Below are 54,711 nucleotides of genomic sequence, written 5' to 3' on the forward strand. Positions count from 1 at the left end.
ACCACTACGCCCAGTGGGAGCAGCAGGCCGCCGACCTCGTCGCCGAACACTGGAACAGCTGACGACAGGTGCATGACGCCGCTGGCCGGTACCCCCGTGCGGGGTACCGGCCAGCGGCGTCCTCGCCTCCGACCGTCTCAGTGGGGCGTGGCGGCGTGGACCCGGACGATCACGGCGGTGGCGTTGTCGTCGCCGCCGGCCTCCAGGGTGGCGCCCAGCAGGTCCCGGACCGCCTCCTCCGGTCGTGGCGCCGCCAGCAGCTTCCGGGTCAGGTGGTAGTCGACCTGGTCGCTGACCCCGTCGGTGCAGAGCAGCCATACGTCGCCGGGGCGCAGCGACACGGCGAGCAGGTCCGCCTCCGGCTCGCCCGGGTGCCCGGCGTAGCGGGTCAGCTGGTAGCGGGCGCGGGCGGCGGCGGGGGAGTCGGCCGGGTACCAGCCGTGCAGCACGCCCAGCCAGGCCGCCGTGTGGTCGACGGTCATCAGCTCGAGCAGGCCGTCGCGCAGCCGGTACGCGCGGGAGTCGCCGAGCTGGAGGAGCCAGCCCTGGCCGCCGTCGGGCTCGACGAGCAGGGCGGTCAGGGTGCAGCCGGTCAGCTCCGCCAGGCCCGCGCCGGCGGCGCGTACGGCCGACTGGACGCCGGCCACGGCGGCGCGCAACTGCCGGGGGCCGACGTCGGGCCAGGCGGCCCGGACCTGTGCGACCAGGGTGCCCATCGCCGTGGTGCCGGCCCGGCGGCTGCCCTCGCCGGCGCCCATCCCGTCGGCCACCGCCGCGAACGGCAGGGCCGGGTCGACGTGCAGCACGTCGAAGTTGGCCGGATAGCGGTTGCCGACGACGCTGCCGCCGACGGTCTCCACCGTGATCTCGCCGAGCGGATGGTGGCGCGGCTCGGCGGGCGCGGGAACCTCATCGGACACGGGGACCTCGGCATCGGGCACGGGAGCCTTGGCGGGCCGGCGGGCGAAGGCTGGACACCGGCGGACGGTAGCACCGGGCGAGCCGAACTCGGGTGTCAACATGGGTTGACAGGGTGACGGATGTCAACGTAAGTTGACGACATGAGTCAGGCAACGGAACTCGCCGCGGCAGCCGGCAGCACCGACCCCCGGGTCGGGCTGCGCGCCGTCCGCGCGCTGCGCCGGCTGCTCGAACGGCTCGAGGTGGTCCAGGTGGACAACGCCCGTCGACAGGGCTGGTCCTGGCAGGAGATCGCCGACGAGCTCGAGGTCAGCCGGCAGGCGGTCCACAAGAAGCACGCCGGGCGACCGGCGGTCGGATCCTCCTGGGAGGCGTGATGTTCGAACGGTTCACCGACCGGGCCCGCACCGTCGTGCGAGTCGCCCGGGACGAGGCCCGGGCCGAGGGCCAACGGCCGGTCGGCACCGAGCACCTGCTACTCGCCCTCCTCGCCGACGGGGACAGCCTCGCCGCGCGGGTGCTCGCCGAGGCCGGCGTCCGCGCCGACGACCTGCGGGCCCGCGTCCGCCGGCACACCGAGCGGGGCGGCACCGGCCTCGCCGACGCCGACGCCGCCGCCCTGCGGGAGATCGGCATCGACCTGGCCGCGATCGTGGCCCGGATCGAGGATTCGTTCGGCCCGGGCGCGCTGCGCGAGGCGGTGCCGGCGCCGCGCCGCCGCTGGGGCCGCCGACGGTACGCGGGCGGGCCTTTCTCCTCCCGCGCCAAGAAGGTGTTGGAGCTGTCGCTGCGGGAGGCGCTGCGGCTGCGCCACCGCCACATCGGCACCGAGCACATCCTGCTCGGGGTGCTCCGCGAGGGGCGGGGGCTGGGTGCGCTGGTGCTCACCGAGGCCGGGGCCGACCTGGACGACCTGCGCCGGCGGGTGGAGACCGCGCTGCGGGCGGCGGCCTGAGCCCCCGGAGCCGGCGACCCGGGGCGGGATCGTAAACCTGTTCTCGCTGCGCGTAACGTCACCGCGTCGCCGGCTCGCTGCCACACCGGATCTGCTGCACACTGGCGCCGTGGATCCTCGACAGGACAGGCGCGCTGCCCACCACGGCGGCCTGCGCTCCGCCGTGGTGGTCAACCCCGTGAAGGTGGCCGACCTCGACGAGCTGCACCGGACGGTCCACGACGCCCTCGCCGCCGCCGGCTGGCCCGAGCCGCTCTGGTTCGAGACCACGGTCGAGGACCCGGGCCGCGGCCAGACCGAAAAAGCGGTCGAGGCCGGCGTGGACGTGGTCTTCGCCTGCGGCGGCGACGGCACCGTGATGTCCTGCGTCAGCGGCCTGGTCGGCACCGACGTCGCGCTCGCCGTGCTCCCGCAGGGCACCGGCAACCTGCTCGCGGCCAACCTGGGCCTCTCCGGGGACCTGGCCGCCGGGCTGGAGGTCGCCGTCGAGCGCGGTCGCCGGCTGCTCGACGTCGGCGCGGTCGAGGACCACTACTTCACCGTGATGGCCGGCATGGGCTTCGACGCCCAGATGCTCGCCGCCACCTCGGAGACCACCAAGAAGCGGATCGGCTGGCCGGCGTACGTGGTGGGGGCCGCCAAGCACCTGCGCGACCGACCGATGAAGGTGTCCATCCGCATCGATGACCAACAGCCGATCCGCCGGCGGGCCCGCTCCGTGCTGATCGCCAACGTCGGGCGCCTCCAGGGCGGGGTGCGCCTGCTCACCGACGCCGAGCCCGACGACGGCTACCTCGACGTCGCCGTGCTCACCCCGCGTACGCTGCGGCACTGGCTGGCGCTCGGCTGGGCCGTCGTACGCCGGCAGGACCGCGTGCCCCGGATGGAGGTCTTCCGGGGCCGGCGCGTGGAGATCACCAGCAACCGGGCCCAGCCCCGGGAGCTCGACGGCGACCTCATCGAGCCGGGCCGCACCCTAAAGGCCGAGATCCGGCGGCGGGCGCTCTGGCTCTGCGTGCCGCAGCCCGAGCAGGCCCCCGACCTGGCCGAGGACGCGCAGGCGGCCGGAGAACGGGGCGAGCAGCTCATCGACGAGGCGCACCGTGAGTAGCACCAGGATCGTGCCGGAGACCCGGCTGATGCCCGACGAGGAGCTCAACGCCGACGACGCCTGGCACACGCTGCGCCGGCAGGGCGGCTGGCACCTGCTGCGGGACGCCTTCATCCGGTTCCGCTACGGCGACGGCTTCAGCCACTCCCGCGCGTTCGCGCTGCAACTGTGCCTCGCCGTGGTGCCGTTCATGATCGCGCTGACCGGCCTGATCAGCGAACTCGGCGTGGAGGAGGGCGGCCAGGTCGTCGCCGACACGGTGCTCGCACTCACCCCCGGGGCGAGCGAGCCGGTGGTGGCCGAGCTGCTCGGCGAGGGCGACCGCACCGAACGCGCCGGGGAGCTGGCGCTCAGCCTCGGCCTGATCACCGGTCTGGTCGCGCTGACCAGCACGATGGCGCAGATCGAGCGCGGGGCCAACCGGATCTACGGCGTGGAACGGGACCGCCCGGCGCTGTGGAAGTACGTCCGCGCCGCCGTCCTCGCCCTCACCGCCGGCGTACCGGCGCTGACTGGGTTCCTGATCCTCGTCGGCGGTGGCCCGATGGGTGACTCGGTGCAGCGGCACTACGCCTGGGGCGAACTCGCGAACGGTGTCTGGGACGTGGTGCGCTGGCCGCTCAGTCTCGGGCTGACCGTGCTGGCCGTCGCGGTGCTCTTCCGGCACGCGCCTCGCCGCAACCAGCCCGGCCTGTCCTGGCTCTTCTTCGGCGCCGGGATCGCCACCGCGCTGTGGTGGGTGGCCAGCCTGCTGCTCGCCGCGTACGTGCGGTTCAGCGACGGGTTCGGCCAGACCTACGGCGCGCTGACCGGCATGATGGCGCTGCTGCTGTGGGCGAACCTGACCGGCATGGCGCTCTTCGGCGGGCTCTCCTTCGCCGCCCAGCTGGAGGCGCTGCGGATCGGGGTGCGCGAGCCCGCCCAGCCGGACCTCTGGGAGCCCGAGGCCGAACGCGACCAGCTCCACGACACCGGCGACATGACCTCCCTGTAGTCCGTTCCGGACACCCCCGGTGTACGCGCAGCGCCGATCGGGTATTGCGGCACGCCAGGAGCGAGAGGGAGGCTGCCGTGGCCGCGGTCAAAGAGGCGTTGCGTCGACCCCTGGGTCACTTCACCGAGCGGACGCTCGCCGGCCTGGCGGTCGTGCTCGGCGCCGGGGTCGGCTTCGGGGTGCTCCTCGTCCTGGTCCGGACCCGGTGGACCCCGCTGTACGACGTCGACCACGGCGTGGCCGCCTGGCTCAACGACCTGGTCGCCCCGCACGGGCCGCTGGTGACCATGCTCAACGCGCTCACCGACCTCGGCGGTCGGGCGGTCATCGTCTGGCTGGTGTCGGTCGCCGTGGTCGGCCTGCTGATCCGCCGGCAGGGCCGGCTCGCGGTGTTCCTGATCGTCACCGGTCTCGGCGCGCTGATCCTCGACCCAGCGCTCAAGACGCTGGTCGACCGGCTGCGCCCCGAGGTGGAGGTGCCGATCGGCAGCTACGCCGGGGACAGCTTCCCCAGCGGGCACGCGCTCGGCTCGATGGTCGCGTACGGGGCGCTGCTGCTGGTCTTCCTGCCGGCCATGTCGCGCCGCTGGCGCAGGCCCGCGATCGTCCTGGTCGCCGCCGTCGTGTTCCTGATCGGGCTGACCCGGATCGCGCTGGGCGTGCACTTCGTCTCCGACGTGCTCGGGGCCTGGCTGCTCGGCGCCGCCTGGCTCGGCGTCACCGCGTACGCCTTCCGGCTGTGGCGGTTGGAGCGGGGCCGGCCGGTCCCGGCGCTGACCGAGGGGCTGGAGCCGGAGGCCGCGCACGAGGTGGCCCCCGCCCCCGACGAGGCGCACCTGCTACCGCACCCCCGGGCGGCCGTGTTCGAGCTGGTCGTCGGGTGGGTGCTGGTCCTCGGCGCGCTCTACGGCTTCGGCATGTTCGTCAGCTACCACGCCGGCGGCACCCTCTTCGCCACTCTCGACACCGACGTGCCGAGGTGGTTCGCGGAGCACCGCACCCCCGACCGGGACGACCTGAGCTGGTGGTGGAGCAAGGCCGGCGACACGCACGCCATCCTGCTCATCTCGCTGGTCTTCTGCCCGCTAGTGCTGGCCGTGTGGCGGCGCTGGCGGCCGGTGCTGTTCGTCGCCCTGACCATGTTCGGCGAGCTGAGCCTCTTCCTCGCCGCCGCCGCCGCGGTCGACCGGCCGCGCCCGCCGGTGGGCAACCTCGACGGCCCGATGCCGACCTCGTCGTTCCCGTCCGGCCACATCGCCGCCACGCTCTGCGTCTGGGTCGCCGTCGCGATCATCGTCGTCCCGCGTACGGACCGGTGGTGGCGGTGGATCTTCGTGGCGCTGGCGGTGGCGATGCCGGCCGCCGTGGCGATCTCCCGGATGTACCGGGGGATGCACCACCCCACCGACGTCATGGGCGCGATCATCCTCACCACCGGATGGATCGGGCTGCTCTACTGGGTCGTCCGCCCCAACGAGGACCTGCGCGAGGGCAACCGGCCCAGCATCGAGTCCGAGGACGTGCACACCCTCGACGACGAGCTGGCCAAGGCCGCCCGGGTGGACTGACGGCACCGATGCTGCGGGTGATGAGCTGGAACATCCGGACCGGCGGCCGGGACCGGGGCGGCGTCGACCGCCGGGACCGGCTGGCGCGGGTCGTCGCCGCGCAGCGGCCGGACGTGCTGGCGTTGCAGGAACTGCGGGACTTCGACTCGGGCGACGTGCTCGGCGACTTCGCGGACCGGGTGGGGATGCGGCCCCACCTCGCCCGTTCCTGCTTCGGCCAGCCGGTGGCGGTGCTGCTCCGGCCGTCGCTGCGCGCCCTCGCCGCCGCCCGGGTGCACCGGCCGTTCCACCACGCCGCGCAGCGGGTCACCGTGGCGACCGACGCCGGCCCGCTGACCGTGCTGAGCGTCCACCTCGATCCCTACTCGGGGCTGCGCCGGCGCGTCGAGGCGGGCTGGGCCGAGGCCGCGCTGCGCCGTGCGCCGGGGGAGCTGGGGCTGCTCGCCGGGGACCTGAACACCCTCGACCCCGTCGCCGACCACGGCGACCGGATCGCCCGGCTCCCCGCCGCGTACCGCCGCCGTCACCTGCGTCGGGACGGGCGGACGGTGGACACCCGGGCGGTGGCCCGACTGCTCGCCGTCGGCCTGGCCGACCTGTACGCGGCGGCCGGCACGCCCGACGCCGGGCTGACCGCGCCGACCCGGCACGGCGGCGGCGCGGAGTTCTCCGGCATGCGGCTGGACTACCTGTTCGGCACCCCGGCGCTGGCCGCCCGGGTGCGGGACTGTCGGGTGGTCCGGGGCGGCGACACCGAGTACGCCTCCGACCACTACCCGCTCGTCGCGGACCTGGCCCTCGACCCGGCCTGACCGACCCGGTCGGTCACCCGGCCGACCCGTCGGCCATCCGGCCGCCTCGACGTGCCCGCCGCCGGGTGCTTGCCGGGGCTGGTTACCGTGTGCCGGTGATCGACTCGCCGGGCCCGGCTCCGCGCGCCACCGGACCATCCGCCACTTCTGGAGCCGCGCCGCTGGTCGTGGCCGTCGCCCGGGGGATCGCGCTGGTCGTGGTCGTGCCCGTGCGGCTGGTCTGGGAGCTGGTCGCCGCCGTCTGCGGGTGGCTGCACCGCTGGCTGCTCGCGCCGGTCGGTCGGTTCCTGGACCGCTGGCTGCTGCGCCCGGTCGGCTGGCTGCTGCGTCACCTGCTGTGGCTGCCGCTGGTGTGGCTCGCCCGCGGGCTGGCCTGGCTGGTCCGGGCGGTGGTGTGGGTGCCGCTGGTGTGGCTCGCCCGCGGGCTGGCCTGGCTGGTCCGGGCGGTGGTGTGGGTGCCGCTGGTGTGGCTTGCCCGCGGGCTGGCCTGGCTGGCCCGGACGGTGGTGTGGGTGCCGTTGGCCTGGCTGGCGTACCACCTGGTCTGGCTGCCGCTGCGCTGGCTTGCCCGGCTCCTCGCCCCGCTCGGGCGCCTGCTGGCGGCCGGGCTCGCCGCGCTGGGCCGGTGGCTGCTGGCCGTCGGCCGGGTGCTGCTCGACGCGGCGGCGTGGGCATGGCGGATGACCGGCCGGCTGCTGTGGTGGTGCTACGCGCTCACCCTGCGGCCGTTCGTGCTCGCGGCGGGCTGGCTGTGGCGGAACGCCATGCGTCCGGTGGGCCGGGCGGTCGCCGCCGCGTGGCGGGCGACGGTGTCGCCGGTCGCCCGTTGGCTGCGCGGCAGCGTCGTCGACCCGGTCCGCCAGGCGACCCGCGAGGTGCTGGCCGCCCTCGGCCTGCGCCGCTGACCAGGGGGCGGGCGAACGCGGGTCACAGGACCAGGTTGAGCAGGACGGTCAGGACGATCGAGGCGACGATCGAGAAGAGGATCATCAGGAGGCAGCCGAGGCCGCCGCCGGCGGGGCGGATCTCCGTGTTGCCGATGCGCATGTGATCACCTGTTCGTCAGGGACGGGGCGAGCAGGGCACGGATCGCGTCGGCGACCTGCGCCGGCGCGGTGGTCGCGACGTTGTGCGCGGCGCCCGGGACGGTGAGCATGCGGGCGTGCGGCACCAGCCGGCCCACCTGCGACCGCCAGGACGCCGGCACCACCGGGTCCCGGGAGCCGGCGACCACCAGGGTCGGCGCGGTGATCCGGACCAGGTCCGCCTCGACGCCGTTGCGTACCGAGTGCGCCAGCGTCGCGTGGACGCGCCACGGGCGGGCGTCCACGACGTCCCGGAGCAGGATCGGCGCCTGTAACGGCGCCTCCCGCAGGGTGTCCACCAGCCACCGCCCGAACTGTCCCCGCCGGGACCGGGCGGCCGGGTCGCTGGTCGGCCCGGCGAGCACCAGGGCCCGGACCGCGTCGGGCTGGCGGGCGGCCAACGCCGCGACGACCTCCGCGCCGAACGAGTGCCCGACCAGGCAGACCGGCGGCATCCGGTACGCGGCCAGCCAGGCGGCCAGGTGGTTGGCGTGCCGGGCCACGTCGTACGCCGTGCCGGGGCGCTCGGTGAGCCCGAAGCCGGGCAGGTCCGGCGCGTACACGGGGTGGGTGTCGGCCAGCGCCAGGGCGAGTGGGGTCAGGTAGCGGTGGGACACCGCCAGCCCGTGCACCAGCACGACGGGTGTGGCGCCGGTGCCCGGGCCGGCCGTGCGGCGGGTGTGCGTACGGATCCCGTCGACCAGCCGCCACTCGCTGGTCAGGCCGGCGGCCGGGCGCGGCGCGGCCAGCGCGAGGCGCAGCTCGGCCGGTCCGAACCGGCCGGGCGGGGTCGCCCGGGGCCGCCGGGTCGGCGAGATCCTCACAGCTCGCGCAGCCTCGGCAGCAACTGATCCTGCGCCCAGTCCAGGAACATGGGTTGCGTCCCGCCGCCCACCTGCACGATCGCCACGTGGGTGAAGCCCGCGTCGACGAACTTCTTGAACGCCTCGACGTGCCGGTCCACGTCGGGCCCGCAGGAGATCCCCGCGGCCACGTCCTCCTCGCGGACGAACTGGGTGGCGGCGGCGAACGACTCCGGCCCGGGCAGGTCCGCGTTGACCTTCCAGCCCATCCCGAACCAGCGGAACTGGTCGTGCACGATCTTGCGGCACTCCGCCTCGTCCGGGCCGTAGCAGATGGCCACCTGCCCGTAGCGGGGCCGCCCGGCGCCGCCGGCGTCCTCGTACATCTCGATGATGTGCGGGTCGGGCTCGGTGGCGACGACGCCGTTGCCGTACTCGGCGGCGAGGGTGGCCGACTGCCGGCCCGAGGCGGCGATCGCCATCGGCACCGGGCGGTCCGGCCGGTCCCACACGTAGGCGTCGGGCACGTCGTAGTGGTTGCCGGAGAAGGTCAGCGTCTCCCCGTTGAGCAGGGGCCGGATGATCTGGAGCGCCTCCTCGAACATCTCGTGCCGCTGCTGCACGTGCGGCCAGCCGCCGACCACGTGCTCGTTGAGGTTCTCGCCGGCGCCGAGGCCGAGGGTGAACCGGCCGTCCGAGAGCACCCCGACGGTGCTGGCCTTCTGCGCCACGACCGCCGGGTGGTAACGGCGGATCGGGCAGGTCACGAAGGACATCAGCTCCGCCCGGCTGGTGGCGTGCGCGACCGCGCCGAGCACGGACCAGGCGTACGGGGAGTGGCCCTGCGAATCCAGCCACGGGTAGTAGTGGTCGGAGATGACGAGCTGGTCGAAGCCGGCCGCCTCCGCCCGCACCGCGTAGTCGACCAGGTGCTTGGGGCCGGCCTGCTCGCACAACAGGGTGTAGCCGACGGTGACCATGGCGTTCTCCTTCCGAGCCGTCTCCCCTCCCGGCTCGGCGGCCGGACCCGGGCGGATCATCAACGGATACCCCCGGCAGCGCCGGTCAACCCTCCGGTCCGGCGGCGAGGCGGGCGGCGCGCATGGTCAGGTAGCGCTGCTCGGGCAGGCTCGTGGTCAGGGCGGCCGCAGCCCGGTACGCGGCCACCGCGCCCTCCCGGTCGCCGGCCATCTCGCGCAGGTGCCCGCGGGCGGCGGGCAGCCGGTGGTGCCCGGCGAGCCGGGGGTCGGCGTCCAGCGCGTCGAGGGCCGCCAGGCCCGCCGCCGGGCCGTGCACCATGGCGGTTGCCACCGCGCGGTTGAGGGCGACGACCGGGTTGCCGGAGAAGCGTTCCAACACCTCGTAGAGGGCGAGGATCTGCGGCCAGTCGGTCTCCCCGGTGCTGGGCGCCTCGTCGTGCAGCGCGGCGATGGCCGCCTGGATCTGGTACGGCCCGACCGGCCCGCGGGGCAGGGCCCGGGTCACCAGCGCGACCCCCTCGGCGATCGCCGCCGCGTCCCACCGGCTGCGGTCCTGGTCGGCCAGGGAGACCAACTCGCCGGACGGGCCGGTCCGCGCGGCGGCGCGGGCGTCGGTGAGCAGCATCAGCGCGAGCAGGCCGGCCACCTCGCTGTCGTCGGGCAGGAGCGCGTGCAGCGCCCGGGTCAGCCGGATCGCCTCCTCGGACAGGTCCACCCGGCGCAGGTCGGCGCCCAGGCTGGCGGTGTGCCCCTCGGTGAAGATCAGGTAGAGCACGTGCCGCACCGCGGCCAGCCGGGCCTCCCGGTCGGCCGGCTCGGGCATCCGGAACGGGAGGCCGGAGCCGCGGATGCGCTGCTTGGCGCGGCTGATCCGCTGCGCCATGGTGGCCTCGGGCACGAGGAAGGCGCGGGCGATCTCGGCCGTGCTGAGCCCGCCGACCGCGCGCAGGGTCAGCGCGATCGCCGAGGCCGGCGAGAGCGCCGGATGGCAGCAGAGGAAGAGCAGGGTCAGCGTGTCGTCCCGGTCGGCGGTCAGCTCCTCGTCCGGCGGCGGCGCGGCGCGCCGGTCGTCCGGCTCGCGGCGGGCGACGAGGTCCTCACGCCGCCGCCGGGCCGTCTCGCCGCGGACCAGTTCGACCATCCGGCGGTACGCGACCTGGATCAGCCAGCCGCGGGGGTTGTCCGGCGTCCCCTCGACCGGCCACTGGGTCGCCGCCGCCAGCAGCGCCTCCTGCACGGCGTCCTCGGCGGTGGCGAAGTCGCCGAAACGGCGGCTGAGCACGCCGAGGACCTGCGGCGCCAGCTCGCGCAGCAGGTCCTCGACGGATGGTTCGGCGGCGTCCAGTCGTCACATCTCCAGTGGCGGGGCCGACATGACCGGGCGCACCTCGATCGGCATGTTCAGCGGCCGGCCGCCGGGGCCGGGCGCGGTCGAGATGTGCGCGGCGATCGCCACGGCCCGCTCGGGGCTGTCGCAGTCCACGATCCAGAAGCCGGCGAGGAACTCCTTGGTCTCGGCGAACGGCCCCTCGGTGACCACGGGCGCACCGTCGGAGCCCGCCCGGACGATCTTCGCCTGGTCGGGCGCGGCGAGCCCCTGGCCGTCGACCAGTTCGCCGTCGGCAACCAGCTTGGCGTTGACCTCGGCCATGAAACCGATGTGCGCCCGGATCTCCTCCGGCGCCCAGGTGTCGATCGAGGGGAAGTCCGTGCCGGCGGCGCTGAACTGCATGAGCAACATGTACTTCACGTCTGGCTCCTCACGACTGCGCACCATCATCGGTGCTCTCACCCACAGGTAGAAGCCGGCACACCGGTCCTCGACATCCCGGCCGAAGAAATTCCGAGAAATTTCGCCGCCGCCCGCCGCCCGCCGCCCGCCGCCCGCCGCCCGCCGCCCGCCGCCCGCCGTCCGTCGTCCGCTACCCGTTGGTGGCGGTGAGTTCCAGCAGGAGCGTCTGCCCTACGCCGGCCGGCGTGCCCTCACAGGCACTTCACAGCGGTGCCGGATAGGGTCCGAGCAGTCAACGACCCGCTCCAGGGTGGAGTGCGGCGTGATTCTGCGGGAGTTCCGATGGTCTTCAAGAAGATGCTGAGCGCGTTCGGTGTGGGTGGGCCGAGCGTCGACACCGTCCTGACCAACCCGAACACCCGGCCCGGCCTGACCCTGGAGGGCCAGGTGAACCTGGTCGGCGGCGACGCCCCGGCCAACGTCGAGCAGGTCGTCGTCAGCCTGGTCACCCGGGTCGAGATCGAGGGCGGCGACACCGAGTACGCCGGCATCATGGAGTTCCACCGGCTGCCGGTCAGCGGCGCGTTCCAGCTCGCCCCGAAGCAGCAGCTCTCCCTGCCGTTCCAGCTCCCGGTGCCGTGGGAGACCCCGATCACCGACGTGTACGGCCAGCGGCTGCGCGGCATGACGATGGGGCTGCGCACCGAGCTGGCGATCGCCCGGGCGGTGGACAAGGGCGACCTCGACCAGGTCAACGTGCACCCGCTGCCGGTGCACGAGCGGATCCTGGAGGCGTTCCAGCAGCTCGGGTTCCGCTTCAAGCACGCCGACCTGGAACGCGGCCACATCCGGGGCACGCAGCAGACGCTGCCGTTCTACCAGGAGATCGAGTTCTTCGCCTCGCCCCAGTACGCGTCGACCATCAACGAGGTCGAGCTGACCTTCGTCACCAGCCCGCACGGCGTCGAGGTGATCCTGGAGTGCGACAAGCGCGGCGGGTTCCTCACCGCCGGGCACGACGCCTTCGGCCACTACCGGGTCTCGTTCGCTGACGCCGACCGGACGGACTGGGTCCAGGTCGTCGACGGCTGGCTGCGGGAGACCACCTCGCGCTACGGCAGCCTGCGCGCGCAGGGCTTCGGCGGGCACGGGCACGGCCACGGGCACGGCCGGGGCCCTGGCATGGGCGGCGTGGTCGCCGGTGCCGCGCTCGGTCTCGTCGGCGGCATGGTCGCCGGAGAGATGATCGAGGACGCGATCGAGGGCGACTTCGCCGAGGACTTCGGCGGCTTCGAGGAGTAGGACACACGACGGTGGCCTCCGGGACGTACGCCCCGGAGGCCACCGCGTGCTGTGGCGCGCGGTACCCGGTCAGTGCCGGGCCTTGCGCTCCTCACTGCTGCGCCAGTTGCTGCCGGCCTTGGCCAGACCACGGCTACCCAGGTAGCCGAGGGTCAGCAGCGTGATCATGAACCACGCGTTGGGGGCCCGGAAGATGTCCACCCCGGCCGAGTTCTTCCCGACCAGCTGTGAGGCGGCCAGCACGCCGATCACGGCCGCGATGTAGACCCAGAACTCGGTGGTCCGCAGCGACGGCTTGGTCTCCGTGCCGGGTGCCTGCATGGCTTCCCGACGTCCGTCGGGCACGATCGGCATCGGGCGGGTGGGCGTCTCCTGCATGGCCCGGTCCTGCATCGCCCGGTTGGGTGCTTCCTGCACCGGCCGGTTCATCGGCCTGGTGGATGCAGCCTGCGTGCTCATCTTGTCCTCCTCAGGATGCGATGAGTCGTACCTGCATTCCCTCCCCCCGCTACCGCGTTTCGGCCACGGCACGGTTCGCGTTCATGGCGAGGGCACCCGCCGTCTACCCGACCCGGCGGGGGCAGTAACACCCGCCGGCGGCCGGGAAAATCCGGTCCGCTGGGGTCGCGCGGGGCGCGCGCCACGGACGGGGTACGGCGGCCGGCCCGGCCGCGCGGGTTTGCCGGGCGGTCGCCCGGGCACGCACCCGTACCGACACTTCTGTGAGGTGATGGACGTGCGTGAGGACGACATGCGACAGGATGCCGCCCGGCGGGCCGAGGACCGGATCGCCGGCGGCGTGTACGGCGAGGGCGTCCTGGACGAGGTGACCGTACCCCCCACCGACGTGCAGCGGGTCATCCAGGACGAGGACCCGGACGACCCGGCCCACGTCCCGGTCGACCCGGACGTGCTGCGCGACGGGGGCCCCACCCGGGGGCAGGGCGCGATCACCACGACCGGCGGCACCGCCGGCCCGGCCAGCGCCCGGCGGTTGGCCCGGCAGCCCGAGCGACACCGCGGCAAGGTGGCCCCGACGACCACGGGCGACGCCACCACCGGCGGCATGAGCACCCCTGCCGGTGGCTCCACCAGCGACCAGTCCAGCACCGCCAGCCAGGTCGGCAACTTCACCAACGAATGACCACCGGTCGCGGCCCCACCCGCCCAACGGCGTAGGCGGGACCACTGACGGTCGGAGGCGAGGACGCCGCTGGCCGGCACCACTGTGCGGGGTACCGGCCAGCGGCGTCATGGCCTGCCGGTAGCTTCCGGACCAAAAACAACTCCAGCGCTGTTCAAGCAGGGGATGACGATCACAACTCCAGGCGTTCACGCAGGGCCTCTGACTAGGGCTGGAGTTGTTCTTGGTCCGGAAGCTACGGCGAAGCCCAGGCCGCCGAGGCCCGCGCCGAGCGTCTGCAAGCCCAGCTCGACCAGGCCCGCACCGACCGGCCGGGCGGCAAGCGGTGAGCGCCGACCCCGACGTGCAGCCCCGGTAGCGGACCTACCCGTGGGCCACCGGCGCGTCCGGTGCCCCGGCGGGAGTGGCCCGACCCGGACCACGTGGGGGCGCCCCCACCACTCTCCTCCCCGAAGGGCCTGCCGGCAGGCCTAGGAGACCCGGCGGGCACCCGCCACCCGTGGCTACCGGTAGCTCCAGACCACTGGCCGGGCCTTGTAGATCGCCGCCCCGGAGAGGTAGCGGTTGCCGACGTAGGAACCGTTCAGCCGGTACAGCCAGACGTTGCCGTTGCCGTAGGTGCCGTCGCCGTTCGCACCGCCGACCTTGGTGGTGAAGACCAGCCCGCCGGAGTGGTTACCGACACTCTTGATCTTGCTTGTGTCGATGTAGCCGGGTGCCCGCTGGAATCGGTTGCGGTTGATGTCGTACCGGTAAACGTGGCTGGTGTTGCTCATCCACAGGTTGGCGGAGGTGCCGTAGACCGGTGACAGGTCGTGCACGTTTCCGGTGACCGTCCGGCAGGCGGCGTTGGTGAGTTTAGGAGCGATGGCCGTGCCGCTCACCTTGTAGCTGCACAGCCGGGTGCCGCCGGCGGCCCAGAGGCGCTTGATGGCGCTGTCCCAGTAGACGGCGTGCGCCTTGGCGAACGCCTTCGTGGCGGCCGGGCTGGTCCGGCCCTTGCCGTAGAGGGTGAGCTTGCCGGGATCGGAGGAGGCGACCACGACAGCGCCGTTGGGCAGCAGTTCGATGGCGTGCGGGTTGCCGCCTGGCGTGACCTGGTACCGCACCTTGCGGGTGGCGTAGTCGACGATCCCGGCCCGGCCGCCGGACGCGGCCACCAGGACCACGTACCGCGAGCCCTGCTTGCGGAACTTGACGTCGGAGAGGTTCTTCCAGCCGCTGCCGGCGGGTCGCTTCCACGACCACTGGGCCGAACCAGCCGTCCACCGGCTGGCGCCGGCGCTGAAGATCCTGACCCCGTACCGCTGGTCGACCACCGCGACCCGGTCGCTGGCCGCCTGCGCGCCGGTCGGCGCGACCAGCACTCCCACCATGCCCACCGTCGCCGCGCCGAGGGTTGCGCCGATCGCGCGCCACCGCCGTCGCGCCCTGTCTGCCGATCGCATCATCGCCATGAACCTCCCGTGTTACGAGCCCCGTCGGGGGGCGTTGACGGGTGCGGCCCACGGAATGTCGGCCTGCACCACGACTGATGGTGTTCGAGCGTATTCGGTTGGTAACCGGCTGCCAATGATGGCGTTGGATGGGCGACAGCGTGTCACGGTCGACCACGTTCAGGGTGTCGCGCGGCGTACCGGACAGCACCCGGGCTGCGCTACGCTGCCCGCACGGCTGTTGCGCCAGCCGATCCAGGAGCCCGTCCCCCCACGCCGGGGCCGAGCGACGAGCGGAGAAGACGTCTCAGACTCAGCGCCTCACCAACTCTCACCGCTGTCGGGCATGACCTCGTGTCGGTGGGGTCGGGCGTGGGCGCACCCCGCCGAGAAGCGAGCTGACGATGCCGAAGACCAACCGCAGGCTCACCCGCGCGGTGATCGAGCGCCGCGACAGCACCGGGGAGACCTACACCCAGGCCCGCGAAGGCGTGCTGGCCACCCTGACCCTGCCGGAGACCGAGCGCCAGGCGCACGCCTTCCGTGCCGCCGTCGCGCTGCGCATGGCCCACGCCGGCGAGGACGCCGACCGGGCCGCCACCTCGGTGCAGGAGATCCAAGATCTCGCGCAGTGCAACGGCTGGTCCTTCGCCGACGCCCAGGTCGAGTACGACTCCCCGGTCAACCAGGTGATGTGCGAGAAGTGTGGCTGGACCAACGGGATGGTCTGCCCCGAGTACCCCGGCTGCGGCTGCTACAACGGCCAGTGCAGCGGCTGGCGCCACAACGAGTTCATGAGCGACGACGAACGCAGGGCCTCTGACTAGGGCTGGAGTTGTTCTTGGTCCGGAAGCTACGGCGAGGCCTCTATGGGATCAAGGCGCTGGCGCGCGGTTACCCGGCCCGGCGGCAAGCCGCCCCGGCCCGGCCTTCGGTCAGCCGGGGCGGTCAGCCGCCCGGACGGGCCGGAAGGCCGTGCGTAGTTGCCGAACGGACTCGACGTTGACCAGGACGACGAGTTGCCGAACACTTCACGGCCGGATCGACGGTATTGCACTACTCCTGATGGCCAGGCGGTTGTCGACGAGCATCAGGACCAGGACGTGCCGCACGATTGCCCGGCATGAACTTGCTTCCTCTGGAGCCAGCCGCTCGACCGGAGAACCTAACGCTAACCACCGCCTTGACGGCGTCTCTGCGTTCACTGGCTGCGGGTATCTCCACGCTAGCGAGGACTTCTGGCCCTTGCAGGAGGATCCGCCACCCACGCTCCGAGAGAGACCATTTGGCGACCTCAAGAACCTCAACTTCCGGGAAGTTGTCGATCTCAGCCTGTGCCACTCGTTCTTGCAGAGCCCTCCGTGCGATCTGGACCGCCTGAGGCTGACTGAGGACCTTGGGGCTGCCACGGCGTAACAGACGCGAGGCAGCGGCCTTGAGCAGGTCGTAGGCCGCGTTGCCCAGCACGCCGGCACTGAGCGCGCCACCGACCCAGACCACCGTTGTGCCCAGCGCATCCGCCGTAACCCCACGCGCACGCGGGAGAAGCGGGCGATCTGGAGGAGTCGGATGCGGATCTTCGGCGGGCAGTGCGTCCCCGCTCCATTTTGGGTCTAGCGCGTTGAACCCCCGCTCGTTGAACGCGTGGATCACGTCCCGCACGTAGTCCTCGGTCACCTTCAACAGGTGGGCGATGTCCGGCGCCGGCTGCCCCTGGGCGGACATCAGCACCACGATCGCCCGCAGCTGCACCGGGTCCTTCGTCGTGCGGCGGATCCGCTGTAACCGCTGGCCCTCGGCCATCGACACCTGCCGGACGAACACCTCCGGGCGTCTACCCACCCGGCACCACCTCCCGCAGCCTCAAGCGTCGGGAGACAGCCTGCCTCACGGGTCTTCAGAACCGATGGACTACACGATCAACGTTCAAAGTCGCGGCACTAGAGCAGGTTGGGTACCAGGTGAGCGTCGACCCGCAGGACGCCCAGGTCCTGCTGGTGCATCGCCCCAGATGAGCCGTGGATCCGTTCGGCGGTTCAGGCGCCCTCCGGTTCGGCCCTTGGGCCCGTCCTACTGGTGGGCTCTCGTATTCAGCTGTCGCTGGTTCCCCGGGGTGCCCAGCCTGCTGGTGACCTTCCGTGATCTCCGGCGGCGTATCGGCTCCAGGTTCCTCCGGTCTCGTTGCGGAGGCGGCTGGTGGTCTTGTCGTGGTAGCCGAGAGCGTCCGCGACGACGGATGCGGGCAGTTCGAGGAGTTGCTGGCAAGGACGGCGCCCTGACCGGCCCGGGCAAGGAGCACGCCGAGACCAGCATGCTCTCGCTCCACTTGCTGCAGTCCGCGCTCGTGCACGTCAACACGCTGCTGGTTCAGCAGATCCTCGCCGAACCGGCCTGGGCGAAAAGCTGACGGATGAGGACCGGCGCGGCCTGACCGCGCTGTTCTGGTCGAACATCGACCCGTACGGCACCTTCCGTCTGGACATGGACAAGCGCCTCGACCTGGGACTCACCGTGCCCCGACCCCGCACCCCGGCGAACTCCACCGCCCGATCGACGACGGAGACACGATGACCGAGCGCGCTGAACAGTACGGACGATGGACCGGCGCCGACGGCGTCGAGTTCAGCCACGGCGACGGGCTGGTCGGCGAGCTGGCCATCACCTTCGCCCTGCACGCCTTGAACGAGGTCTCCAAGGCAGTCACGCCGGCGCCCGGTGTGGCAGTGCTTACCATCGCGCAGTCGGACGGCAAGGTGCTGGGCCAGTTCACCGCCGAAGCCCAGGACGCGGACATCCTGACCAGGCGCCGTCATGAGCTGGACGCCGATCGCTGCGGCCAGACCTTCAGCAGCAACCTCAAGTGCCATCAGGGATCGTCAATCGGTCCGGGTGCCCAGGATCCGCGCCAGGGTGGGGATCACCACCGCCGCAGGGACGAGGTGCAGTCCGAGGAGGGCGGTGGTGGTGGCAGTGTCGGCCCCGGAGAGGAAGGGCGGGACCAACGAGATGGCGGTCAGCGACACTGCCGTCCACACAAATCGCTCGGCGGGGTGAGCGCTCCAACGAAGAAGAACGGCGGCAATGACGATGCCCACGGCCGAGAAGAAGCCGGTCACTACGGCGAACCCGGACAGCGGGATCGTCTCGCCACCATCGGTGACCTCGAAGTCGACGCCGGCGGCCCGGACAAGCGCGGCGGCGAGGGTGGTGACCGCCATCGCCGCGAGCGCGGCAATGAAGCCGGTGCCGGCGAGTCGGCGGAGTCGGTGGGGGTGGCTGGTCCGGCCGGCGGCCGCGCCGGTCACGATCCCGGTTTCCTTCGTGCTGTTCATGTCGTTCCTCCGTCATTCGGTCATTGGTGTACGGGGTGTCTTGACTGGAATGCGAGGGCCTTGGCTCCCGGGCGGAGTGATGATGCGTACCCTCGCCGTGCGGCGGCCTGGGTTCCGCAGGGCGCGGACGCCGGTGCCGCGGAGCCAGAACCCGGCATCGCGTTCGAGGACCGGACCCGGCTCGCCATCGCGCAGCTCCAGCTGCACTCGGCCACGGGTGACGAGGCAGAACACGTCGTGCCACTCCGCCGCGGTCACGGCGATACGCGCGCCGCCGCGCAGCGCGAGCGTCCGCACCGGGACTACTCCGTGCCGTCGGCCGGCAGGCGCTCCGGCAGCCCGAGCCGCGGGAACCGGTCGTCGTGGAACGTGACGATCTCGGTGATCGCCCCGCCGGTGACGCGCAGGACGTCGATCGTCAGCGGCAGGTACGCGCCCTCCTGCTGCTGCCAGTGGTAGAAGGCGAGGGCGGGCTGCCGGTTCACGGTGGTCTGGACGGCGCGCAGGCCCTTCATGCCCTCGAAGCCGCTCTCGACCAAGTAGTTCACCACCGTGTCGCGGCCGACATACAGCCCCGGCGTGGGCGGCATCGAGAAACGGACGTCGTCGCGCAGCATCGAGGCGAGCGCCTTGACGTCCGTAGCCACGCTGGCCTCGGTATAGCGGCGCACCAGCTCGCGCGTCCCGGCATCCTCCTCGCCGCCGGTCCAGTCCTGCCGCTCGGCGGGCAGGTGCTCCCGCATGCCGGCGCGGGCCCGCTGCAGGGCGCTGTTCACGGAGTTGACGGAGTCCCCCAGGATCTCCGCAACGTCCTTCGCCGGCCAGCCGAGCACATCCCGCAGGATCAACACGGCCCGCGGGCGCGGCGCGAGGTGCTGGACTGCGACCAGGTAGGCCAGCTCGATCGTCTCCCGCGCGACGGCGACGGCCTCCGGCTCGTCCGCGTCGCCCGCGGGCAACTCGTCGAGCAGCCGGTCCGGGTAGGGCTGCAGCCACAGCACCTCACCGCCGGTTGCAGGCTCCGGGCGGCGCTTGGCGAGCAGATCCAGGCAGACGTTGGTGGCGATCCGGTACAACCAGGCCCGGAACGTTGACCGTCCCTCGAAGGTCTCCCGCCGCCGCCAGGCACGCATGAACGTCTCCTGCACGGTGTCCTCGGCGTCCTCGAACGACCCGAGCATCCGGTAGCAGTGCACGTGCAGCTCCCGCCGGTGCCGCTCCGCCAGCCCCGAGAACGCCGGCTCGTCGACCTCGCCCAGCCCGCTCACGCCCAGCTCCTCCAGCCGCGTGTCCGCACCCATCACGTCATCCTTCCGTCTCATCGTGTCCCGACGCAGATATGACGGGGGCGGGCGCGAAAACTCATCACCAGGGGGTCGATCGCCATGCCTGAGTACGGCCTCGGTACTGGTGGGCTCCCCTGATCAGCTGTCGCTGGTTACCCGGGGTACCCAGCCTGCTGGTGACCTTCCGTGATCTCCGGCGGCGTATCGGCTCCAGGTTCCTCCAGTCTCGTTGCGGAGGCGGCTGGTGGTCTTGTCGTGGTGGCCGAGAGCGTCCGCGACGACGGATGCGGGCAGTTCGAGGAGTTGCTGGCGGAGGGCGGCGCCGCGGGCGGCGGCGATCGGGATTCCGGCCTGGTTCAGGAGCGCGGACAGGTGGTTGGGGCCGAGGGGCTGGCCGGGGCGGCGTCCTGGGAAGAGCCAGCGGGACGCCGGGTTGGTGGCTGTGTTCATGTTGCCGCGGTTCGTGATGTGTTCCAGCAACAGGGCGGCGACCGGCGGGGGAACGGGTGAGGGCGGCTCGCCGAGTCGTAGCAGCACGGTGTCGCCGTCGCGGATGACGTCGTCGAGGGTGAGCCGGACGACGCGGCTCAGCGGTTGTGCGTGGAGGAGAACGATGACTCCGGCGACACGGAGCCGCATCGGTATCTCCGTGTCGGTCAGAAGTCTGCCCAGGGCGGCGAGGCGTTCGTCTTCGCTCAGTGCGGGCCGACGGGCGATTTTCATCGCTGGGATGGCCAGGGAACGTCGGCAGTGCCGGCCCTGCATGGCCCAGTTGAGGAAGCCTCTCAGGCGGGTGCGAGCGTGCTCGGCGTTCCCGGCGAGCCAGGCGTCGATGTCTACCTGGCCGCAGGACGCGAGGGTGGTGTTCCGCTCGTCGAGCCATTAGCTCGGGATCGGCGATGCCGGCCAGGTGACCGGGAATCCAGCGCTGAAAGGAACAGAGGTGCTTGTCGACCGCGGGTAGGACTCCGCATGCCATGAGGAGTTCTTCCAGGTGAGAGGCCGCCCGCCAGGGCTGGAGTTCGTGGAACGCGTCGTGGGTCAGCGGAATCTCGCCGAGGCCGAGCCGGCGAAGCAGCCGCGAGGCGTTCCCCAGCTGCCCGCGGCGCATGTTCAGCCAGGCCAGTCCGCTTCCGGGCTTGTCCATCGTCACCAGCAGGTCGAGCAACGGGACCAGCGCGGGACGGACGCGGCCCGTGCCGTCGTCGAGAAGGGCGGTGAGGCGGTCGGTGAGCGTGCAGCGTTCGCAGAGCCGATCGCCCAGGAGCTTGCCCTCGAAGCCGCAGCGTGAGCAGTCGAAGGTCTGGGAGAAGCCAACGCAGGTGGGGCAGATCGGGGCCCCGTCGCCGGGTCGGAGCCCGGGAAGGGCCCGGTCCTGGCCGCATCCTGGGCAGGTGCCTCGTGTCCGGACGGCGCGATCCGAACAGGTCCGGCAGACGTATCCGTCCGGCCAGGTGCCGGCCTTGTGTCTGCGGAGGCCGCAGCGGCAGCACTCGGCCATGAACCAGCGTTCGTACTGTTCGTCGGTGGCGTAGGGGCGGGTCATGCGTCGGGCAGGATGCGGGCCGCGCGGGGGCGGAGCTTGGCGACGTTCGCGGGCGGGGTGGGAAGGTCGCCGGTGGCGGTCTTGCGGACGCCGACGTTCTCGGCGGTGGTGGCCACCAGGTCGGCCGGGGTGCAGGACAGGATGTCGCAGAGTGCGGCCATGACCTGCAATGACAGTCGTTCGGGGGTGCCGGAGACCAGGCGATGGACTTGGGAGGCGGACAGGTCGATGCCGCGTTCGCGCAGCAGCGGCACCAGCTCGGTGGCCGTGAAGATCTGGTGCTGGGCCATGACCTCACGCAGCCGCCAGGTGTAGCCGACCTTGCGCATCATGCTTGGCTCCCGGTCTGGGTCTGGAGAGCGGCGGTGATGGTGGAGTCCAGATGCCGCCGCAGGGCGCGGGTGCGGAAGTCCGAGGACACGCAGGTGTAGAGGGAGGTGGTGCTGGCGTGTTCGTGGCCGACCTGCTCCTGGACGAAGCGCGGGTCCCAGCCGTCCTCGATCAGGTGGGTGACGTAGGACCTGCGGAAAGAGTGGAAGTCGAGCCCGTCGCCCAGGCTGAGGGCCTTGCGGTAGGTGATGAAGCGGGAGTTGAGCCGCTGGCAGGCGATCCGCAGGCCCCGCTCGGAGGGCCAGGCCGCCGGGTTGTTGTCGGTGCCGAACAGCGGGCGGACCTCGGTGAACCACTCGTCCAGGACGTCCGGTGTCCAGTCGAAGACGGTCAGCACCCCGCGGCGTTTGGGCGGCGAGCCCTTCTTGGCCTTGCCGAACCGGACCTGGCAGCGGCCGTACTCGCCGCCGTGCGGGTTGCGGCCGAAGTCGGCGGCGTCGAGCATCCGTGTCTCGTTGCGCCGCGTCCCGAAGGCGTAGGCGGTCTTGAACAGCGTCGCGTCGCGAAAGGCGGGCAGCCAGCCCTTGCGGCCGAAGGCCTTTATGCGGGCGACCTCGTCGTCGCAGTGCGCGAAGAAGGCGTGCAGCTCGGCCTTGGTGAACGCGCGCTTCTTGGCGCCCGCCTCATTGTCCTGGACATGCACCGCGGTGTTCCACTCGTGCACCACCTGCACGGGGTGGGTCCCGCTGCCGTGGCTCGGGTTCGTACCCGATGAGGTGGCGTTGGCGCCGGACGTCGCGGTGGGCCGGTTGTCGCAGCAGCTAGGGATCGCGATGGGTGAGCTGCGCGGGTACGGCGAGCGCGAGCAGACCCGCACGGATCACCTGAGGGAGGTGGCCGGCTACGCCGGCTGGCGGTCGGTGAACACCGGCGAGTGGAAGGACCTTGACGAGTTCCTGTTCGCTCGGGCGATGGAGCACGACTCGCCGAAGCTGCTGCTCCGGCTGGCCTGCGAGTACCTGCTGTCGTCGCGGGTGATGCGTCCGGGCGTGATCCTTCTGCTGCGGCGGGTGGCCGCGGCCCGGGCTCGGGCTCGGACGGAGACCTGGTCGCGGGTACGGCATCTGCTCACGGACCGGCGGTGCGCCGAGCTGGACCTGCTGCTGGTCCCGGACGCCTATCTCGGCCGGACCCCGCTGGCCTGGCTGGGCGTGGGGCCGACGTCGTCGAGCCCGGCCGCGGTGAAGGCGGAGCTGGAGAAGCTGGCCTATCTGCGCTCGACAGGGGCCAGGCGGCGACACCCTGTGGGGCCGGGCGGTCCCACAAACGGGGCAGCTCGACAGGGCCCACGTCACCCGACCCGCCCGGACCTGCCGACTGCGGGTCGACGGGTCGCCACCCCGCAGCCGACCCCACGCCAACCCCACCGACCCCACGCCGACGCCTCACCGACGCTTCGCGGCAGCCGTACCGCACAACCGACATCCAGGCACGGACGGCGCGCGACCACCGACGGGGTGTGGCCCGCCGTGCCCGGCGCAGGGATCAAGCCTGACCGCCCGGAGCCGGGCACGGCGGGCCACACCAAACACCCCCCACGACACGCCCGCAAGGATCAGGCCGGGCGGAGGATGCCGAGGCGTTGGGTGGCGCGGGTGAGGGCGACGTAGAGGTCGCTGCGGCCCCGCGGTGACTCGGCCACGATGCGGTCGGGGTCGACCAGCAGGACGGAGTCGAATTCGAGGCCCTTGGCCTGGGCGACGGTGAGCACCACCACCCGGCTCTCCAGCTCCGGGTGCTCGCCCACGGCCGCCTCCGGCAGGGCGGCGGTGACCGCGGCGCCCAGCTCGTCGACCCGGCCGGCCGGCACGATCACCCCGAGCCGGCCGTCGTCGAGGCCGGCCGCCTCCCGGGTCGTCGCGTCGACCACTTCCGCCGCCAGCCGCTCCGGCGCCACCGCGCGGTCCCACGGCGGCACCCCGCCGGAGCGTACGGAGCGGGGCGGGCGCAGCGCCGGGTCGATCTCGGCGAGCACGTCGGCGGCGACGGCCATGATCTCGGCCGGGGTGCGGTAGCTGACGGTCAGCTCCTCCAGCCGCCAGCGCTGCGCCACGTACGGCTCCAGCGCGTCGGCCCAGGACGGCGTGCCGGCCAGCGCGCCGGTCTGCGCCACGTCGCCGACGATGGTCATCGAGCGGCTCGGGCAGCGGCGCATCAGCAGCCGCCACGCCATCGGCGACAGCTCCTGCGCCTCGTCGACGATCACGTGCCCGAACGCCCAGCTCCGGTCGGCCGCGGCCCGCTGGGCGGTGGTCAGCCGTTCCGCCTCCTCCTGCCGCTCCAGCAGGCGGTCGGCGTCGATCAGGTCGGTCACGCCGAGGATCTCGCCGCCGTCGGCCTCGTCCTCCACGTCGATCGACCGGGAGCCGCGGGCGATCTCCAGCACGCCCTCGGCGTACTCCCGTTGCATGGCCCGGATCCGCTCGCGGCGTGCGGCGGCGGCCCGCTCGTCCTCGCCGAGCAGCTCCGCCGCCTCGTCCAGCAGCGGCACGTCGGCCGGCGTCCAGCCGCCCGGCTCGCGGTGCAGCAGGGCGCGCTCGGCGTCGGTGAGCATGGGCGCCGCGGCGGCGATCCGCTCGGTGTCGGCGTACAGGTCGGCGAGCAGGCGCTGCGGGGTGAGCACCGGCCAGAGCCGGTCGAGGGCGGCCCGCACCTCGGGCTCCTCGCGCAGCTCGCGGCGGATCTCGGCGACGTCGGCCTCCTCCAGCAGGTTCTCCCCGCCCAGCGGGTCCGCGCCGATCCGCTCGGCGACCTGGGCCGCGAGCGCGTGGATGATCTCGACGTCGAAGAGGGCCCGGGCCAGGTTGTGCGGGCGGCCGGAGCGGCGGGCCCGGTCCCTGGCGGCGCGGACGGTCTCCGGGTCGAGCCGGAGCACCTCCTGCTGCGGCAGCTCGATCTCCAGCGGCTCGTCGGACACCCACTGCCGGTCCCGTACGGCGGCGGCCAGCACGTCCACCATCACCGCCCGGCCCTTCAGCGCGGCGGTCCCGGCGGGCTCGGTGCGCCGGGCGCTGACGCCGGGGAAGAGGTCGCCCTGCGTCCGCAGCAGCACGCCCGTCTCGGCCAGCGCCGGCAGCACCTGCGAGATGTAGCGCAGGAACGTGGCGTTCGGGCCGACCAGCAGCACGCCCCGGGTGGAGAGCTGCTGCCGGTGGGTGTAGAGCAGGTACGCCGCGCGGTGCAGCGCCACCGCCGTCTTGCCGGTGCCCGGGCCGCCCTGCACCACGAGTACGCCCGGCAGGTCGGCGCGGATGATCCGGTCCTGCTCGGCCTGGATGGTCTCCACGATGTCGCGCATCCGGCCGGTCCGGCCGGCGGTGAGCGCGGCGAGCAACGACGCCTCGCCGGTCAGTTCCTCGTGTGCGGTGGGGGAGGCGGTGGCGAGGTCCAGCACCTCGTCGTTGAGCGCGGTCACCTTGCGCTCCCGGGTGCGCAGGTGCCGGCGGCGGCGCACCCCCTGCGGGTTGGCAGCGGTGGCGAGGTAGAAGGCGCGGGCCGCCGGGGCGCGCCAGTCCATCAGCAGCGGGTCGTAGTCGCCGCTGGTGTCGAAGATGCCAATCCGGCCGATGTAGTGGGGGCCGCCCTCGTCGGTGTCGAGGCGGCCGAAGCAGAGGCCGTTCTCCACCGCGGCGAACTGCTCGATCTGATCGGCGTACATCCGCACCGCGCTGTCGCGCTGGGAACGGGCCTGCTGGGTGCCGCCGGTCGCTCGCAGCTCCTCGGTCAGCCGGCGGGACGCCTGCTCACGCAACCCGTCCAGCCGCCGGTAGAGCATCGAGACGTATTCCTGTTCGCGGCCGATCTCGTCGTCGGACTGCAATTCAGCGGAATCGGCGGAATGCCTTGACAAGCCGTCTCCCAATTGGTTAGTATCTCTCTCGGAACGGCTTTCGAGGGCCGTTCCTTTTTGTTGCGCCAACTGAGAAAGATACCGCGCACCGGCCGTCCGGACCAAGCGCGCCGGGCCACGTCATGCGGCGCCCCACGGACGAGTCGGGGGCCCGCCGTGTGGCGGACCCCCGATCGCTCGACTCCGCTCAGCCCTTCGCCACCTCGTAGAGCCGCTCCGGGGTCACCGCCCCCGCGATCACCCGGCCGTCGTCGGTGAGCAGCACGCTGAACAGCTTCCCGGTGAGCAGCCGCCCGCTGCCCCAGTCGCCGCTGACGGCGGGCAGCGCGCCGAGCAGCGCCGCCGCCTCGCCGGCCGGCTCGCGGCCGGCGCCGGCCGCAGGGGCCTTGCCGGGGCCGCCGGGCGCGCCGGCGCCGTCGAGCCGCGCGACCACCACAGTGCCCCAGCCCTCGCCGACCGTACGCACGTCCGGCCGCTCGCCGTCGCCTGCCCGGTCCTTGCGCGTGCCGGCCGGGCGTTCCCCGACCGTCTCCTCGGTCACCTTCACGCCGGGCGGCGGGTTGAAGGTGAACTGGTCGGCGTCCGGCCGGGCGTACGACACCTCGGTGAAGGCCATCTCGAAGGCCGGCTGGTCACTGCCGTCGGCGAAGACCTCGAAACGCAGCGGCACGTGCTCGCGCGCGTCGATGGCGATGCGCACCTGGTGCACCAGCGAGGCGGCGTCGCGCGGCGCGAGCACCAGCTCGTACGCGTCCCGCCCGGCGACCGTGGCGGACCGGCCGACGCTCACCTCGGTGCTCGGGTCGATCGCGGCGAGGGCCCGGTCGGCCGCGTCCTGCGGCGTGGCCGGCAACTCCGGGGCGGCGGCCTCGCCCTCGCCCACCGGCAGGGTGCGGTGGGTGGCGGCGTTGGCCCGGCTGTCCCAGGTCCACACGTCCCGGCCGTTGCGGATGACGTCCCGCTCGCCGAGGGTGTCCAGCAGGGCGATCCGCTGCCGGTCCGGGCCGGAGTGCCAGACGCGCAGCGTGTGCGTGCCGGTCAGCAGACCGGTCAGGTTGTCGCCGCCGACCAGCCCGGCCAGCGGCGGCAGGCCCAGGTCGGCGCGCTGCACGACCGTGCCGGAGAGCCCCTCCAACCGGGAGGTCTGCAGGTCGACCAGGAGTTGGGCGGCGGTGCGCGGCGGCAGGCTCGGCTCGGCCTGGGCGGCGAACGTGCCGAGTGCGGCGCCGCCGCCGATGACGGTCACGACGGCGGTCGCCGGGACCAGCCATCGCAGGACGGGACGGCTCTTCAGGACGGACATGTGACACCTCCTGATGACATCCTGCCCGTTCGACGCTGTGAGGGTGCTGAGGACGACGGTACGGCCACCCGCGCGGGGGTGGCACCCTTGACTGCGTGCGGGTGCTGGTGGTGGAGGACGAGTCCCGGCTGGCGTCCGCCCTGCAACGGGGGCTGCAGGCCGAGGGGTTCGCGGTGGACGTGGCGGCGACCGGCCCGGCGGGACTCGACGCGGCGCGGCACGGCGGCTACGACGCGATGATCCTCGACGTGATGCTGCCCGGCCTCTCCGGCTACGAGGTGGTCCGCCGCCTGCGCGCCGAGGAGCACTGGCTGCCGGTCCTCATGCTCTCGGCCAAGGACGGCGAGTACGACCAGGCCGACGGGCTGGACTGCGGTGCCGACGACTACCTCACCAAACCCTTCTCGTACGTGGTGCTGCTGGCCCGGCTGCGGGCCCTGCTGCGCCGCGGCGCGCCCGAACGCCCCACGGTGCTCGCGGTCGGCGACCTGCGGCTCGACCCGGCCCGGCGGCGGGTGACCCGGGCCGACGCCGAGGTCGCGCTGACCGCCCGCGAGTTCGCGCTGCTGGACTACCTGATGCGCCGCCCCGGCGAGGTGGTCTCCAAGACCGAGCTGCTGGACCACGTCTGGGACGCCAGCGACGAGACCGCGCCCAACGCCGTCGAGGTCTACGTCGGCTACCTGCGGCGCAAGATCGGCCGTGAACGGCTGGAGACGGTCCGGGGCGCCGGCTACCGGCTCGCCACATGACGGGCGAAGGAAGGGCCCCTTCCTATCGCCTCCGGTATAGGAAGGGTCCCTTGCTAACACGGCGGCTGCGTGCCGCGCTCGGGCTGCGGGGGCGGCTGATGGTGGTCGGGGTACTGGGCGTCTCGCTGGGGCTGGCCGTCGGCGGGCTGGTCCTGCTCGGCGTACTCGGCTGGTCGCTGCAACGCGCCGTCGACACCGAGGCGTTCCGGACCGCCGACGCCGTGGCGCTGTTGGCCGCCGAGGACGCCCTGCCCGACCCCCTGCCGGTGGCCGGGGGACAGGTCCGGGTGCAGGTGGTCGACGCGCAGGGACGGGTGCGGGCCGCCTCGATCGACGCCGACCGGCTCGTGCCGATGGTCCCGCCCGACCGGATCGAGGCCGGCGCGCGGCAGCGGCTGACGGTGTCGGGGGAGCGGATCGACCTGGCCGGGCCGGTCCGGGTGGTGGCCGTGCCGGCCGGCACGGCCGCCGAGCCGCTCACCGTCCTGGTGGCCCGCTCGCTGGCGGACGCGCGGCACAGCGGGCACGTCGTGCGGACCATCCTGCTGGTGAGCTTTCCGCTGCTGGTGGCCGTGCTCGCCGCCGTCGCCTGGCGGGTGGTCGGGGCCACCCTGCGCCCGGTGGAGACGCTGCGCCGGGGCGCCGAGGAGATCACCGGGCGCAACGGGGGCGGGCGGCTGCCCGTACCGGCCTCGCAGGACGAGATCCACCGGCTGGCGGTCACCCTCAACGGGATGCTGGGCCGGCTGGAGTCGGCCCGGGACCGGCAACGGGCCTTCGTCGCCGACGCCGCCCACGAGCTGCGCAGCCCGTTGGCCAACATCCGTACGGAGCTGGAGGTGGCCCGGCGGCTGGCCGACCGGACGGACTGGACGGCCGTGTCGGCGAACCTGCTCGCCGACACCGAGCGCCTCGGCCGGCTCGTCGACGACCTGCTGCTGCTGGCCCGCCTCGACGAGCGCCCGCCGGCGCGGGCCACCGGGCCGGTCGACCTGGGCGCGCTGCTCGCGTCGGTGGCCGGCCGGTACCCGTCCCCGCCGGTGCGCCTCGACGCGCCGGCGGCGCCGCTGTGGACCGAGGGCGACCCCGACGAGCTGCGCCGGGTCCTGGCCAACCTGGTCGACAACGCGGTGCGGCACGCCCGGGGCGAGGTGGTGCTCGCGGCCGGGCCGGCCGGCCCCGGGGGCGCCCCGGCCCGGTCCACCTCCGGCCCGGATGGCGGCGGGCGGTCCGTCGACGGCGGGAGCGGCGGAGCCCGGTCCACCGGCGCGGGGGACGGCGCGGCGGCGTACCACCTGGTGACAGTGACCGACGACGGGCCCGGGATCCCGGCCGCGGACCGGGAGCGGGTCTTCGGCCGGTTCACCCGGCTCGACGACGCGCGGGCGCGCGACGACGGGGGCGCCGGGCTCGGCCTGGCCATCGTGCGCGAGCTGGTCCGCCGGGCCGGCGGCCGGATCGAGCTGACCGATGCCCGTCCCGGCGGCGACGGCGGCGCGGGGCTGCGGGTGCGCCTGCTGCTGCCGGCCCTGACCGACCCGGAGCGGCCCTGAGGGGACGCCCGCCCGTCGCCCCCGCCGACGGCAGCTCCAGGGAAGCGGCCAGGGCGAACGGGCCGCCCGCCTGGATCTTGCCGACCCGGTCAGCGACGGCGGGTGCAGACCTCCTGCGCCCGCGCGATCGTGTCAGTGGACCACACGACGGCGACCGTGAAGCAGTAGTCGGTGCTGCGGTTCAGCCCGTAGACGACGAAGTCGGTGGTGCCGGCGGGCAGGTTGGCGAACGCCGTCTGGGCCTGGCCGACCCGGCCGCCCGAGATGACCACCGGGCCCTCGCCGCCGGCGGGGTACGTCCAGCGCAGCGCGACGTTGTCGCGGTTGTCGCGCAGGGTGACGGCCCCCGGCGGGGTGCCGGGGGAGGCGACCGCCCCCGCCGTCGGGCCGGCGGCGGGCGGGGTGACCGTGGCGGCCGGCGGGCCGGTGCCGGCCGGGGTCGAGGCGGGCGCGCCGGTCGCGGCCGGAGGTGTCGGGTCGTCGTCGCCGTCCATCCCCGCCACCCCGGCGATCACGGCCGCGGTGCCGAGCAGTACCACCGCGACGCCGCCCACGACGAGGGGCAGCAGCCGGTTGTCCCGCCGGGCCGGCGCGCGGTGCACGGGCACCGGCAGCAGCCGCGACGGCTCGTGCGGCTGGTACGGCACCTCGGGCGCGCCGTGCGGGCGGACCCGGTGCACCCCGTCGGCCTTCTCGGCGGCGCCGCCGGCCAGCGGCACGACCGACGGCGGCACGGCGCTGTCGGCGGGCCGGTCCCCGGCGTCGGGATCGGGGGGCCACCAGCCCCGCGCCGGGTCCTCCGCCGGCTGCCGGGGATTCGGCACCGGGTGCGGCTGCCCGGCGACCGGCTCGTACGGGTCCGGCTCGCCGGGCCGGTAGCCCGGCTGCGAGGGGTGGTACGCCGTCGACGCGTCACCGGGGGGCGGGGTGCGCGCGGCCGGCACGATCGGGTCGTCCCGCCCGACGGGGGCGGTGTCGGCGCAGACATGATCCGGGCTGGCGGCCGCCCGGGCGAGCGTCGCCACCTGCGCCGCCAGCGGATCGTCGGCCGGAAGGTGCTGCCGGCAGAGCTCCCGGGCCAGCGCCAGGTTGTCGTGCGCCTCGGCGAACTGCCCGCAGTCGCGCTGCATCGCCCCGAGCCGCGCCAGCATCTTGATGCCGCTGGGGTGCCCGTCGCCGTAGACCTCGCGGTGCAGCTCCCAGGCGTCCTGGAGTCGGTCGCGGGCCACCTGGCACTGGCCGCGCGCGTACTCCACGGTCGCCAGGTCGGCGTGGGCGGCGAGCACCCGCAGCGACTCCGGGCCGTCCAGGGCGGTCAGCTCGATGATCACTTCCTGGTAGAGCCGGGCGGCGCGGGACCAGCTCCCGACCCGGTGCAGCACCGCCGCCAGGGTGGCCGCGGCGGCCACGGTGCGCTGGTCGGAGCGCCCGTGCAACCTGTTCGTGGCCGCGTACGCGAAGGCGGCCCAGCCCCGGGCGGAGTGCGGTTCGCCGAGGGCGACCAGCACGCGGGCCTGGAGGCTGGCGGCCTCGGCCAGCTCGGGCGTGGCGTTGGCCGGGCGCGGGTCGGCGTCGGTCAGCGCGTCGGCGAGCAGCCGTTGGGCGCCGGCGAGGTCGCCGGTGGACACCAGGTGGTGCGCCTGGTCAGTCAGTTCCCCGAAGCCGGAAGGCACGCCCCATCGTGCTCACCCGACGACGGTAAGTACAAGACCCGGGCCGCAGTGGATTGGTCAGGATCCGGTCAGGTGGTCGACGAGCGCCTCGCTGATCCGGCGCAACTGGTCCACCTGGGCGGGGCTCAGCGCGTCGAACAGGTGCCGGCGTACCCCCTCGACGTGGCCGGGCGCGGCGGCGGCGAGGGTCGCGAAGCCCTCGTCGGTGAGGACGGCGATCTGGCCGCGCCGGTCGGAGGGGCACTCCTCGCGGCGGACCCAGCCGGCCGCCTCCAGCCGGGCCACGGCGTGCGAGAGCCGGCTGCGGGAGGAGCCGCTCGCCTCGGCGAGGTCGCTCATCCGCAGCCGCCGTTCCGGCGCCTCGGAGAGCCGGACCAGAATCTCGTAGTAGGCGTGCGGCATCCCGGCGTCGTGTTGCAGCTCGCGGTCGAGCGTCTCCATCAGCGCGCGGGAGGCGGTCAGGAACGCACGCCAGGTGCGCTGCTCGTCCGGGTCCAGCCAGCGGGTCATGACCACCATCATACGCCCGGTAGTTGAATGTTCAACCAAATCGCGCTAGCGTCGGTGACATGGGAATCCACCGCCTCAACCACGCCGTGCTCTACGTCAGTGACCTCGCCCGCAGCGTCGCCTTCTACCGCGACGTGCTGGGCTTCCGGCAGATCCCGATGACCCCGGACGGCTTCCGGGGCGCCGCCTTCCTCCAGGCCCCCGGCTCCACCAACGACCACGACCTCGGCCTGTTCGAGGTCGGCCAGGGCGCGCGCCGCTCCGCCGCCGGCCGCGGCACCGTCGGCCTCTACCACCTGGCCTGGGAGGTCGACACCCTCGACGAGCTGGCCGTCACCGCCGAGCGGCTCGCGGCGGCCGGCGCCCTCGTGGGCACCTCCGACCACGGCACCACCAAGAGCCTCTACGGGCAGGACCCGGACGGCCTGGAGTTCGAGATCGTCTGGCTGGTGCCCGCCGACCGGCTCGACGACGCCGCCCTGGCCGCCCGCAAGCGGATCGGCCGGCTCGACCTGGCCGCCGAGCGGCGGCGCTACGGCGGCCAGACCCGCGGCGGGGTGGGCATCTCCGTCCCGGCCTGAGCCGGCCACCCCGGCGGATCCCCTGCCCGGCCGGCCCCGGGCGACGCCGCCCTCGGGCCCGGGGGAGCGGCGCCCGGCCCGGGGGAGCGGCGCCCGGCCCGGGCCGGGTGCGGTAGAACGGCAGCATGCCGACCGACGCCGTCCTGCACGAGCTGCTCGTCCGACACCTGGAGACCTGGCTGCCGGGGGCGCTGCACCGCGCCCGCCGGGTCACCGTCGCCCTGGCGTACGACGACGGCGACGCCGACTCCGCCGAGGCCGCCCTGCGGGTGGTCGCCGAGTACGCCGACCGGCTGCGGGGCCGCCAGCTCACCGTGCTCGTGCTCGCCGCCGGCACCGAGGAGCTGCCGGCCCGGCTGGGCGCGGTGGAGGCGGACCTGCCGGCCGAGGCCACCGTGCACCTGATGCCCGGCGGGACCGCCCGGCTGCCGGTGGCGCTCAAGGCGGCCGGCGCGACCGGCGGGCCCCTGCTGTCGTACGTGGACGGGCCCGCCGACCCGGCCGTGCTGACCGCCGTGGCGGGCGGCAGGCCGGCCGAGGTGCTGCTCGCCACCGCGCCCGGCGCACCCGCCCGGGGCGCCCTCGCCGACGCCGGCTTCCCGCTGGCGACCGAGGTGGAGCTGGTGCCCGCCGACGGCGGGCCCGCGCGGCTGCTCGCCTTCGCGACCGGCTCGGACAAGAGCCTGGAGGCGTTCAAGGAGGCGCTCTGGGCGGTCGACGAGTTCGCCGGGGTCCGCTACCGCGACCCGGCCGACCCGGCCGGCCGGCTGCTCGACATCGCGCTGGCCCCCGAGCCCGGGCCGCTGCGCCGGGAACTGCTGGCCGAGTTGGCCCGTTCCGGCCCGCGTACGGTCACCGAGCTGCGCCGGTACGCCCTGACCGCGACCGTCTACCGCTCGGCCGACGCCGTCCGGGCGCTGACCGGGCTGCTCGGGACGGGAGAGGTGACCCGCGACCCGGAGCACGGCCGGCTCGGCGGCGACGTGGTCGTCACCGGCCGGGACGCGCGGTCGACTCCCTGACCGCGCCGCCGGGTTCGCGGCCGGCCCATTCCACGCCGAGCCCTCCGCGCCGGCGCAACACCTGAGCGACGGCACCACTCCTGCCCGACGGCGCCTTTCTTCCGCGCCGGCGCCACTCCTCGGGCGATGGCGGCCCGAACGTCGGGCGGGGCGCCGGTGGAGACCACCGGCACCCCGCGCGACCTCGGGACGTCACGCCCGGGACTTGTCCTGCTTCCAGGACAGCGGGCCCGGCAGGTCGACGCGGTGCGCCCTGGCCCGGGAGTTCCAGGACCAGCGGCCGATCTTGATGCTCCAGGACGAGAAGCCGTTCTCGGTGAAGTTCAGGATGATCGGGCCGTACTTCTTGCGCTTGCGGAACATCAGACCCATCGCGGGGCTCCCTTCGATTCCCTTCCCTGTCCTGACGGAACCGAACATGCCCGGAGCGCTGATTTCCGAAACCCGTCCCGGTCTGTCGTGGACGGTGCCCGCAGGGCCGACAATCCCTATCCACCAGATGGGTGTTACGGGTCGGTGGACCCTGGTGTGGATGGGGAGATGACGAAAGCGCCGACCCCGATCTCATCTTCTGGAAGGACGTTGACCGGCCGGTACGCCCGCCGGCACCATGAGGTCATGTCGCAGCGGGACGAGCTCCTCCTCACCGCTCGCGTGCACGTCGACCTGGTCCGGCACGCGAGCGCGCTCTGTTGAGCTGACCGGCACCACCCCGGCCCGGCCCCATCGCCGCACTTCGCCCGCCCGTCCGCTCGACGCGGAGCGGCGCGTGCCTCCCTGCCCCTCGTCGGGCTTTCCTCCACCGCGTCGTGGACAGATCAGGAGACTCCCATGGACTCACCCCGTCGTACCCGTCCGCGTGTCCTCTCCGCGGCCGCCGTCACCGCCGTGGGCCGGGTGGCGGCATGAGCACCGACAAGATCCTCTTCGACCGGGTGACGAAGACCTTCCCGGCCCGCGCCGGCCGGCGTGCGTCCCCCGGCGCGGTCACCGCGCTGGACGAGGTCACCCTCGGCGTACGCCCCGGCGAGTTCCTCGTCGTCGTCGGGCCCGGCGGCTGCGGCAAGTCCACCCTGCTCGACCTGCTCGGCGGGCTGTCCCGGCCCACCGGCGGGCAGGTGCTGGTCGACGGCCGGCCGGTCACCGGGCCCGGCCTGGACCGGGGGCTCGTCTCCCAGCAGTACGCGCTGCTGCCCTGGCGCACCGCCGCCGGCAACGTCGCGTACGGACTGGAGGCCAGGGGCGTGCCCCGGGCCGAACGCGCCGACCTGGTCGCGCACTACCTGGGACTGGTGGGGCTCACCGGGTTCGCCGACCGCTACCCGCACGAGCTCTCCGGCGGCACGAAGCAGCGGGTGGCCATCGCCCGCAGCCTCGCCCACGACCCGGACGTCCTGCTGATGGACGATCCGTTCGGCGCCCTCGACGCGCAGACCCGCGACTCGTTGCAGGACGACCTCGTGCGGATCTGGGAGCGCACCGGCAAGACGGTCGTGTTCGTCACGCACGGCATCGACGAGGCGGTCCACCTCGGCCGGCGGGTCGCGGTGATGACCTCGCGGCCAGGCCGGATCAAGCAGGTCGTCGACATCGACCTCGGCGACCGCGACGCCGTGGCGGACGTCCGCTCCTCCGACGCCTTCCGCCACCACCGCCACCAGATCTGGGCGCTGCTGCGCGACGAGGTCCGCGCCGCACAGGCCGCCCCGGCCCTGGTGCCGGCGTGACCACCGTCGAGCGTCCCCGGGCGGACACCGCCGACCTGCTGCCGGTGGACCGGGACCTGTACCGGGCGCTGCTGCGCCGGCAGGCCGCGACGGTCACGGTGGTCACCGCCGTCGCCCCGGGCACCGTCGAGCCGGCCTGCCTCGGCGGCCTCGGCGAGCCCGTCCGGGTCGGGTTCACCGCCACGTCGTTCACCTCGGTCTCGCTGGACCCACCGCTGGTCTCGTTCTGCCTCGGCGTCGCCTCGTCGAGCTGGCCGGTGCTCGCCCGGGCCGAGCACGTCGCCGTGCACCTGCTCGGCGCCGGCCAGCGGGAGGCCGCCCGGGTCTTCGCCACCAGCGGGGTGGACCGCTTCGCCGCGTACCCGCACTGGACGCCGGGGCCGTTCGGGGTGCCGCTGCTGACCGGAGTGCTGGCCCGGCTGCTCTGCCGGATCGTGCACCGGCTGCCGGCCGGCGACCACACCCTCTTCGTCGCCGAGCCGCTCGCCCTCGGCGGCGGCGAGGACGGCGACCCGCTGGTCTACCACCGCGGCGGCTACACCGGCGCGGTCACTGCGGCGCCGGCGTGACCGGCTCGGCGGCGTCGGGCGTGCGCGCGGCGGACGGGTGCGCGTCCGCCGCGCCACCGCCCGGCGGGGAGCCGCTCGCGCTGGACCGGGCCGCCCAGGACCTGCTGTGGGTGGTGACCACCGGCAGGCCGCCGGGTGTCTCAGGCGGGGGCGCGGCCGACGGCGAGGACGCGGGTGACGCTGCCGTCGTCCTCGGCGATGTCGCGCTCGTGGACGAAGCCGAGCTTGCCCAGCAGCGCCAGCGAGGCGTGGTTGGCGTCGGCGACCGTCGCGTACACCCGGGGCAGGCCGAGGGTGTCGAAGCCGTACCGGACCAGGGCCCGGGCCAGCTCGGTGCCGAGGCCGGCGCCCCAGGCCGGCTTCGCCAGCGCGTAGACGAGCTCGTGGCCGTCGACCTGGTCGGTCCGCTTGATCTCGGCATGCCCGACGTACCGGCCCTCGCGGCGGACCGCCCAGACGTCGAAGAGGTCGGCCGCGTAGACCTTGGTGAAGACCCGCCCGAACAGTGCGCCGGCCGCCTCGGCCGCCATCGGGCCGTCGCCCATGAACCGGCCCACCTCCGGGTCGGTGAAGAGGGCGACGAAGTCCTCGGCGTCGTCGGGCCCGTAGGGCTCCAGCAGCAGCCGGTCGGTGTGCAGGGTGGGGGTGGGCATCAGCGCGGCTCCCAGGCGTCGGGCAAAGCGGTCAACCTACGCACGTGGGCGGGCAGCCGACCACTGATTATCTCCGCGAGGCTCACCTCGTCGACCACCCGTCGCACGGCCGCCCGCACCGCCACCCAGAGCCCGGGCAGGTTCTCGGCCGCGCCCTCGTAGCTGGTCTCCTCCGGGCGCAGGCCGCGGACCCCGGCCAGCGGACCCTCCACCGCGCGCAGCACCGCGCCGACGGTCACCTCCCGCGGCGGCCGGGCCAGCGTGTAACCGCCCTCCGCGCCGCGCTGCGCCCGGACGATGCCAGCCCGCCGCAGGTCGGCCAGCACCGCCTCCAGGAACTTGCGCGGCATGTCCTGCTCCGCCGCGATGGCCTGGGTGGAGAGCAATCGGGGGTACGCGGTGGCAAGGCTCAGGGCCGCCCGTACCGCGTAGTCGCCGCGCGCGGAGATCTGCACCCCGTCATCATGCCCGGCGGAGCCCGCCGACCGCGTCGGCGGGCGGACGGGGCCGGACGACCGGACCGGGCGCCGGCTGCTCACGGGCGGCCCGGAACGCGCCCGGGCTCATCCCGACCTCACGGGTGAAGAACCGCCCGAAGTTCGTCGGCTCGGAGAAGCCCAGCCGCCGCCCGATCTGGGCGACCGGCTCGTCGGTGGCGGCCAGCAGCCGGCTCGCCTGGAGGGCCACCCGCTCGTCGACCACCTGCTTGGCGCTGCGCCCGGCCACCGCGAGGCAGGCCCGGGTGAGCGTCCGCACCGAGCAGCCCAACCGGTCGGCGTAGTCCTCGACCCGGCGGGTGTGCTGGTAGCCGCGCTCGATCTCCCGGCACAGCCGGTGGAAGGTGGCGGCCTCCGCCCGCGGCACCGGACGGGGGCCCTCGGGCAGCAGGGAGAGCCGGAGCAGCAGCACGGCGAGCTGGTGGCGGAGCAGGCCGCGGGCGGCGGCCAGCCCGTGGTGCCGCTGGCAGTCCACCGCGAGCTGGCTCACCTCGGTGATCACCGCGTCCTCGTCCTCGCCGGCGAGCTGGAGCCAGGCCGGGACGGCGTCCGGGTCGACGTCCAGCCCGCGCAGCGCGTCGGCGTCCCAGCGCACCACCGTGGCGTCGAGGTGCGGGCCGGCGCAGCGCAGCACCTGACCGGCGCGCACCCGCAGCAGCGTGCCGGGCCGGCAGGGCAGCGCGCGGAAGTCAAGCTCGGCGGTGCCGTGTCCGCCGGCGGTCAGGATGAGCAGGTCCCGGTCCAGCAGCACCGGACGCCGCCAACCCGGGCCGGACGCGAGGTCACCCAGGGTGAGCGTGTCGATCTCGGCTGGGGTGGTGGCAGGGGTGTCGGGCGGCGCGGGGGAGAGCTGACCGGAAGAGACCATCGCCTGCGACGGTAGCCCGGGGCGACGATCATCGCATCCCGAAGACGGCGGGCGGGGGTTGTCCGGGCTGTCGGCGGCGGGCTACGTTACCGAGCGGTAGAGCCGTCCGGTCGCGGCACGCCCGCGGCCGGTCGCACCGGCCGGGCCGGCCGCGTTCACCCCCGGCGGTCCCGGCCGACTCGCGATGGGATGGGCATGACGGATCTGTTCTCGGTAGACGGCAAGACGGTCCTGGTCACCGGCGGCTCGCGGGGGATCGGCCTGATGATCGCCCAGGGCTTCGTCCGGGCCGGCGCGCACGTGATCATCTCGTCCCGCAAGGCCGACGTGTGCGAGGCCGTGGCCAAGGAACTCTCCGCCGAGGGGCGCTGCGAGGCCATCCCCGCCGACCTCAGCAGCGACGTGGGCGCCGAGGGCCTCGCCGCCGCCGTCCGGGAGCGCGTCGACCGGCTCGACGTGCTGGTCAACAACGCGGGCGCGACCTGGGGCGCGCCGCTGGAGGCGTACCCGGAGAGCGCGTTCGACAAGCTCTGGGCCGTCAACGTCAAGGCCGTCTTCCGGCTCACCACCGCGCTGCTGCCCGCGCTGCGGGCGTCCGCCAGCCCCGACGACCCGGCCCGCGTGATCAACATCGGCTCCGTCGACGGCATCCGGGTGCCGTTCATGGAGGTGTACGCGTACTCGGCGACCAAGGCCGCCGTGCACATGCTCACCCGCAGCCTCGCCCACCAGCTCGCCGGCGAGCAGATCACGGTCAACGCGATCGCGCCGGGGCCGTTCGAGAGCAAGATGATGGCGTTCGCGCTGGACGACCCCGCGTCCCGGGCCGCCATCGAGGGGCAGGTGCCGCTCGGGCGGATCGGCCGGCCGGAGGACATGGCCGGCACCGCGATCTACCTGTCGTCCCGCGCCGGGGCGTACCTCACCGGCGCGGTGATCCCGGTCGACGGCGGCATAACCACGCACGGCTGAGCCCGACCCTGGGCGGGAGGGCTGCCCGCGTACCCCCTGGCGGGCCGGAGCCGCGCGGACTCGGCAGATCCGCGCGGCCCCGGATGGCCCGTCTTGCCGGTTTCTCAGCGGCCGGCGAGCAGCCGGTTCACCGCGGTGTCGACGTCCAGGTGCTCGGCCTCGCGGCCGCGCGGGACGACGACGTAGGTTCGCCGCAGGAAGCGCACCAGGACGCTGCGCGGCACCTCGAAGAGGGCGTTGCCGTCGGGCGACGACAGCGCCAGGGCGACGAAGTCCCCGCGCGGGGTGGCCCAGGGCCAGACCCGCACGTCGCCGATGCCGGCCGGCTCGTCGAGGCCGGTGACCAGCAGCTCCCGGGCGAAGGACCAACTGACCGCCTCGCCACCGGCCGATTCGGCGTGGAACAGGACATGGACCGCATACGGATCAGCAGGGTCGTAACGCAGACTGGCACGCACCGGCAAGGCCGTGGCGTCAGGTGCGACGAGCCTTAGCGACGTCTCGACCTCTACGGTCGTCGGTCGGATGACACTCATGGACGATCTCCCCCCGGCACCGCTGCGGAACGCGCGTGTCCCGCTTTTCCCATACTCAGGTGCTACTCCTGGCTACGCTCCGCCATACGCTGACTTCACCCAGTGGTGGGAAGGGGGTCGGAAAGTCCGCGTGAATGTGAGGATTCATGTAGGGTTTTCCGGTTCTGCCCAGTGCGCGATCCCGCCCGGCATCGGGTGGTTCAGTCGTCGACTTACTCCGGTAACGTCCAGTCGACCGTTGCAGTGACGGGCGCGCGCCACACTGGGGGAGGAAATGGTCACGAAACGATCCTCAGTGGATCCGATGGCCGCGCCGGGCGGGCCGAAAGTCGCGGTCCGGGCAGCCGAAAAGCGGGGGTACGGGGTGCCGATGGAGCAGCAGGGCCGGTCAGGTCGGACGCCGGTCGACCGGGGTGGCGCCAACGGAACGGCGCTGGCCGAGCGGCGGCGCCGTCCGCGCTGGCGGCAGCGGCTCGCCACCACCCTCGACCTGATCCGGGCCAACCCGACCGGCCGCGTCGCCCTCAAGATCTTCATCGCCATCGCCGGCGCGCTCGTGGTGACCATCGGCATCGCCCTCATCCCGCTGCCCGGGCCGGGCTGGCTGCTGGTGATCGCCGGCCTCGGCATCTGGGCCGTCGAGTTCCACTGGGCTCGCCGGCTGCTCGGCTTCACCCGCCGACACGTGCACAGCTGGACGCAGTGGGTGAAGGACCAGTCGCTGGCCGTACGCTTCGTGCTCGGCAGCGTCGGCCTGGTCTTCGTCGGCACGGTGGTCTGGCTGTCGCTGAAGTACAGCTTCGGCATCGACGTGATCGCCGAGGCCCTGCACTACCTCGCAACGAACTGACGTGCCGCTGCGGCGACCCTGACGTGCCCGTGGCGGGGGCGTGGTGGGGCGGCGGTCGAGACCCGGCGACGCGCCGACCCCGGATTTCCGGTCCGGTCCCTCGATCAGGTAGAGTCATCGGCGCTGAGGGCGATTAGCTCAGCGGGAGAGCGCTTCGTTCACACCGAAGAGGTCACTGGTTCGATCCCAGTATCGCCCACGATGAATATTTGCACGTAGCGAGCCCGTCGCCGGAGCCACCGGTAACGGGCTTTCGCGTTGTTGCCCCTTAGATTGGGAGCAGATTGGGAGCACGGTCCAACCCGACACTCCGTTGTTGGCCTGGTGGGATCAGTTTCGGGCCCGAGACATGAGAAGACCCGGTGCATGCGGGGGGACGACTCGCCCGGGCCGCCCGGCAATCGGCGTCCACGGCGGCGAGCCAGGACGTCCACGGCCGGAAGACCCCCGCGCGTGCGGGGACGACCCGGCCGTCTCCTCCGGGGTTACCGCGGACTCCGGAAGACCCCGCGCGTGCGGAAACGACTGGTTCGAGCGCGCCGACGACCCTCGATCAGCGGAAGACTCCCGCGCGGGCCATCAGCTGGCCGTTCGCGGCGGACAGGCGGGCCGCCTCGGCGCGTCCGGCGACGACCTGTCGAACCGCAGCACCAGGGCGAGCGTCCGGGGAAGACCCCCGCCCGTGCGGGGACGACCGCGGGGTTGTCGTCGACGCGTAAAAACTGACCCCCTGGCGGCGGGTGAATGTTGACCCCCTCCGAATGATCAGGAGGGTGCTGAGCGTGGAGGACTGGACGGAGATCCGCCGACTGCACTGGTCGGAGCAGATGCCGATCAAGGGCGTTCGCTCGCCGGTTGGGGATCTCGAAGAACACGGTCCGTCGGGCGTTGGCGGCGTCGGAGCCGCCGAAGTACGTGCGCAAGCGGCGGGCTCGGTTCTGGACGCGGTCGAGCCGCAGACCAGTGCGTTGCTGGCATCGACGCCGGGCATGCCCGTGACGGTGATCGCCGAACGCGTCGGGTGGACCCGTGGGTTGACGGTGCTCAGTACCGGGTGCGGGTCCTTCGCCCGCAGGACCAGCCTGTGGATCCGGTGTCGCGGACGACGTATCAGCCGGGTGAACTCGCGCAGTGCGACCTGTGGTTCCCGCCGGCGGACGTCCCGGTCGACGGTGGACAGGTGGCGCGGCCTCCGGTGCTGGTGATGGTGTCCGGCTACTCGCGCTGGCTGATGGCCCGGATGATTCCCTCGCGGCAGGCTCACGACCTCATCGCCGGAAACTGGGCGCTGCTGTCCGGGCTCGGCGCGGTGCCCAGGGCGCTGGTCTGGGACAACGAACCCGCGGGCGGGTGGTGGAAGGCGGGCAGGCCTGCGCTGAGCCGGGAGTTCGAGTCGTTCCGCGGCACTCTCGGGGTCAAGGTCGTGCAGCTGCGGCCACGGGACCCCGAATCCAAGGGCCTGGTCGAACGTGCCAACGGCTACCTGGAAACCTCATTCCTGTCCGGCCGGGTGTTCAACTCGCCACGGGACTTCAACGACCAGCTCACCGAATGGCTGACCCGCCAACGGGCACCATCACTGGCGCATCGAGTGCGACCGGTCTACCGCCTCGGCGCCGACCGTGCCGATGGTTGCCCTACCGCCGGTCGCTCCCGTGCTTGGCTGGCGGCATCAGGTCCGGCTCGGACGTGACCACTGTCCCGCACCGGGTTTGATGGAGACATCGAAACCTGGGAGGAAGACCAGCGATGCCCGCACCGAAGAAGTACCCCGATGAGTTGCGTGAGCGTGCGACCCGGTTGGCGGTTGAGGCCCGCCGGGATCCGGCCAGCGCGGTGGGAGCGATCCGGTGGATCGCCAGCCAGCTTGGCATCCATCCGGAGGCGTTGCGTACGTGGGTGAAGCGGGCCGAGACCGATGCCGGCGAGCGGCCGGGCACCACCAGCAGTGACGCCGAACGTATCGCCGCGTTGGAGCGGGAGGTCCGTGAGCTGCGGCGGGCCAATCAGATCCTGAAGTCCCGGCGTCTTCTCGTGGCGGAGCTGGACCGTCCGTCGCGATGAAGGTCGAGATCGTCGACTCCCAGCGGTCCGAACACGGTGTCCAGCCGGTCCTGCAGGCGCTCGAAAGCGCGCCGGCACAGATCGCACCGTCGGCCTATTACGCTGCCAAGACCCGCCCGGCCTCGGCCCGGTCACTGCGTGACAGCGAGCTGACCGAGGCGATCGAGCAGGTCCACGCGGACAACTACGACGTCTACGGTGCCCGCAAGATCTGGCACGAGCTGCGCTACCGTGGCGTGCCGGGGGCCCGATGCACCGTCGAGCGCCTAGGTGTTCTGCCCAGAGAGGTTAGGGACACGGCTGGCTGGTGGGTGACCGCCGAGGGCGGTGTGAGCGCGGTGGTGATTGTAGGCGTGGAGCCAGGTAGGTAGAGCTGCTCGGCGGGCTGATTCGGATGAGTACGGGCGAGCGTAGGCCCATTCCTCGGTGAGGGTGCGGTGGAAGCGTTCGACCTTGCCGTTGGTCTGGGGCCGGAATGGGCGGGTCTTCTTCATGCTGATGCCGAGGTCGCGGAGGGTGTCGCGCCAGAGGAACGACTTGTAGCAGGGGCCGTTGTCGGTGATGACCCGGCGGACGGTGATGCCGTGGGAGGCGAACCAGTGCGCGAGTCGGGACTACGCGGGCTGCTGCGCGACAAGTCCCCGCGCACGACCCGGCCCGCCGCCGAGACCGGACGCCCCGGTGACCTGGTCAACGTGATGTCGCCGTCGCCGGAGTTCCTCCAACCTGGAACCAGTACCTCGACCCGCAACGGCCGCACTTCAGAAGATCCCCTCCCAGCACTCGGGTCAGCGAATCCTTGTCGCCGGTCGCGGCGACAACCGTCGAGGCAGTCCACACGCTGCTGCTCCCTAGGACGCGCGCCTGCGGCTCGGCTCCGTCACCGGCCACGCCTCGCTCAGCCGGTGGCAGCGGCCAACCAACGGCTTCGACCGCACCATCTGGCAGCTCGTCAACCACAACGACACGGGTTGCTGTGGAAGCCCTGCCCTGGGGCCGAGGCGACCGTGGCGGAGTTCGTGGCCGCCAGGTCGCTGTTCATCGAGGTGCACCGCGAGGCTAGGTGGGGGACGTCGCCTACGACGAAGACTGTTCGCTGATCCGCACTCTTGCCGGGCCCCAAGTCATGGCCGTGTTGCGCAACGCCGCCATCGGAGACGCATTGCCGCCATCACCAAACATCGCCGTCGCCAACCTCCATGCGAGCGACAGCACCCGCCCCTTGCATCACTCGGGATCACCTGACGACCTTGCCGGGGCCCAGGAGCCGGCGTAGGCCGCTGAGCGGGTCTGAGCTGACAGACCGGACCGGTTGCTAACCTCAGTCGCCCTCGCTGTCGGTGCCCTCAGGCACAGCAGCTAGCCCGCCCAGTTCTTCGAACCGTCGGTCGGCCAGCTCGGTGAGCCGCTGCAACTGTCTACGCAGGCTGAGACGAAGCCCTACGTTGGGAAGGCTTCGCTCCGAGATCCTGCTGCTGAGTTTGGCGGCCACAGCCGCCCGTCGGGCGATCCTCAGATCGGGATGCCCAAGGCGGGCGCGAGTCTGCGGGGACAGAACGTCGAAGCGGACGCTGGCCGGCAGTACGGGAACGTCGGCGACGGGCGGAACGCGCTTCTCGTTGAACAGCATGTCGGAAAGCCGGCGTTCAATCGCATACTCGAGGGTGCCAACGTACTCTCTGGCCAGGTCTTTCTGGTGGTCTGGAGGCCATAGCGGCCAAACCTCGACCTCTACGACCTCCAGCGGATCCAGCACCCCCATCGCGACCGCGTCCGTGCGCTGATTTGTTAGATGGCGTCGAATTCGCGTGCTGACGCCTTCTGTCGTCTTCCCCACGTACATGGCTACGCCATCGAAGTCGTAAAATGCATAGACTCCGTAGCCGCCTGAACTAACCTTCTTGTTTCCAACCTGCCATTCGTGCCGGCTGTTCCTAAGTCCTGCTCGAAGCTCTATACCCCGGGCGAGCATCCTTCGCTTCGCTATCGTCTCCTCGAGTTCGGCCGATGCCTCTGCCAAGGAAGCCCGAGTTGCCGCGAGGTCCGCTTTGCACTGTTTGGAGCCCCGACGGGGCGGGGGCGCAGAAAGGATTCCATTTAGGCGGGTCAGCCCTTGCGCCTCCAATGCCTTGAGGCCAGACACTTCGTCAGTCAGCTCACTGATGAGCTTGTCAAGCTCCCCAGCATCGCGGTCAAGGGCGCTGAGCACTGCAGCGTCTTCGTCGAGCGTCAGCTTCAGTCCGTCGGCCAACAGCTGGTAAAACTCATTTATATCGGGCGTATCGGCGTTGTAGTTGGGCGGCGGGACGAGTCCGGGCATGGCTCCAAAGGCTAGCGTAGACCGAGAGCGGGGAGGCGTAATCCGCGCGTCTAAGGCGATGAGCAAGTCCAAGATCACGCAACGCGGCTCAGCTTCTTCGCAAGGGACGTCGGGGCACGCCCTGCTACCACCAGTGCAGGCGTGTCTACACCAACCACATCAAGCCGGGCACCCCGCGACTTTGCCAGGGCCTGATCAGATTCAGGGCTTACTGGACCGACGGCCCTCTCCGCGCGGCAGCGCAGGCTGGCTGTTATAGGGATAGGACGAGGCGCTTGACACGGGCAGCGACCTCTGCCACCTGTTCGTGCTCCCATACTCTGACCACCGTCCAGCCCGCATCCTTCAGCTGGCCGTCGACGGCGGTGTCGCGGTTGCGGTTTCTTTCGATCTTTGCATGCCAGTAGCCCGTCGGGTCAGAGGGCATACGCCCGTGTTCGGGACAGCCGTGCCAGAAGCAGCCGTCAAGGAAGACCGCAATTTTGCACCGAGGGAAGACAATGTCAGGACGGACCTTTCTGTCCCGCAACTGAATCTGTAGTGCCACACGGTATCGAAGGCCCTGCCGGAACAGCTCACGCCGCAGCGCAAGTTCCGGTTTAGTGCCGGAGCTTCGGTTAGCCTTCATTGACTTGGAAGCGCTTGAGGGCGGTGGAGTCGCTGGGAGCTTGGCTGTGGGCAATGTGCCGCCTATCAGGATGTTGGGAAGAGACCTTCCGGCTCCTCGACGACTCCTTCGGCGCCTTCGACCTCAATCATGCCGTCCAGCGCCTCGTAGCGGGCACGTGCTAGGTCGTTGAGCCGCTCGGTCTGCGTCAGCAGCGTTCGCCTCAGTCCCCGTGACACCTTGCGCTCGCTGATGTTCTTGGCGAGAAGCGAGATTGTCTGCGCCCGCCGGGCGATCCGAGTGTCCGGATGGCTGCGATCCGGGAAGATGCTGTCCGGAATGATGACGCAGGTCAGCGGTTCGGGAAGCTCAACTGGTTCGGCGGCGGGAATCTCGCCTTCGTTGAGAATGGCGTTGAAGGTGCTCGCCTCGAGCAGGTTCTGGTAGACGGTGTACTCGTATGGATCGAGAGCGGCTTTGCGAGCCTTGGGCGGAAGATCGCCGATGTGGGGCAGTGACCACATCGATACCGTGTGGACCTCGAATGGATCGAGCACGTACTTCGCCACTGCGTCAGACCGCTGGCCGGTCAGGTGCCTCCCGAGTCTGACGCCAAAGCCCTCAGCCGTCTGCCCGACGTAGATCGGCTCTCCGTCATAGTCATAGAAGGCGTAGATGCCAGCCTTGGCCTTCCCGATGGTCTGGCCCGGGCGTTGTGGGTCCGGCCGCTTGAGGGCAGCGGTGATCGCGTCCCGGATGGCCTGGACCTCACGGGGCAGGATAGTCGTGGCGAGGTCGATGCGGCGTGTGGACAACGGCAACCTCCAGGGCGATGGACAGGCTCGCCCTCGGAAGGCTACTCGTCGCCTGGCTCGTTGTCTGGTCGCAGTACAGGGATCAGGTAGTGCTCGCCGATCCAGCGGACTACGTCTACGACGACCGCGTCGCCGAAGCCGAACAATTGCTGGTTAGGTGTGCCAGCAACGAGTTTGTAGTCCGTAGCGCCCATGAGGTTGGCGTATTCGCGTGGCGTCATCCAGCGGATCCGAGGCTCGCGGCCGTGGCCCAGTTCGACTAGCGCCTGCTTGCTCGAGCCGCCGCCGGTCGTTCGTAGGCATCCAGCGATGGCGTCGCGCCGGAGCTCCCACATCGAGACGCCTTGCCGTGTACGTCGGTAAGCCGTTCGGTAGGAGAGGACGTCCGCGACACGGAGGGACTCGAAGCGCGCTTTTTGCATGTCGCTGAGCGAGTCGACGAATGCTTTGACGCGCTGCTCATCCCACCACGCGCTTGTCGGGACGTTGTGCTCCACCACTGCGCTCAGGTCCTTCGGGCCTTCCGGGAGGTCAGGAAGGTCGAGGTAGTGCATGTTGATGTTCTCGTGGTGTGCTTTGTGGATTTTGGTGACCCAGGCCGGCCGTACGTCGCTGATCTCTGGAACTCCGACATGCGCGTTTTTTGGCAACTCCTCTTTGGTGATTCCTATGATGAACATGCGCGGCCGGGACTGCGGGACGAAGTGCCGGGCATCGATAGCTAGCACATCGAGGGAGTATCCCAACTCACTCAAGCATTGGAGCGCGTCGGCCAGATCTTTGCCGCCGTGGCTGGTGGCGAATCCGTGTACGTTTTCGAGCAGGACTACGCGTGGTTTTTCCGTTAGTTCCTTGATCACTCGGGCGAACTGCCAGAACATTCCGGATTGCTTGCCGACAAGGCCGAGACGGTTGCCTGCGAGAGAGAGGTCGATACAGGGGAAACTGCTTGTCGCTAGCTCAATTCCGGAAGGGAGAGACTGCCCCCTGATGTCGCAAATGTCATCGACCTTGAAGTGGTCTTCGGCATCGGGGTAGTTCGCATAGTATGCGTCGAACTTCGCCTGCTTGATATCATTGGCCCAAACGATTCTCACTCCGAGCGGCTCCAGAGCCGTCCGCACGAGGCCGATGCCGGCGAAAAATTCTGCGGCATTGATCGCCTTAGTTTCCATGCGCCCTCCATCGCCGATCATCGTTACAGCAGTCTATAACCCGCGATGGCGAACTGACGAGGAATGACGCCAGCCTGTGATCGATCCGATCATGCGCCGCCCGCCCTTCCGTTCAGCCAGCTACTCTATGTAACGAGAAGCCGCCTGTAGAGTTACGGAGTAAGCAAGGTTAGCCTCGCCGAGACGGGCCGTCGCGGCAGCGTACCACTGAACCCACGCCGACCTTCAGCTAGCCTTGCATCCAGTGCCACTAAAATGCTTGCTCGAATTCGAGCCCATCGCGTTTCTCGGCTTCCGCACCGAGCCCTCGGCCAGCCCAGCAGTATCTGTCACAATCCCTTACTCATGCTTGTCAACAATCGCAGCGTTCCGCCGCGAGGTCACCTTGGCCTCGAACAAGACAAGGCGCTTGTCGACGCCAACGGCCGATTCGGGCGCAACCAAACGGAACGCCAAAGTCACCTGGTGGGGGTGCAGTTCATCATTTTCGTGGCCAGGGAGGGATGGTTGACCTTCCTTCACCCGGTCAACAACCGGATAGATCAGGATCGAACCCGATCGGGGCTCGACATGCCGCCTCGCTTGTTCCTCGCCGATCTCCGCGTTGTTGACTGCTTTGTCGTCTGCTGCTGGCACGCGTTTGATGACTTCTCCGGGGCCGCGGTGTTCGAGTTTGCTAATGCCGCCGTAGTAATCGGGCTTCTGTCGAGTTCTGGTGTAAACGCTGATGGGGTCGTGTCCCAGGATCCGTCGGTTGGCCGCTGAGCCCTTGTGCTGCGGCAAGATGACGACCCAGCCGCTGATTTGCTCCGAGGTGAGCGAGCTGAGCCACCGTAGATCAGGCGTCAGCGCGTCGTCGGTTGCGAGGCGAAGCGATTGCATTACGCTGAGCAGGACCGGATGGCTGACTCTGCCGATCCAAGCGTGGTAGTTCCAGCTTTCGGGTGTTCTCTCTGAGTCGTCGCTATCAGGCTTCGCGGCGTTGGGCAGCTCGCCGTAGAGGCGGGTGTGGGTTTTCGCGGCGTCGAGAAGCGGCTGGAACGCCCTTGTGTTGGACTCGATGAGCTTGGAGTTGGACGGCCACCGCCTCGGCTCGACGGCGATGCCTGGCGATCGGCGTTCGGCGAGGTCGGCGTTGTACATCTTGTTGGCTGCCGTGGGCTTGAGCCAGTCGAGGTGTTGGGCGACTAGAGGTGGCACCTGGGCGGGTGTGAGTTGGGACTTGCCGTCGACGGGTGTGGCGTAGCGGCGGAGCTCGGTTCGGAAGTGTTCCTCGTCGCGGCAGCTTGCTTCGAAGGCTGTGTGCAGGGACGGGGTGATGTAGAGGCGGACGAGGTCCCGGTAGTGCGGTCGGAAGCCGAACCAGCGGCCCATCTGCATGAGCGTGTCTTGCTGTTTGGTGAGTCGCCGGTAGTAGGAGATGGTGAGGCCTTCGACGGTGAAGCCACGAGCGAGGCTGTTCCCGCCGACGAGGATCTTCCAGACTCCGCGCTGATCGAAGTCGATTTGTTCGTTCTCGAGGCTCTTCTCGCTGTTGACGACGATGACCGGGTCGCCGCCCTGGCCGATGTTGCGGACCGCCTGAGCGACGTAGGGCGTCAGCTCTTCATAGGTGTCGGGAATGCTGTCGCCGTGTGCGAGCGCTTGACTGACTGGGCGGATGTCTTCGTCGTAGAGCTTGCGTAGCCGGTCAGCGCTAGCCGGCGCGAAGTAGCCGCCGGTTTCCCACAGTTGGCGTACTTCCGTTGCTTTGTCGCTGTGGACCGCGCGTTGCATGGCGTGGTGTACCAGCATGGTGTGGTGACGGAAGGCGCCCTCGCCTCGGTCTTGCCGGTAGAGCTTGAGCGCCCCCGTTAGCACGAAGGCGTCGATGGCTTGCCGGAGGTGGGATTCGTCATCTGGGTCGTCCGGTAGCGGACGTACGTGCGCTTTCTCCTTTGAGTTTGCGAAGTTGTGTTCGGTGTCATCGAGGTCGGCGTCGAGGTCATGGAAGTCCGCGGCTCCCATGTATCCCGGTGGCCGGTCGAGGGAGATGATGAAGTTGCTCGGAAAGATGTCTTCCGTGTCGCTGGGGTCGACGAAGACGTTGGCGAACGGCGTCGCGGTGTAGCCGACGTACTGGGCACGCGGGAGCAGCGTTAGCAGCTCGCTGATGCGCTGGTTGATGCTGGTCCGCTCTTTCTGGTCTTTCTCCCACTTCTTGGGGTTGCTGGTGTTCGGAGACGCTTGATCGGACTCGTCGTCGATGATCAAGGCCGGGATGTCGGCGAGACGTGTGGTTATCTTGCGTAGATCCTTGACCAGCTTAGTCAGCACGAGGTTGTTCTTCTTCACAACGACCAGGCGTGCATGGCTACCTCTGAGATTGACGTCGTCATACAGCGGCCGTGTCCGGTCAAGCCGCTCGAAGTCAAGGGCGCTGATGCCTTGTTGCAGGCTTCGGTAGTCGAAGTCTCGCGTGGTGAGGCGGACGACGTCAGGCTGGCCGACGTCACGAGGCAGCACGCCGTGCCGGACAAACTTGCCGTCACGCCAATCTCGATCGGCATGATAGTCGAACGCTTCGGTGTCGTGCTCGCTGATGCCCCGAAGCAGGTTCTCGCGGCCGACGAGTTCCATGTCGAGTCGGCGTTGTGTCTGGGTTCGTAGCAGGTTCGCGCTGCCGCTGAGAACGATGAAGAGCCGGTAGCCGGCGTCGATGGCCTTGGCGATGACCCCGGTGAAGTTCGCTGTCTTGCCGCTTTGAACGTAGCCGACGACAAGGCCCTTCGCCTGGTGGCGTTTGGGACCGGCGGGGTCCGCGAGGCGCTCCACGACTTTGGTCGTGGAGGCGTCGAGCGCGGCGACTGCTTTGGGGTCGAAACCGCGCGCGTGCAGTAGGTGGTTCCGGTAGTGGTCCCAGTAGAAGTCACGCTCACGGCGGACGCTCTCGGTGTACCAAGGTGTCCATTCGCCATCGATGATGGTGTCCTCGGCCGCCGCGATGGGCACCATGTCGAGCAGCAGCGCTGCTGCTTTGTCGCCGAGGCCGAGCAGCGAGGTGATCCGGGCCCGCCGCTCGGGGGTGTTGTGGGGGGTGCCATCAATCCAGGTGCTGCCTTCGGCGGCGTCCCAGGTGGCAAGTCGTACAGCGAGATCTATGCGGAGGCTATCGTTGGGGTCCACCGCAGTGAGGTAGGCGCAGAGGCTGTCGTCGTCGGTGCAGATGGCCGGGTCCTCTGTGAGGGCAGCCGCCAACGCATGCAGGCGGCGGGGTCCGCGCAGATCCATGGCCTTGAGCGCTTCTCGGTAGCTGGTCGCGAAGGGTTCGGTCATGGGTTCACCTCAGTGGCGATGATGTCGGCGAGCGGCTCAGGGACGGACGTGCCTGCTTCTTGGTGGGTCAAGTCGATGCGGTATCTGACGTCGGTAACGTGGCTGTAGTCGAATCCCGTGCCGGCGAGTTGCTGTGCGGTAAGCCTCGGGAAGTCTTCGGCAACGAGAAAGGCGCGTGAAGGAGTTCGCCGCCGCCAGCGCGTGACGCAAAGCTCGCCGAAGGGTTCGGCCCAGCCTGCTGCTGCGAGTTTGGCGTCGAGTTCGACGCTGGCGGTTGAGCCGGCGGCAGCGCCCCGGGCAGCGGCTACGAGTTCGCTCAACCTCCAGCCCTGTCCCGGGCCGGCTTCGGTGAGCTGATGGGAGACGAGCCACAGCGGCACCGACAGTGTCGCTTGCAACTGTGTAAGCGAGCCGATCCAGTGCGTCCGGCTCTCCGAGGCGGTGGTTTTGACCTCGACGTCGAAGTCCTCTATGGCGAAGTCGTGTTCTTCGCCGTGCGGTCCGCGCCAGGCCGATACAGCACCCTGCGGCCCGAGCCGTTTGCATGCTCCGATCAACGTCAGCAGTTCGCCGCAGAGGCCCAGCTCACGCTCCCGGGAGATTGATCGGTTGCGTCCCATCAGACGCGTGAGCAGCCGAAGCGTCTCCGTGACGGCAACTCCGAATCCTTTGCCGTCCAGTTGGGCTCGATCGGCTATCGCACAAAGTATGGGATAGGCGTCCACGAAGAGTGACGGGTCTGTGATCACGACCTGTAGCAGGCCAGGATCACGGGGCGATGGCCGTACGCTGAGATGTTCGAGGCGCGATCGTGGAACGGCCTCGCGATCAGCAAGCGGCCCCTGCAGGGTGATGGAGGGACGTCCCGGATCGATCGTGAGGGTCAGTGGAGGTTTCTTGCCCATCGGATGCGCCATCGGGACGCCGGCAGCGAGGTACTCGCGGAAGCCAGCGACGCTGAGGTGCTGTCGGGTCATGAGGTTACGCCGCGGGCATGCTGGGACCTGGCGGCACTCGTCAGGATCTCCTGCCACATGGCAATGTTGTCCTTGTCCTTGGCGCCGAGGTACTCGCCCTCGAACACGTCCTCAACCAGGAGGTAAAGCAGCGCCTTCACGAGCGGAGCATCGTTCAGGCCGCCGCGTCCGCTTCCCACCACGGCCGGGCGATAGTGATCGTTCAGCCACAAGGTGCGGTTCTCGCGATCCACAGCGAACAGCTCGAGGCTTTGGAACCGGCGCCACCTGATGTCGATCGGGTCCTCGCCGGGCATGAACGGGACCTCGTCGCTGATCGCCCTCCTGATGAGAGGGTCGAATCCTTTGCCGGGAGGAAGCATCTTGCGCCGGTCTCGGCGGCGTTCTCGTGATCGTTTGTAGGCGGCTTCGGCATCCCGAAGGTAGGAGGCCATACGAGCGCCGTCGGCGTCGCGAGCGGCTTCGGCGAGGTGGGCGAAGTCGGGCCCGACCGTTACCCGTGACTTCTCGGGGTTCATCGAGAAGAGGCCCGCCACGTCGTCGTTGATGTCGATCGCGACGCGGGCGAGCTGCAGCCGGGGGTCGGCGGCGGTGAGGCCGTCCCAGCCACCGGCCTGCAACAGCCGATCGGCTCGGTAGAAGTACAGGCCCTGCCGTTCGATGGCACCGCCTGGCAGACGGAAGTTCGGGGACTTCGAGCGACCGGGCCAGACGTGGCAGGTGAACTCAATCCTCTGGCCGTCGCGTTCCGCCACGAGGATCTTTGGGTATTCCGGGTGGCCGGTGTGGTGGTAAGCGAACGGGTCGATCGGCTCGACTTCGAACTGGCCGCCGACTACGGAACGATCTGCGTCGGCGACGTCAACGGCGATCCGCAAGGACCCCCGGGCCAGGAATCGGTGGAGCACCAGTCCAAGGTGGTCGAGGATCTTGGATATTGTCGCGCTCAAGAACGCTTGCACACGGTCCGGATCGTCCGTCACGGTGAATCCGGTGATGTCATCCCAACGGATGACAGTACGACCGCCTGCGCCGGCTGCCTTGAAGCCCCAGTCTTGATCCAACTCGTCGTTGACGAAATCGGTCGGCACGATGTCGCATCGGAAATTCGAGAGGTCATCCAAAGACCATCGGCGACCATTGATTTCACTGTCGATGGAGCGGCTAAACACTGAGAGATTGCGAGCCTGACTGAACGATGCAGCCTTCATCCCGAGACCGAACTTTCCGAGGCTGCCTGTCTTGTATTCACGACGCCCACCGACGGTCATGGCCGAGTCGATAAGATCGGAGGAGATGCCGTGGCCATTATCGGCAACGTACAACGAGCGCAGACGTCCGTCGCGCTGCACGAATCTGATGACCACTTCGCTTGCCGCGGCGTCAATAGCGTTGTCGACAAGATCCGCTAAAGCCGTCTCTATTCGATGATTGCGTCCAAGGCCGTCAAGCGCATGCGGGTCAGGGGGCAGGCTTACCGAACCGCTAGTTGGAATTTCTTCTCGCCACGTCGACAACTCAGACCCCGTCCGCCCTGCTTGCGAAACGCATCTCGCCTAGACTCAATACTGCGATGACGTCGAAGCCTACCCGATCCACCCGAGGATGCGCATCGGCCAATCGGCCGATTCCACTCCATCGTCCGAAAGCTGCTCGGGAGCCTAAAGCCACCCCAGTCAATAGCTCACGTCAAGCATCTCATCCGTCTCGGGCTGTACGACACCGCAGTCCGGTGAAGTGGCCGTAAAATTGGAGTCTTTTGCTGCGGGACGCACTAGGTGGAGACGACTATTGGCAGATGCTCCTCAATGGCTTCTCAGCGATATGGAAGCTAAAGAAGGCATTGCCACGTCGGTCTTGTCAATCTATCGACTGCGGCTCAGGGCATTCTTTAAATCGGTGCAGGTGCCGAAGTGTCGTGCGGTCGAGTACGCGGCCACACCCCGAGTCGATTGGCAGGCGGTCGTGGACCTCGTGATCAACGTCTGCCGACTTACCCTCTTGCCCCGCTCGGGCGGCACGCCTATCACCCCATGTCTCCAACCTGCCCTGCCCGTCTCAGGGGACGTGCGGGGCGCGGATCGATTATCGGCGAGCCAAGCGACAGTTCCACCCTCTGTCAATTGGGGCGTTCCCGGTGCTATCCGTGCGACCCGGCCGATCCCGGCGTGCCTCTGCACGGTCATGCCGTGACCGCGAGTGCCGGCGAAGGGGCACTGGGGGGCGCTCCTGGCTAATCCGTGGCTGCTCGGACGTTGAGGAATTGACGCGGACGCACGGAGATCATAATCGTCATTCCGGGCCCGCCGGGTCCGGCTCCCGCCCCCGCGGCGACCCTGAGGGCCCGCCGCGCCCCTGTTCGCGCCACTGCCCGGCGCCGTCGGCACGCAGCAGGCGATCCACCATGCGTAACGCCTCCGGCTCCGTCTCGAACTCCCAGCGCAGCACCTTTCCCGTCTCGGTGTCACCGGCGCGGGCGACCACCGTCCAGCGCGTCCGGCGGATGAGCCACACGTCCCGGCGCGCCAGGCGCCCCCAGATCCCGTTCCACCACCGCCGGACCTCCTCATCCACGCGATGATCGTACGCATGTTCGATAACGTGGCGGGGCGGGGTGGCGAACCAGCAGGGTGGGGTCACTCGCAGCGATCTTCGGCGCCTCGGCCGTACGGCTCGCAGCAGTCCGGGCGGTGCCGGTAAACCCGCAGGTCCCGGCCGCGCCGGTGACCGTACTCGGTCGTGATCTCGTACAGGCAGGCCTGCCACACGACGGTCTCCCCGCCGCCGGGCACCACCTGTCCGTCACCCGGCCCGCCGCGCAGCAGCACGTCCACCCGTCGACGGTACGTCCACCACGAGCGCGCGACGCGGCGCGTGAGACTCCGCTCCCCCGAGCGGGCAGGCGCTGCCGGCTGCGGCCGATCTCCAACTGAACGCGTCGCCCCAGGGACCGCCCGTCGGTAGCTGCGGTGAGGTTCTCCGCTCGCACGTGGCGTCCGCCCCAGCGCCAAGCGCGCTGCGACCGCCCGCTGGCCCATTCGTTGTCGCGGATCTGGGCCCGAGGCGGCCCGTGTCTCTCCCACGATGACGTGGGGGTGGGGATGAGCGGGGCGTGCGGCCGGCGTGGTCGGGACTGGAGGTGACTCCCGCCCGCCCGCGGGCGAGGGCCGGAGCGGAGCCGGTGCTGCGTCGCCCAGTCGCGCCGATGCTCGCGGCGCCGGTCGACGTGGTGCCTGAGGGCCCGGGCCTTGTGCACGAGCCGAAGTGGGACGGGTGGAGGTGTATCGCCTTCCGCGAGGCCGATGGTGTGTACCTGCAGTCGCGGGCCGGCCGGAACCTAACCAGATACTTCCCCGACATCACCCGCACACTGCGGGCGTCCGTGCCGCCGGGCGTGGTGCTCGACGGTGAACTGGTCGTGTGGGAGCGTGGCCGAACAAACTTCGCGCAGCTGCAGCGGCGTGTCGCGGCCGGCCGCGGCGTGCTGCGGCTGGCACACGACTGCCCCGCCCACTACGTGCTGTTCGATCTGCTCGCGGACGTCGACGGCCGGGTGATCCTCGACCTGCCCCTGTCGCAGCGGCGAGCTCGGCTCGAGATGCTGCTCGCCGACGCCCCAGCGCAGCTGACCCTGACTCCGCAAACCGCCGACATGCGGCAGGTGGGGGACTGGCTCATGCACTGGACCGTCGCGACGGGCATTGAGGGCGTGGTCAGCAAGCGGCTGATCGGCCGGTACCAGCCCGGCCGACGCGGCTGGTCGAAGTACCGCACCCGAATCGTCACCGAGGCGATCATCGGCGGGGTGACCGGCAGCCTGCGCGAGGCGGACACGCTGCTGCTCGGCCGGTTCGACCGGATGGGCCGGCTCCGCTACACCGGCCGCACCCACCCGCTCAACGCCGAGCGACGGCAGGAGTTCGGGGCAATCCTGTCTCCGCCGCAGTCCAGGCGGCAACGGCGGGCTGCCGTGAGGCATCCGTGGCCGCAGCCGTTGCCGGCGTCGTGGTCGGGGCAGTTGGACCGGCCGGAGCCTCTGGAGTACGTGCAGGTGGAGCCGACGGTGGTGGTGGAGATCGAGGCGGACGTGGCGTTCGAGCACCAGCGGTGGCGCCATCGGGTCAA

At 71.2% G+C, this 54,711-nt stretch carries 57 protein-coding genes, 1 tRNA gene and 2 pseudogenes (1 of these 60 only partly in view); 27 read left to right on the top strand and 33 right to left on the bottom strand.

The genetic code is table 11. From position 1 onward, the window contains the following. Positions 1–137: 137 nt before the first annotated feature. Positions 138–920 carry a PP2C family protein-serine/threonine phosphatase gene (locus ACZ6Q9_RS31745; protein WP_393452183.1) on the bottom strand — a complete coding sequence of 261 codons (783 nt, stop codon included), beginning with the start codon at positions 918–920 and terminating at the stop codon, positions 138–140. Between the two features lie 141 nt (positions 921–1,061). Between ACZ6Q9_RS31745 and ACZ6Q9_RS31750 the strand changes: the two genes are divergently transcribed. From ACZ6Q9_RS31750 to ACZ6Q9_RS31780, 7 genes are all read left to right on the top strand, one after another. Continuing rightward, positions 1,062–1,298, top strand: a complete 237-nt coding sequence (locus ACZ6Q9_RS31750; protein ID WP_089001290.1) for an HTH domain-containing protein — start codon at positions 1,062–1,064, stop codon at positions 1,296–1,298. Next, a complete protein-coding gene (locus ACZ6Q9_RS31755; RefSeq protein ID WP_396830799.1) occupies positions 1,298–1,876 on the top strand; it encodes a Clp protease N-terminal domain-containing protein in 579 nt (192 codons plus the stop codon). Before ACZ6Q9_RS31750 ends, ACZ6Q9_RS31755 begins: the two co-directional genes overlap by 1 nt. A gap of 109 nt (positions 1,877–1,985) precedes the next feature. Beyond that, complete coding sequence (locus ACZ6Q9_RS31760) at positions 1,986–2,987, top strand: diacylglycerol/lipid kinase family protein (RefSeq protein WP_396830801.1); 1,002 nt, start codon at positions 1,986–1,988, stop codon at positions 2,985–2,987. Continuing rightward, positions 2,980–3,981: a YihY/virulence factor BrkB family protein gene (locus tag ACZ6Q9_RS31765; RefSeq protein WP_393265131.1), complete on the top strand. Its 1,002-nt coding sequence runs from the start codon at positions 2,980–2,982 to the stop codon at positions 3,979–3,981. Before ACZ6Q9_RS31760 ends, ACZ6Q9_RS31765 begins: the two co-directional genes overlap by 8 nt. A 77-nt stretch (positions 3,982–4,058) precedes the next feature. After that, positions 4,059–5,549: a phosphatase PAP2 family protein gene (locus tag ACZ6Q9_RS31770; protein WP_396830803.1), complete on the top strand. Its 1,491-nt coding sequence runs from the start codon at positions 4,059–4,061 to the stop codon at positions 5,547–5,549. An 8-nt stretch (positions 5,550–5,557) separates the two neighbouring features. Beyond that, positions 5,558–6,361, top strand: coding sequence for an endonuclease/exonuclease/phosphatase family protein (locus ACZ6Q9_RS31775; protein WP_396830805.1), 804 nt, complete (start codon positions 5,558–5,560; stop codon positions 6,359–6,361). 95 nt (positions 6,362–6,456) lie between these two features. Then, entirely contained in the window at positions 6,457–7,266 is an 810-nt protein-coding gene (locus tag ACZ6Q9_RS31780) for a hypothetical protein (RefSeq protein WP_466021461.1), read from the top strand. Between the two features lie 146 nt (positions 7,267–7,412). Here ACZ6Q9_RS31780 and ACZ6Q9_RS31785 read toward each other — a convergent pair whose 3' ends face one another. From ACZ6Q9_RS31785 to ACZ6Q9_RS31800, 4 genes are all read right to left on the bottom strand, one after another. Beyond that, on the bottom strand, positions 7,413–8,270 hold the full coding sequence (locus ACZ6Q9_RS31785; RefSeq protein ID WP_396830808.1) for an alpha/beta fold hydrolase: 858 nt from the start codon (positions 8,268–8,270) through the stop codon (positions 7,413–7,415). Further along, complete coding sequence (locus tag ACZ6Q9_RS31790; RefSeq protein WP_396830809.1) at positions 8,267–9,229, bottom strand: TIGR03557 family F420-dependent LLM class oxidoreductase; 963 nt, start codon at positions 9,227–9,229, stop codon at positions 8,267–8,269. Before ACZ6Q9_RS31790 ends, ACZ6Q9_RS31785 begins: the two co-directional genes overlap by 4 nt. A gap of 85 nt (positions 9,230–9,314) precedes the next feature. Continuing rightward, positions 9,315–10,511 carry an RNA polymerase sigma factor gene (locus ACZ6Q9_RS31795; protein WP_396830811.1) on the bottom strand — a complete coding sequence of 399 codons (1,197 nt, stop codon included), beginning with the start codon at positions 10,509–10,511 and terminating at the stop codon, positions 9,315–9,317. Between the two features lie 66 nt (positions 10,512–10,577). Then, positions 10,578–10,970, bottom strand: a complete 393-nt coding sequence (locus tag ACZ6Q9_RS31800; RefSeq protein ID WP_396830865.1) for a YciI family protein — start codon at positions 10,968–10,970, stop codon at positions 10,578–10,580. A 333-nt stretch (positions 10,971–11,303) separates the two neighbouring features. On the opposite strand from ACZ6Q9_RS31800, the gene ACZ6Q9_RS31805 reads away from it, so the two are divergent. Further along, positions 11,304–12,263 (top strand): sporulation protein, encoded by a 960-nt coding sequence (locus ACZ6Q9_RS31805; RefSeq protein ID WP_396830812.1) that lies wholly within the window; start codon positions 11,304–11,306, stop codon positions 12,261–12,263. A gap of 69 nt (positions 12,264–12,332) precedes the next feature. Here ACZ6Q9_RS31805 and ACZ6Q9_RS31810 read toward each other — a convergent pair whose 3' ends face one another. Next, complete coding sequence (locus ACZ6Q9_RS31810; protein WP_393452209.1) at positions 12,333–12,722, bottom strand: hypothetical protein; 390 nt, start codon at positions 12,720–12,722, stop codon at positions 12,333–12,335. A 277-nt stretch (positions 12,723–12,999) separates the two neighbouring features. On the opposite strand from ACZ6Q9_RS31810, the gene ACZ6Q9_RS31815 reads away from it, so the two are divergent. Then, positions 13,000–13,407, top strand: a complete 408-nt coding sequence (locus tag ACZ6Q9_RS31815) for a hypothetical protein (RefSeq protein WP_357704394.1) — start codon at positions 13,000–13,002, stop codon at positions 13,405–13,407. A 503-nt stretch (positions 13,408–13,910) separates the two neighbouring features. On the opposite strand, the gene ACZ6Q9_RS31820 is transcribed toward ACZ6Q9_RS31815, so the two are convergent. Next, the gene (locus ACZ6Q9_RS31820; RefSeq protein ID WP_393306655.1) at positions 13,911–14,858 is read right to left on the bottom strand and encodes a DUF6528 family protein; all 948 of its coding nucleotides are present in this window, start codon (positions 14,856–14,858) and stop codon (positions 13,911–13,913) included. 389 nt (positions 14,859–15,247) lie between these two features. On the opposite strand from ACZ6Q9_RS31820, the gene ACZ6Q9_RS31825 reads away from it, so the two are divergent. Then, complete coding sequence (locus tag ACZ6Q9_RS31825; protein ID WP_396830815.1) at positions 15,248–15,670, top strand: hypothetical protein; 423 nt, start codon at positions 15,248–15,250, stop codon at positions 15,668–15,670. A gap of 229 nt (positions 15,671–15,899) precedes the next feature. Here ACZ6Q9_RS31825 and ACZ6Q9_RS31830 read toward each other — a convergent pair whose 3' ends face one another. From ACZ6Q9_RS31830 to ACZ6Q9_RS31850, 5 genes are all read right to left on the bottom strand, one after another. Continuing rightward, positions 15,900–16,667 carry a helix-turn-helix domain-containing protein gene (locus ACZ6Q9_RS31830; protein WP_396830817.1) on the bottom strand — a complete coding sequence of 256 codons (768 nt, stop codon included), beginning with the start codon at positions 16,665–16,667 and terminating at the stop codon, positions 15,900–15,902. A 527-nt stretch (positions 16,668–17,194) separates the two neighbouring features. Continuing rightward, positions 17,195–17,710, bottom strand: a complete 516-nt coding sequence (locus tag ACZ6Q9_RS31835; protein WP_396830819.1) for a hypothetical protein — start codon at positions 17,708–17,710, stop codon at positions 17,195–17,197. 9 nt (positions 17,711–17,719) lie between these two features. Further along, the gene (locus ACZ6Q9_RS31840) at positions 17,720–18,148 is read right to left on the bottom strand and encodes a DUF6069 family protein (RefSeq protein ID WP_396830821.1); all 429 of its coding nucleotides are present in this window, start codon (positions 18,146–18,148) and stop codon (positions 17,720–17,722) included. Positions 18,149–18,477: 329 nt separating this feature from the next. Next, positions 18,478–19,479: an RNA polymerase subunit sigma-70 gene (locus tag ACZ6Q9_RS31845; RefSeq protein WP_396830867.1), complete on the bottom strand. Its 1,002-nt coding sequence runs from the start codon at positions 19,477–19,479 to the stop codon at positions 18,478–18,480. A 120-nt stretch (positions 19,480–19,599) separates the two neighbouring features. After that, the gene (locus ACZ6Q9_RS31850) at positions 19,600–20,100 is read right to left on the bottom strand and encodes a hypothetical protein (RefSeq protein ID WP_396830823.1); all 501 of its coding nucleotides are present in this window, start codon (positions 20,098–20,100) and stop codon (positions 19,600–19,602) included. Positions 20,101–20,485: 385 nt separating this feature from the next. On the opposite strand from ACZ6Q9_RS31850, the gene ACZ6Q9_RS31855 reads away from it, so the two are divergent. After that, positions 20,486–20,752: a hypothetical protein gene (locus ACZ6Q9_RS31855; protein WP_396830825.1), complete on the top strand. Its 267-nt coding sequence runs from the start codon at positions 20,486–20,488 to the stop codon at positions 20,750–20,752. 251 nt (positions 20,753–21,003) lie between these two features. Here ACZ6Q9_RS31855 and ACZ6Q9_RS31860 read toward each other — a convergent pair whose 3' ends face one another. Both ACZ6Q9_RS31860 and ACZ6Q9_RS31865 read right to left on the bottom strand, forming a co-directional pair. Then, a complete protein-coding gene (locus ACZ6Q9_RS31860) occupies positions 21,004–21,339 on the bottom strand; it encodes a helix-turn-helix domain-containing protein (protein ID WP_396830827.1) in 336 nt (111 codons plus the stop codon). After that, positions 21,336–22,070, bottom strand: coding sequence for a tyrosine-type recombinase/integrase (locus ACZ6Q9_RS31865; protein WP_396830829.1), 735 nt, complete (start codon positions 22,068–22,070; stop codon positions 21,336–21,338). The genes ACZ6Q9_RS31860 and ACZ6Q9_RS31865 overlap by 4 nt, the downstream gene beginning before the upstream one ends. A 13-nt stretch (positions 22,071–22,083) precedes the next feature. On the opposite strand from ACZ6Q9_RS31865, the pseudogene ACZ6Q9_RS31870 reads away from it, so the two are divergent. Further along, positions 22,084–22,701 (top strand): annotated as a pseudogene (locus ACZ6Q9_RS31870) (DUF4158 domain-containing protein); the annotation flags it as partial. A 251-nt stretch (positions 22,702–22,952) separates the two neighbouring features. Here the strand turns inward: ACZ6Q9_RS31870 and ACZ6Q9_RS31875 are convergent. Further along, positions 22,953–25,172, bottom strand: a complete 2,220-nt coding sequence (locus ACZ6Q9_RS31875; RefSeq protein ID WP_396830869.1) for a HelD family protein — start codon at positions 25,170–25,172, stop codon at positions 22,953–22,955. Between the two features lie 262 nt (positions 25,173–25,434). Then, positions 25,435–26,550, bottom strand: coding sequence for a LolA family protein (locus ACZ6Q9_RS31880; RefSeq protein ID WP_393452241.1), 1,116 nt, complete (start codon positions 26,548–26,550; stop codon positions 25,435–25,437). 95 nt (positions 26,551–26,645) lie between these two features. Here ACZ6Q9_RS31880 and ACZ6Q9_RS31885 point away from each other — a divergent pair, with 95 nt between their 5' ends. Next, positions 26,646–27,302 (top strand): response regulator transcription factor, encoded by a 657-nt coding sequence (locus ACZ6Q9_RS31885; protein ID WP_350685874.1) that lies wholly within the window; start codon positions 26,646–26,648, stop codon positions 27,300–27,302. Positions 27,303–27,400: 98 nt separating this feature from the next. Continuing rightward, entirely contained in the window at positions 27,401–28,855 is a 1,455-nt protein-coding gene (locus ACZ6Q9_RS31890; RefSeq protein ID WP_396830870.1) for an ATP-binding protein, read from the top strand. An 89-nt stretch (positions 28,856–28,944) separates the two neighbouring features. Here ACZ6Q9_RS31890 and ACZ6Q9_RS31895 read toward each other — a convergent pair whose 3' ends face one another. Both ACZ6Q9_RS31895 and ACZ6Q9_RS31900 read right to left on the bottom strand, forming a co-directional pair. Then, positions 28,945–30,528: a tetratricopeptide repeat protein gene (locus ACZ6Q9_RS31895; protein ID WP_396830831.1), complete on the bottom strand. Its 1,584-nt coding sequence runs from the start codon at positions 30,526–30,528 to the stop codon at positions 28,945–28,947. 57 nt (positions 30,529–30,585) lie between these two features. Further along, positions 30,586–31,047 (bottom strand): MarR family winged helix-turn-helix transcriptional regulator, encoded by a 462-nt coding sequence (locus ACZ6Q9_RS31900; protein ID WP_357703536.1) that lies wholly within the window; start codon positions 31,045–31,047, stop codon positions 30,586–30,588. Positions 31,048–31,097: 50 nt separating this feature from the next. Here ACZ6Q9_RS31900 and ACZ6Q9_RS31905 point away from each other — a divergent pair, with 50 nt between their 5' ends. After that, on the top strand, positions 31,098–31,619 hold the full coding sequence (locus ACZ6Q9_RS31905; protein WP_393265102.1) for a VOC family protein: 522 nt from the start codon (positions 31,098–31,100) through the stop codon (positions 31,617–31,619). A 125-nt stretch (positions 31,620–31,744) separates the two neighbouring features. Continuing rightward, positions 31,745–32,641, top strand: coding sequence for a hypothetical protein (locus tag ACZ6Q9_RS31910; RefSeq protein WP_396830833.1), 897 nt, complete (start codon positions 31,745–31,747; stop codon positions 32,639–32,641). Positions 32,642–32,833: 192 nt separating this feature from the next. Here the strand turns inward: ACZ6Q9_RS31910 and ACZ6Q9_RS31915 are convergent, their stop codons facing one another. Continuing rightward, positions 32,834–33,013, bottom strand: coding sequence for a DUF4236 domain-containing protein (locus ACZ6Q9_RS31915; protein WP_350706667.1), 180 nt, complete (start codon positions 33,011–33,013; stop codon positions 32,834–32,836). Positions 33,014–33,181: 168 nt separating this feature from the next. Here ACZ6Q9_RS31915 and ACZ6Q9_RS31920 point away from each other — a divergent pair, with 168 nt between their 5' ends. The 3 genes from ACZ6Q9_RS31920 to ACZ6Q9_RS31930 all read left to right on the top strand — a co-directional run bounded on the left by ACZ6Q9_RS31920 (position 33,182) and on the right by ACZ6Q9_RS31930 (position 34,937). Beyond that, positions 33,182–33,337: a putative leader peptide gene (locus ACZ6Q9_RS31920; RefSeq protein WP_396830835.1), complete on the top strand. Its 156-nt coding sequence runs from the start codon at positions 33,182–33,184 to the stop codon at positions 33,335–33,337. A 209-nt stretch (positions 33,338–33,546) separates the two neighbouring features. After that, entirely contained in the window at positions 33,547–34,368 is an 822-nt protein-coding gene (locus tag ACZ6Q9_RS31925; protein ID WP_396830837.1) for an ABC transporter ATP-binding protein, read from the top strand. Continuing rightward, complete coding sequence (locus ACZ6Q9_RS31930; protein WP_393265092.1) at positions 34,365–34,937, top strand: flavin reductase family protein; 573 nt, start codon at positions 34,365–34,367, stop codon at positions 34,935–34,937. The genes ACZ6Q9_RS31925 and ACZ6Q9_RS31930 overlap by 4 nt, the downstream gene beginning before the upstream one ends. A gap of 140 nt (positions 34,938–35,077) precedes the next feature. Here ACZ6Q9_RS31930 and ACZ6Q9_RS31935 read toward each other — a convergent pair whose 3' ends face one another. From ACZ6Q9_RS31935 to ACZ6Q9_RS31945, 3 genes are read right to left on the bottom strand one after another with little or no spacing between them, the layout of a single operon-like run. Further along, positions 35,078–35,590, bottom strand: a complete 513-nt coding sequence (locus ACZ6Q9_RS31935) for a GNAT family N-acetyltransferase (RefSeq protein ID WP_396830840.1) — start codon at positions 35,588–35,590, stop codon at positions 35,078–35,080. Next, entirely contained in the window at positions 35,590–36,045 is a 456-nt protein-coding gene (locus ACZ6Q9_RS31940; RefSeq protein WP_334605641.1) for an RrF2 family transcriptional regulator, read from the bottom strand. The genes ACZ6Q9_RS31935 and ACZ6Q9_RS31940 overlap by 1 nt, the downstream gene beginning before the upstream one ends. 7 nt (positions 36,046–36,052) lie before the next feature. Next, on the bottom strand, positions 36,053–36,955 hold the full coding sequence (locus tag ACZ6Q9_RS31945) for a helix-turn-helix transcriptional regulator (protein ID WP_396830842.1): 903 nt from the start codon (positions 36,953–36,955) through the stop codon (positions 36,053–36,055). A 195-nt stretch (positions 36,956–37,150) separates the two neighbouring features. On the opposite strand from ACZ6Q9_RS31945, the gene ACZ6Q9_RS31950 reads away from it, so the two are divergent. Continuing rightward, complete coding sequence (locus ACZ6Q9_RS31950; protein ID WP_396830843.1) at positions 37,151–37,927, top strand: SDR family oxidoreductase; 777 nt, start codon at positions 37,151–37,153, stop codon at positions 37,925–37,927. 104 nt (positions 37,928–38,031) lie between these two features. Here ACZ6Q9_RS31950 and ACZ6Q9_RS31955 read toward each other — a convergent pair whose 3' ends face one another. Next, entirely contained in the window at positions 38,032–38,463 is a 432-nt protein-coding gene (locus ACZ6Q9_RS31955; RefSeq protein ID WP_007457244.1) for an SsgA family sporulation/cell division regulator, read from the bottom strand. 304 nt (positions 38,464–38,767) lie between these two features. Here ACZ6Q9_RS31955 and ACZ6Q9_RS31960 point away from each other — a divergent pair, with 304 nt between their 5' ends. The 6 genes from ACZ6Q9_RS31960 to ACZ6Q9_RS31985 all read left to right on the top strand — a co-directional run bounded on the left by ACZ6Q9_RS31960 (position 38,768) and on the right by ACZ6Q9_RS31985 (position 41,748). After that, positions 38,768–39,313 (top strand): TIGR02611 family protein, encoded by a 546-nt coding sequence (locus ACZ6Q9_RS31960; RefSeq protein ID WP_393265587.1) that lies wholly within the window; start codon positions 38,768–38,770, stop codon positions 39,311–39,313. A 127-nt stretch (positions 39,314–39,440) separates the two neighbouring features. Continuing rightward, positions 39,441–39,512: transfer RNA gene (locus tag ACZ6Q9_RS31965), tRNA-Val, on the top strand. Between the two features lie 574 nt (positions 39,513–40,086). After that, positions 40,087–40,518: a hypothetical protein gene (locus ACZ6Q9_RS31970; RefSeq protein ID WP_396830844.1), complete on the top strand. Its 432-nt coding sequence runs from the start codon at positions 40,087–40,089 to the stop codon at positions 40,516–40,518. Beyond that, positions 40,509–41,006 carry a hypothetical protein gene (locus ACZ6Q9_RS31975; protein WP_396830845.1) on the top strand — a complete coding sequence of 166 codons (498 nt, stop codon included), beginning with the start codon at positions 40,509–40,511 and terminating at the stop codon, positions 41,004–41,006. The genes ACZ6Q9_RS31970 and ACZ6Q9_RS31975 overlap by 10 nt, the downstream gene beginning before the upstream one ends. A 56-nt stretch (positions 41,007–41,062) precedes the next feature. Beyond that, positions 41,063–41,377 carry a transposase gene (locus ACZ6Q9_RS31980; protein ID WP_396830846.1) on the top strand — a complete coding sequence of 105 codons (315 nt, stop codon included), beginning with the start codon at positions 41,063–41,065 and terminating at the stop codon, positions 41,375–41,377. After that, positions 41,374–41,748 (top strand): IS3 family transposase, encoded by a 375-nt coding sequence (locus tag ACZ6Q9_RS31985; protein WP_396830848.1) that lies wholly within the window; start codon positions 41,374–41,376, stop codon positions 41,746–41,748. Before ACZ6Q9_RS31980 ends, ACZ6Q9_RS31985 begins: the two co-directional genes overlap by 4 nt. Here the strand turns inward: ACZ6Q9_RS31985 and ACZ6Q9_RS31990 are convergent. The 10 genes and pseudogenes from ACZ6Q9_RS31990 to ACZ6Q9_RS32035 form a co-directional block, all read right to left on the bottom strand. Next, a pseudogene (locus ACZ6Q9_RS31990) lies at positions 41,644–41,988 on the bottom strand (integrase core domain-containing protein); the annotation flags it as partial. The gene ACZ6Q9_RS31985 and the pseudogene ACZ6Q9_RS31990 sit on opposite strands and share 105 nt — an antisense overlap. 710 nt (positions 41,989–42,698) lie before the next feature. After that, positions 42,699–43,697, bottom strand: a complete 999-nt coding sequence (locus ACZ6Q9_RS31995) for a GIY-YIG nuclease family protein (RefSeq protein WP_396830849.1) — start codon at positions 43,695–43,697, stop codon at positions 42,699–42,701. 253 nt (positions 43,698–43,950) lie between these two features. Next, the gene (locus ACZ6Q9_RS32000) at positions 43,951–44,379 is read right to left on the bottom strand and encodes a very short patch repair endonuclease (protein WP_396830851.1); all 429 of its coding nucleotides are present in this window, start codon (positions 44,377–44,379) and stop codon (positions 43,951–43,953) included. 11 nt (positions 44,380–44,390) lie between these two features. Next, positions 44,391–45,119, bottom strand: a complete 729-nt coding sequence (locus ACZ6Q9_RS32005; protein WP_396830853.1) for a GIY-YIG nuclease family protein — start codon at positions 45,117–45,119, stop codon at positions 44,391–44,393. 41 nt (positions 45,120–45,160) lie between these two features. Further along, complete coding sequence (locus ACZ6Q9_RS32010) at positions 45,161–46,315, bottom strand: DNA cytosine methyltransferase (protein WP_396830854.1); 1,155 nt, start codon at positions 46,313–46,315, stop codon at positions 45,161–45,163. Between the two features lie 318 nt (positions 46,316–46,633). Beyond that, positions 46,634–49,609 carry a Z1 domain-containing protein gene (locus ACZ6Q9_RS32015; protein WP_396830856.1) on the bottom strand — a complete coding sequence of 992 codons (2,976 nt, stop codon included), beginning with the start codon at positions 49,607–49,609 and terminating at the stop codon, positions 46,634–46,636. Further along, positions 49,606–50,586: a PD-(D/E)XK motif protein gene (locus ACZ6Q9_RS32020; protein WP_396830858.1), complete on the bottom strand. Its 981-nt coding sequence runs from the start codon at positions 50,584–50,586 to the stop codon at positions 49,606–49,608. Before ACZ6Q9_RS32020 ends, ACZ6Q9_RS32015 begins: the two co-directional genes overlap by 4 nt. Beyond that, complete coding sequence (locus ACZ6Q9_RS32025) at positions 50,583–52,103, bottom strand: ATP-binding protein (RefSeq protein WP_396830859.1); 1,521 nt, start codon at positions 52,101–52,103, stop codon at positions 50,583–50,585. Before ACZ6Q9_RS32025 ends, ACZ6Q9_RS32020 begins: the two co-directional genes overlap by 4 nt. 775 nt (positions 52,104–52,878) lie before the next feature. After that, positions 52,879–53,160, bottom strand: coding sequence for a hypothetical protein (locus ACZ6Q9_RS32030; protein ID WP_396830860.1), 282 nt, complete (start codon positions 53,158–53,160; stop codon positions 52,879–52,881). 62 nt (positions 53,161–53,222) lie between these two features. Next, positions 53,223–53,420, bottom strand: a complete 198-nt coding sequence (locus ACZ6Q9_RS32035; RefSeq protein ID WP_396830861.1) for a hypothetical protein — start codon at positions 53,418–53,420, stop codon at positions 53,223–53,225. 371 nt (positions 53,421–53,791) lie between these two features. Between ACZ6Q9_RS32035 and ACZ6Q9_RS32040 the strand changes: the two genes are divergently transcribed. Continuing rightward, positions 53,792–54,711, top strand: partial view of an ATP-dependent DNA ligase gene (locus tag ACZ6Q9_RS32040; RefSeq protein WP_466021462.1) — the 5' portion only. It continues 85 nt past the right edge of the window; only the first 920 of its 1,005 coding nucleotides appear in the window; the start codon lies at positions 53,792–53,794; the stop codon falls past the right edge of the window.

It is taken from the genome of Micromonospora sp. NPDC049139 (assembly GCF_055586845.1).

What these genes read in the sequence shown, in the direction of transcription:
- ACZ6Q9_RS31750 (WP_089001290.1), top strand. Translation starts at nt 1,062, where the DNA reads ATGAGTCAGGCAACGGAACTCGCCGCGGCAGCCGGCAGCACCGACCCC.
- ACZ6Q9_RS31755 (WP_396830799.1), top strand. Translation starts at nt 1,298, where the DNA reads ATGTTCGAACGGTTCACCGACCGGGCCCGCACCGTCGTGCGAGTCGCC.
- ACZ6Q9_RS31775 (WP_396830805.1), top strand. Translation starts at nt 5,558, where the DNA reads ATGCTGCGGGTGATGAGCTGGAACATCCGGACCGGCGGCCGGGACCGG.
- ACZ6Q9_RS31790 (WP_396830809.1), bottom strand. Translation starts at nt 9,229, where the DNA reads ATGGTCACCGTCGGCTACACCCTGTTGTGCGAGCAGGCCGGCCCCAAG.
- ACZ6Q9_RS31800 (WP_396830865.1), bottom strand. Translation starts at nt 10,970, where the DNA reads ATGTTGCTCATGCAGTTCAGCGCCGCCGGCACGGACTTCCCCTCGATC.
- ACZ6Q9_RS31805 (WP_396830812.1), top strand. Translation starts at nt 11,304, where the DNA reads ATGGTCTTCAAGAAGATGCTGAGCGCGTTCGGTGTGGGTGGGCCGAGC.
- ACZ6Q9_RS31810 (WP_393452209.1), bottom strand. Translation starts at nt 12,722, where the DNA reads ATGAGCACGCAGGCTGCATCCACCAGGCCGATGAACCGGCCGGTGCAG.
- ACZ6Q9_RS31820 (WP_393306655.1), bottom strand. Translation starts at nt 14,858, where the DNA reads ATGATGCGATCGGCAGACAGGGCGCGACGGCGGTGGCGCGCGATCGGC.
- ACZ6Q9_RS31825 (WP_396830815.1), top strand. Translation starts at nt 15,248, where the DNA reads ATGCCGAAGACCAACCGCAGGCTCACCCGCGCGGTGATCGAGCGCCGC.
- ACZ6Q9_RS31835 (WP_396830819.1), bottom strand. Translation starts at nt 17,710, where the DNA reads ATGGCACTTGAGGTTGCTGCTGAAGGTCTGGCCGCAGCGATCGGCGTC.
- ACZ6Q9_RS31850 (WP_396830823.1), bottom strand. Translation starts at nt 20,100, where the DNA reads ATGCGGCTCCGTGTCGCCGGAGTCATCGTTCTCCTCCACGCACAACCG.
- ACZ6Q9_RS31860 (WP_396830827.1), bottom strand. Translation starts at nt 21,339, where the DNA reads ATGATGCGCAAGGTCGGCTACACCTGGCGGCTGCGTGAGGTCATGGCC.
- ACZ6Q9_RS31875 (WP_396830869.1), bottom strand. Translation starts at nt 25,172, where the DNA reads ATGCTCTACCGGCGGCTGGACGGGTTGCGTGAGCAGGCGTCCCGCCGG.
- ACZ6Q9_RS31880 (WP_393452241.1), bottom strand. Translation starts at nt 26,550, where the DNA reads ATGTCCGTCCTGAAGAGCCGTCCCGTCCTGCGATGGCTGGTCCCGGCG.
- ACZ6Q9_RS31890 (WP_396830870.1), top strand. Translation starts at nt 27,401, where the DNA reads ATGGTGGTCGGGGTACTGGGCGTCTCGCTGGGGCTGGCCGTCGGCGGG.
- ACZ6Q9_RS31900 (WP_357703536.1), bottom strand. Translation starts at nt 31,047, where the DNA reads ATGGTGGTCATGACCCGCTGGCTGGACCCGGACGAGCAGCGCACCTGG.
- ACZ6Q9_RS31905 (WP_393265102.1), top strand. Translation starts at nt 31,098, where the DNA reads ATGGGAATCCACCGCCTCAACCACGCCGTGCTCTACGTCAGTGACCTC.
- ACZ6Q9_RS31910 (WP_396830833.1), top strand. Translation starts at nt 31,745, where the DNA reads ATGCCGACCGACGCCGTCCTGCACGAGCTGCTCGTCCGACACCTGGAG.
- ACZ6Q9_RS31915 (WP_350706667.1), bottom strand. Translation starts at nt 33,013, where the DNA reads ATGGGTCTGATGTTCCGCAAGCGCAAGAAGTACGGCCCGATCATCCTG.
- ACZ6Q9_RS31920 (WP_396830835.1), top strand. Translation starts at nt 33,182, where the DNA reads ATGACGAAAGCGCCGACCCCGATCTCATCTTCTGGAAGGACGTTGACC.
- ACZ6Q9_RS31925 (WP_396830837.1), top strand. Translation starts at nt 33,547, where the DNA reads ATGAGCACCGACAAGATCCTCTTCGACCGGGTGACGAAGACCTTCCCG.
- ACZ6Q9_RS31935 (WP_396830840.1), bottom strand. Translation starts at nt 35,590, where the DNA reads ATGCCCACCCCCACCCTGCACACCGACCGGCTGCTGCTGGAGCCCTAC.
- ACZ6Q9_RS31945 (WP_396830842.1), bottom strand. Translation starts at nt 36,955, where the DNA reads ATGGTCTCTTCCGGTCAGCTCTCCCCCGCGCCGCCCGACACCCCTGCC.
- ACZ6Q9_RS31950 (WP_396830843.1), top strand. Translation starts at nt 37,151, where the DNA reads ATGACGGATCTGTTCTCGGTAGACGGCAAGACGGTCCTGGTCACCGGC.
- ACZ6Q9_RS31955 (WP_007457244.1), bottom strand. Translation starts at nt 38,463, where the DNA reads ATGAGTGTCATCCGACCGACGACCGTAGAGGTCGAGACGTCGCTAAGG.
- ACZ6Q9_RS31960 (WP_393265587.1), top strand. Translation starts at nt 38,768, where the DNA reads ATGGCCGCGCCGGGCGGGCCGAAAGTCGCGGTCCGGGCAGCCGAAAAG.
- ACZ6Q9_RS31980 (WP_396830846.1), top strand. Translation starts at nt 41,063, where the DNA reads ATGCCCGCACCGAAGAAGTACCCCGATGAGTTGCGTGAGCGTGCGACC.
- ACZ6Q9_RS31985 (WP_396830848.1), top strand. Translation starts at nt 41,374, where the DNA reads ATGAAGGTCGAGATCGTCGACTCCCAGCGGTCCGAACACGGTGTCCAG.
- ACZ6Q9_RS31995 (WP_396830849.1), bottom strand. Translation starts at nt 43,697, where the DNA reads ATGCCCGGACTCGTCCCGCCGCCCAACTACAACGCCGATACGCCCGAT.
- ACZ6Q9_RS32010 (WP_396830854.1), bottom strand. Translation starts at nt 46,315, where the DNA reads ATGATCGGCGATGGAGGGCGCATGGAAACTAAGGCGATCAATGCCGCA.
- ACZ6Q9_RS32015 (WP_396830856.1), bottom strand. Translation starts at nt 49,609, where the DNA reads ATGACCGAACCCTTCGCGACCAGCTACCGAGAAGCGCTCAAGGCCATG.
- ACZ6Q9_RS32020 (WP_396830858.1), bottom strand. Translation starts at nt 50,586, where the DNA reads ATGACCCGACAGCACCTCAGCGTCGCTGGCTTCCGCGAGTACCTCGCT.